The organism is Nocardiopsis suaedae, assembly GCF_027706745.1.
Taxonomy (GTDB): Bacteria; Actinomycetota; Actinomycetes; order Streptosporangiales; family Streptosporangiaceae; genus Nocardiopsis_A; species Nocardiopsis_A suaedae.
The window spans coordinates 57350-112279 of the sequence record NZ_JAQFWP010000016.1 but is presented as its reverse complement, the minus strand read 5'-3'; the positions used below and the strand labels follow the sequence as shown (position 1 = coordinate 112279).

The following is a 54930-nucleotide window of genomic DNA, read 5'->3' as shown; positions in this document are numbered from 1 at the left end:
CTGCGCTTCGCCGCCCCCGAGGCCACCGACGGGCAGCTGTGGGACGCCCTGCGCCAGCGGCAGCTCGCCGCCGTAGTTGACCGTGTTCGTGGCCCTGCGCATGTACGCCTTCCACGAGTCCGAACCCGACTCCCGGCCGCCGCCGGTCTCCTTCTCGCCGCCGAACGCGCCGCCGATCTCGGCGCCCGAGGTGCCGATGTTGACGTTGATGATGCCGCAGTCGGACCCGGCCGCCGACACGAACCGCTCCGCCTCGGCCTGGTCCCGGGTGAACAGCGCCGACGACAGGCCCTGCGGCACCCCGTTGTGCAGGCCGACCGCCTCCTCGAAGGTGCGGTAGGTCATCACGTACAGGATCGGGGCGAAGGTCTCCTCCTCCACCACCGGCGTCTGCGCGGGCATGCGCACCAGCGCCGGCTCGACGTAGTAGGCCCCGGGCGCGGCGTCCTCGCCGACCCGGCCGCCCCCGGTGACCACGGCACCGCCCTCGGCCTGGGCGCGGACCAGCGCGTCCTGCATGGCGGCGTGCCCGCGCTCGGAGATCAGCGGCCCGACCAGGGTGCCGTCGTCGAAGGGGTCGCCGATGCGCTCGCGCAGCTGCCGGTAGGCCCCGGCGAGGCGCTCGGTGACCTCCTCGGCCACGTCCTCGTGCACGATCAGGCGGCGCAGCGAGGTGCAGCGCTGCCCGGCGGTGCCCGCGGCGGCGAACACGCTGCCGCGCACCACCAGGTCCAGATCGGCCGAGGGGGCGACCACCGCGGCGTTGTTGCCGCCCAGCTCCAGCAGGCAGCGGCCCAGGCGGGCGGAGACCCGTGGGCCCACCGCACGGCCCATGGCCACCGACCCGGTGGCCGAGACCAGCGCCACCCGCGGGTCGTCCACCAGGTGCTCGCCGACCTCGCGGCCGCCCAGCACCACCCGGTGCAGCCCCTCGGGGGCGCCGGTGTCGGCGGCGGCCCGACGCAGCAGCGCGTCGCAGGCCAGCGCGGTCAGGGGGGTGGTGTCGGAGGGCTTCCACACCACGGTGTTCCCGCACACCAGCGCGATCGCGGTGTTCCAGGACCACACCGCCACCGGGAAGTTGAACGCGGTGATCACCCCGACCACGCCCAGCGGGTGCCAGGTCTCCATCAGCCGGTGGCCGGGCCGCTCCGAGGGCATGGTGCGGCCGTAGAGCTGCCGGGACAGGCCCACCGCGAAGTCGCAGACGTCGATCATCTCCTGCACCTCCCCCGCGGCCTCCGAGCGGATCTTGCCCGCCTCGATCGAGACGAGGTCGGCCAGGTCCTGCTTGTGCTCGCGCAGCAGCTCGCCCAGGCGGCGCACGAGCTGCCCGCGCGCGGGGGCGGGGGTGTCCCGCCACACCCGGCGGAAGGCCTCGTCCGCGGCGGTGACGGCCTGCTCGGTGGTCTTGGCGGTGCCGAAGTCCAGCCGGAACAGCTCCTCGCCGGTGATGGGGGTGCGGGCCCGGCCGGGGGCGCCCCCGTCCTCGGGGAGGTGCACGACCCCGCACGCCTCCAGGGCGGCGGTGGCGCGCTCGGCGAGGTCGGCGGTGTCGGGGAGGGTGGTGGTGAACGGCATGCGTGATCTCTCTCCATCGAGAGCGTGGGGTCCGGTCGTCGGCGGCGTGTGAACGCCGCCACAGGCCGGGTCTACCCCGGATCGCGCCGGGCCTCACCCGTCCGCCGCGAGCACCGCCGCATCGGGTCCGGTGTCGCTGCGGGCATGTAGACTCACGCCCCGTTCCGACCGACGACCCGCGAACATGGAGCCATGGACGCCACCCCCACCACCGCCGAGGAGGACCGCGCCCGACGGGAGGCGCCGCGGCTGCTGCTGCGCCGCTCCGGGTTCGCCGCGGCGGCTCCGCTGTTCACCGCCGACCTGGAGGGGGCCGCCGGGGCCGATGAGGCCGCGCGGATCGTCACCTCGCATGGGCACCGGCTCTGGTCGGAGGCGGTCCGCAGCGGGCAGGCCGGGGACGACCGGCCCCTGTACTGGGCGCGGCTCGCCCTCGCCGCGATCCTGCGCTCCTGGGAGCCCCCGTTCGGGCTGGCCGCCGAGGAGCGCGCCGCGCTGCTGCGCCGCCTGGAGTACGCCTCCCGCGGCCACGACGACCTGGTGTTCGCCCCCGACGACCGGCAGCTCAGGGTGATCGTCACCGGGTTCGACCCGTTCGGGCTCGACGAGGACGTGCGCCGGTCCAACCCGTCGGGCGCGGCGGCGCTGGCCCTGCACGGCACCTCGTTCGAGGCCGGGGGGCACACGGCGGTCGTGCGCGCGGCGGTGTTCCCGGTGCGCTGGCGCGACTTCACCGAGGGCATGGCCGAGAAGACCCTGATGCCGCACTACGGGGCCACGGCGGCCCCGGCCGACGCGGTGATCACCGTCAGCCGGGGGCAGGAGGGCCGGTTCGACCTGGAGGCCTACAACGGCGCCTGGCGCAGCGGCCGGGCGGACAACGAGGACCGCGGAGAGCCGGGGCCGATCCCGCTGCCGGGCGACACGGGGGCGCCGGACCCGCCGCCGCAGTGGTGCCGGTCCACGCTCCCCCGCCGCGCGATCGTTGAAGGCGCCGCGGGGCGCTTCCCGATCGTGGACAACACCGAGGTGACCGAGATCCCCGCCGGGGGGACCGAGCCGGTGGTGCGCCCGGACGGCCCGACCGAGGGCTCCCAGGCGCGCGCGGGCGGCGGCGGGGCGTACCTGTCCAATGAGATCGCCTACCGCAACACCCTGCTGCGCGATACCGCGGGCCGGGACATCCCGGCCGGGCACGTCCATACGCCGAGGCTGGAACTGGCGACCGAGGACCCGTCCGCGGTGACCGACGCCGACTTCGAGCGCGACCGGGCCGACATCACCGAGCAGCTGAAGGCCATCGTGATGGCCGCGGTCAGGGCCCGTACCGAAGGCGCGGAGTAGGGGCGGTGCCAGGGGCGGGCCGGGCCCCGCCCGAACGCGCCCCTATCCGGACGCGGAGCCCTCGGTGTCCATCAGGCCGGAACGGTAGGCCCACGCCGCGATCTCGACCCTGTTGCGGGCGTGCAGCTTCGCCTGGACGCTCGCCAGGTGGGTCTTGACCGTGCTCAGCGACACGAAGAGCCGCTCGGCGGCCTCGGTGTTGGTCAACCCCTCGGCCACCGCCCGCACGGTGTCCAGCTCGCGCTCGGTCAGCCCCTGGCGGCGCGCCTCCTCCTCGGGGCGGCGGGGTGTGCGGGCGGGCCGGGCGAAGTGCTTGAGCAGCCGCACCGTGATGTTCGGCGCCACCAGCGCGTCGCCGCGGGCGGCCGCGCGCACCGCCTCGATCAGCAGCGCCGGGCCGGCGTCCTTGAGCAGGAACCCCACCGCGCCGCCCTCCAGCGCCGCGTGCACGTACTCGTCCAGGTCGAAGGTGGTCACCACGACCACCTTGAGGGGGTCGGCCACCCCCGGCCCGGCGAGCCTGCGGGTCGCCTCCAGGCCGTCGACGCCGGGCATGCGGATGTCCATCAGCACCACGTCCGGCCGGAGCTCCCCGGCCAGGCGCAGGGCCTCCAGGCCGTCCCCCGCCTCCCCGGCCACCTCGATGCCCTCCTCGGCCTCCAGCATGTACCGGAAGCCGGTCCGCACCATCGCCTGGTCATCGGCGAGCAGTACCCGGATCGTCACCGCGCCCCTCCGTCCCCGGCCGTCCCGGCGGGCAGCTCGGCCACGACCCTCCACCCCGGCGCGTCGTCCGCGGGGCCCGCGGTGAACGACCCGCCCAGCAGCTTGGCCCGCTCGGCCATGCCGATCAGACCGTATCCCCCGCCGGCACCGTGCGCCGAACCGCCGCCCCGGCCGTCGTCGGCGACGCGCAGCCGCGCCCCGGACGCGTCGGCCGCCAGCTCGACCCGCACCAGGGAGGCGTCGCGGGCGTGGCGGCGCGCGTTGGTCACCGCCTCCTGGGACATGCGCAGCACCGCCGAGGCGGTCTCCTCGGGAAGCGCGCCGGGGTCGCCCTCGACGGCGACCTCCACCCGCGGGCGGCCGATGTCGCCGGGCTCCTCCAGGGCGCGCAGGGCCACCGCCAGGTCGTGGGGCTCCAGCGGGGCGGCGTCGCCGTCCTCGCGCAGGGCACCGACCATGCGGCGCATCGCCGCCAGGGCGGCGGCCCCGGCGTCCTCGATCTGCGGCAGGGCGGCGGCGACCACGGCGGGGTCGCGGTCGGCGATGTGGCGCAGCGCCTGCACCTGCACGACGATGCCGCTGACCTGGTGGGCGACGACGTCGTGCAGGTCGCGGGCGAGGGAGAGGCGCTCGTCGCGCCGGGCCTCCTCGACCCGCCAGGCGCGCTCGCGTTCGCGCCAGCGCAACACCAGGCCGGGCAGGAACGTCAGGGTGGCCAGCAGGAGCATCCAGCCGACCGCGCCGAGGCCCCACCCCTCGCTGCGCAGCCCCTGGGAGAGGATGGCCAGGGTGGTGGCGGCCGCCATCACCGCCACGGCCCGACGCGAGGCGTGCCAGGTGACCAGGTTGGCCGCGAGGAACATCGCGAAGACCTCGAGGATGCTCATCGTGTAGCCGAACATCCCGGGATCGGCGGGCGACAGCGCCAGGGACACCGCCAGGACGGCGACGGGGGCGGCCGGCCCGACCAGGGCCAGGCGGCGCGGGGGTGTTCCGGGCCAGGCGGCCGCCATGGCGGCCGCGCCGCCGATCAGGCCGGAGCACAGGGGCAACCAGTCGCGGTAGGACGGCGGCGGCCCCGGCCAGTCGGGGCCGGGGTCACGGCTCAGCAGCTCCTGCAGTGTGGCGGACAGGCCGAGCAGCAGGACCACGGCCACCACGACGGCCAGCAGGTAGCCGTTGCGGGCGAGGCTCTCCATGGCCGCCTCGGCGCGGCCCCGGGACTTCCACGATGGCATGGCGCCAGGTTAGAGGGGCGGACGGAAAGACCGCCTCGGCCGAACGGCCGAGGCGGTCACGTGGTCTGTGGCGACGGAGGCGACTAGTAGGTCGTCGTCGTCCCGGCTCCGCTGGCCGCGACCAAGAAGAAGTAGAGGATGCTGGAGACGATGCCGATCGCGACGAAGATCCAGCCGATGATCTGGCAGATCTTCGAGGCCTTCGGGTTGCTCTCGGCCGTCACGATCGCCACGATGCCGAGGACGCCGGACAGCAGGTTGCAGCAGAGGAACCCGATGACCGTCAGCGCGATCGCCGCACCCTTGTTGGCCGGCGGCTCCGACGGGCCCATGTTCGGCGGGGGCGGCGGGGCGCCGTAGCCGCCTCCCGGGGGCGGAGGCGGAGGCGGCCCGTAGCCCCCGGGGCCCTGCGGTGGCGGTGGACCGTAACTCATACTCGGTTTCTCCTGGGTTCGGGGATTACTGCACCGGCCTGCGCCGACTCGCGCGGCGGCTCGCCGATGATCTCACTTCGGACGTGACCCGGCCGCATGAGGTTCCCGATGGGACCACTTCGTTATCAGGACGTATCCGAAATCGCCGGTGCTGCGGTGTGCGCACGGGCATGACCATTCGGATGGTACGACGCGGCAGGGACCGCGACGCGCCGCGGCCGCCCGATTGCACGCCCGCCCCGCTGCCCGTATGTTCGCGATGCGGTCCGCCGCGGGAGGACGGGGCGCACCCCACCGCTCCCGCCCTGTGCGCCGCCGACCGGCCCCCGAGCCCAGGTGGGAACCCGTGCCCGAGTCCGCCATCACCCGTTTCCGCACCCGGCTGCGCCCGAGCCACCTCCTCGCGGCCGCCGCCGCCCTGTGCCTGCTCGCGGTGCCGGGCGCGGCCGCCGTCGTCGGCGGGGAGCCCGAGGCCCCGCCCCTGGCGCTGGCCGACCCGGAGAGCGTTCCCGGGCTGGACCTGGTCGGGCACACGGCGGGGGACGGCGAGGTGAGCACCGCGTGGACGTACCCCGTGGTGCCCGGGGCCCCGGGGTTCGGCCGGGAGGTGCGCACCACCATGGCCGAGGCGCACACCGCCTTCATGGAGGAGCACGGAGGGGAGGGCCCCGCCGCGCTGGAGCAGCGGCTGGACCTGCTGGCCGCCTCGGGGGACGTGCTCGGGGCGCGGATCGCGCGCGAGGCGGCGACGGGCGACGGCGAACCGCGGGTGGACGGCGAGTCGCTGTGGTTCGACGGCGCCTCCGGCGCGGTGCTGCCGTGGACGGGGCTGCTGCACGGCGAGGACGCGCTGGCGGCGCTCGACGCCGAGGTGGCACGGGTACTGCGGGAGCGCGACGGGGTCGAGCCCGGAGAGCTGCCCGAAGGGTTGGAGTCGGACGGGTCGGCCGAGCCCTTGAGCGGCGGCGCCGACGCCTCCGGGGAGGGCGACGGGGCCGCGGAGGACGGAGGCGCGGGCCAGGCGCCCGAGGTCCGTCCGGGGGACGCCTGGGAGCTGAGCACCGAGCTCGGCGAATCCCCCCTGCGGGACCTGGCCTTCGACACCGAGGGCGGCTTGGTGGTGACGCTGCCCGGCCCTCCCGGGGAGGACGGCGGCGGGTCAGAGGCCGCCGAGGGCCGCCGGGTTGCGGTCTCCGCGGAGGCCGCGACCGGGCTGCTGTCGGCGTTCGGCGAACGGGCGCGCGCGGCGGCCCTGGCCGACACCCCGCTGGAGCTGAAGGACGCCGAGGGTCCGGGCCGCGCCGACCTGGACTGCGACCGCGTCCCGTGCGTGGCGCTGACCTTCGACGACGGTCCGGGCGAGCACACCGAGCGCCTGCTGGACGCGATGGACGACTACGACGCGAAGGGCACGTTCTACCTGCTGGGCATGCTGGCCGCGGAGTTCCCGGACATCGCGGCCCGCATCACCGAAGAGGGGCACGAGGCGGGCGCCCACTCCTGGAAGCACGACGACCTGGCGGGCAAGTCGGCGTCCGGGGTCTCCGACGACTCCGTGCGCACGTCGGAGGCGATCGAGAAGGCGACCGGCCAGTGGCCGCAGACGATGCGCCCGCCCTACGGGTCGTTCAACGCCACGACGAAGCGGAGCGTGGGGGCGCCGCTCGTGCTGTGGGACGTGGACACCATGGACTGGAAGGTGCGCGACGCGGCCGAGGTGGCCGACACCGCGGTCGAGCAGACCCGCCCGGGGAGCATCGTGCTGATGCACGACATCCACCCCACCACGGTGGACGCGGTCCCGGAGATCCTCGAGCGCCTCCACGCGAAGGGGTACCACTTCGTGACGGTGTCCCAGCTCTTCTCCGACCTGGAGATGGACGACGGAACGGTCTACCGGCGCCGGGAGTGAGCGCTTCAAAGGTCCTGCTCTTCGCCGGAACCAGGTCCCGTGGAGCCGATGCCGCGGTCCCTACCGCGCACCGGGGAACCGCCCTTTCCTGGAAGCGCACGGATGGTTCCGGAAAGGACGCCGACCATGGAAGCGCAGAACCTGCACGCCCGCCCCTCCGACACCCACACCCGCCGCACCCCCGGCGCCGCCCCGGCCGCGGGGCGGTGGGTCCTGGCCGTCCTGCGGCTGTCCATCGGCTGGATCTTCCTCTGGGCCTTCCTGGACAAGCTGTTCGGCCTGGGGTTCGCCACGCCCGCCGACGGGGCGTGGACCGCGGGCGGCAGCCCGACGTACGGCTTCATGGCCGAGGCCGCCTCCGGCCCCTTCGCCGGCCTCTACGGCTCCTTCGCCGGGGCCGTCTGGGCGGACTGGCTGTTCATGGCCGGGCTCCTCGGGATCGGGCTGGCGTTCCTGCTCGGCATCGGGATGCGCATCGCGGCGGCCGCCGGTGCCCTGATGCTGGTCCTGATGTGGACCGCGGTCCTGCCGCCGCCCAACAACCCCTTCATGGACGACCACCTCGTCATGGCTCTGGCGATGGTGGCGCTGTCCCTGCTGAACGCGGGCGACACCGCGGGCTTGGGCGGGTGGTGGTCCCGGCTCTCCCTCGTCCGGCGGGTCCCCGCTCTGAGGTGACCTCGCGGTGGCGGCACGCCGTCCCGCACTCCGCCGCTCCCCGCCCCGGCGCTCCTGGGGCGGGGAGCGGCTCCGCCGCCGGTCCGCCGGTGTGGATCCGAAGGGTCAGACCGTCTCTGGAGTGTCGCCGCCCTCGCCCAGTTCGCGGTAGGCCGTGCGGGTGCGCTCGGTGTGGTCGGCCATCAGGGCCGCGGCCTCGTCGGGGCGGCCCGCCTCGACCGCGTCGATGATGCGGGCGTGCTCGTCCCACGAGGCCTGGCCGCGCGACCGGGCGATCGGGGCGTAGAACCAGCGCACCCGGCGGTCCACCTGGGCCGCGAGTTCGGCCAGCACCGTGTTCCCCGAGGAGACGATCAGGGCGCGGTGGAAGTCGGCATTGGCGGTGACCGCGGCCTCGACCGGCCCCTCCTCCGCGGCGCGGGTGCCGCGGAGCCACAGCGCGCGCAGGCGCTCGATGTCGTCGGCGTCCGCGTTGCCCGCGGCCAGGCGGGCCGCCTCGGTCTCCAGGAGGGCGCGCACGGCGAGGAGCTGTTCGGCCTCCCCCTCGTCCGGGGTGTGCACGAACGCACCGTAGCCGGGGCGGAGGTCGACCCAGCCTTCGTTGCTCAGGCGCTGCAGCGCCTCGCGCACGGGCTGGCGGGACACCCCCAGCCGGGCCGCCAGCTCCGTCTCGACCAGGTGCCGCCCCGGCGGCAGGGCGCGGGTGGTGATCAGGTCCAGGAGAGCCTCATAGACCGCTTCGCGAAGCGGGGCCGGGCGTCGCACGGGGTCGGCCGCGCCGCCGGCGGTGGTCGTCGGAGAGGGCATGGACGGTCCTCCGGCTCCTCGGCGGTGATTGTCGACAGTGTACGAAACCCGCGGGGAGGCGCGGGGGCGATCGCGCCGACCGACCGCCGCGGCGGTGGAAAAGTGCGGAAAGAAGGCGAGAACTTCCCGGTCCGGGACCATCCCCGCCTCCTTCTCCCCCTCCGTGGAGGGACACCCTTTCCGCACACGGCTACTGTATACAGTATTCCTTTCCCCGAGAGAAGGGACCCCCCATGCGCATCGCCGTCCTGGGAGCGGGCGCCATCGGCGCCTACGCCGGCGCCGCCCTGCACCGCGCGGGCGCCGACGTCCACCTCATCGCACGCGGCCCCCACCTGGAGGCCATGCGGGAACACGGTGTGCAGGTGCTCAGCGAGCGCGGCGACTTCACCGCCCGCCCCAACGTCACCGGCGACCCGGCCGAGGTCGGCCCGGTCGACTACGTCCTGCTCGGCCTCAAGGCCCAGCACTACGCCTCCTGCGGCCCGATGCTCGACCCCCTGCTGGGTCCCGACACCGCCGTCGTCACCGCGCAGAACGGCATCCCGTTCTGGTACTTCCACGGCTCCGGCTGCCGCTGGGAGGGCCACCGCGTGGAGGCCGCCGACCCCGGCGGCGCGGTCAGCGCCACCATCGCGCCCGAGCGCGCGATCGGCTGCGTCGTCTACGCCGCGACGGCCATCGAGCGGCCCGGGGTCATCCGCCACATGGAGGGCACCCGCTTCTCCATCGGCGAGCCCGACCGCTCCCTGTCCCCCCGGTGCCAGGCGTTCTCCGAGGCGATGACCGCCGGCGGCCTCAAGTGCCCGGTGGAGCACGACCTCAGAGAGGACGTGTGGGTGAAGCTGATGGGCAACGTCACCTTCAACCCCCTCAGCGCGCTGACCCGCTCGACCATGGCGCAAATCTGCGCGTACCCCGACACCCGCACCACCGCCGAGCTGATGATGCGCGAGACCCTCGACGTCGCCGACCGCCTCGGCGTGCGCACGTCCATCTCGATCGAGCGGCGCATGGCGGGCGCGGAGCGCGCCGGAGACCACCGCACCTCGACCCTGCACGACGTGGAGCGCGGGCGCCCGATGGAGCTCGACGTCATCCTCGGCGCGGTCGTCGAGCTGGCCGACCTCACCGGGACGGCGGCCCCGACGCTGCGCACGGTCAACGCCCTGGCCTCCCTGCTCAACGAACGGCTGGACGAGGGGGCGGTGCGGCCCCCGGCCCCGCAGGGCGCGGCGGCGGGCTGACCGGCGCCGCGGGGCGGAGGAAGGGCGGACCGCCGCCACCCGCCCTCCCTCCCCCCTTGCCGCCGCCCCCGAACAGTTGAATACTGTAGACAGTCACCATCGATCCCCGCCGCACGCCAGGACGACCCCTCCCACCCCTGCGAGGCAACGATGCGATCGGACCGGCGGAGTCCCGCCTACCAACGACTCACCCAACCGCTCGTCCGCGAGGGCGGCGAACTGCGCCCCGCCACGTGGGACGAGGCCCTGGGCCGCGCGGCCGAGGGCTTCCGGGACGCCGTGCAGCGGCACGGCCCCGACTCCTTCGCCATGCTCTCCTGCGCCCGCTCCACCAACGAGATGAACTTCATGGCGCAGAAGTTCACCCGCGCGGTGATCGGCACCAACAACGTCGACTCCTGCAACCGCACCTGCCACGCCCCGAGCGTCGCCGGCCTGGCGGCCGCGTTCGGCTCCGGGGGCGGCACCTCCTCCTACCGCGAGGTGGAGGAGACCGACCTCATCGTCATCTGGGGCGGCAACCCCCGCAACGCCCACCCGATCTTCTTCCAGCACGTTCTGAAAGGCGTGCACAACGGCGCGCGCCTGTTCGTCGTCGACCCCCGCCGCACGCCCACCGCCGAGTGGGCCGACCGGTGGCTCGGCCTCAACGTCGGGACCGACATCCCCCTGGCGCACGCCGTGGGCCGGGAGATCATCCGTTCGGGGCTGGTCAACGAGACCTTCGTCAAGCGCGCGACGAGCGGCTTCGAGGAGTACCGGGAACTCGTCGAGCCGTGGACCCCGGCGGCCGCCGAGGCCGAGACGGGCGTCCCCGCCGAAACGATCCGCGAGCTCGCCCACGCCTTCGCCCTGGCCGAGCGCGCACAGCTGTGCTGGACCCTCGGCATCACCGAGCACCACAACGCCACCGACAACGTGCGCGCGCTGATCAACCTCTCCCTGCTGACCGGGCACGTCGGCCGCCCCGGATCGGGCTTGCAGCCGCTCCGGGGACAGAACAACGTGCAGGGCGGCGGCGACATGGGCGCCATCCCCGACCGCCTGACGGGATTCCAGGACATCCTCGACGCGGAGTCGCGTGCGCCGTTCGAGCGCGCGTGGGACACCGCCATCCAGCCGCACAAGGGCAAGAACCTCACCCAGATGTTCGAGGGCATGGACGAGGGCGAGGTCAAGGCGCTCTACGTCATCGGGGAGAACCCCGTCCAGTCCGAGCCCGAGACCGAGACGACGCTGCGCCGCCTGGGGCGCCTGGACCACATGGTCGTGCAGGACATCTTCCTGACGCGGACCGCCGAGCAGGCCGACGTCGTTCTCCCGGCGAGCGCGGCCTGGTGCGAGTCGGACGGGACCTTCACCAACAGCGAGCGGCGCGTGCAGCTCGTGCGCAAGGCCGTCGACCCGCCGGACGGGGCGCGCGACGACATCGAGATCCTGTGCGACCTGGCCGACCGGCTCGGGCACGCGTGGAAGCGGCCCACCGCGGAGGAGGTGTGGAACGAGGTCCGGTCGCTGTCGCCGATCCACCGCGGGATGACCTACACGCGTCTGGAGCAGGAGCAGGGGCTCCAGTGGCCCTGCTTCTCCGAGGACCGGACCGAGCCGTCCTACCTGCACGGGCGGCTGTGGTCGCAGACCCCGGAGGAGCGCGGGGAGCCCGCGCCGTTCGGCCTGGTGGGCCACTCCCCGCCGGTGGACCTGCTGGACGAGGAGTACCCGTTGAGGCTGACGACGGGGCGCCGTTTGGACGACTACAACACGGGCGTCCAGACGAGCGGTTTCTCGTCCCCGCTGCGGCGCGGTGAGCTGTTGGAGATGTCGCCTGAGGACGCCTCCGCCCTGGGCCTGGAGGACGGCGAGGAGGTCCGTGTGTCGTCCCGGCGCGGGTCGGTGGTGGCGCCGCTGGAGGTGTCGACGGGACTGCGGCCGGGGCTGGTGTTCATGACGTTCCACTTCCCGGACCAGGTGGACACTCAGCTCCTCACGATCGACGCGACGGACCCCATCGCGGGGACCGCCGAGTACAAGGCGGCGGCGGTGCGCGTGGAGCGCGCCGAAAGCGGCGATCGGGCGTCGGTCGCGTGACCGTCCCGCCGCACAGGCGCCGGTTCCGGGAAGGCCGCCCTGGGGTCCCCCGGAACCGGCGCCGAAGCGGGCGGGGCGCGCGCCCGGCCGCCGGAGCACCGGCCTTCTCCGCGGCCGTGACCGCCACCGCCCCTGCTCAGGGGTGGTCCGGCGGCCCGGTCGGAAAGGCCGCGCGGCGACGGGCATCGGGGGGTTGTCCCCGCCCGACCGAAGGCATACTGTAGCCCGTATACAAAATCCTGTGACATAGACCACGCACGGCCGCGCGAACAGCCACCGCGCCACCGCCCGCCCGGTACGGGCGCCGACACACTGAAAGGTGAGCGGGGAACGTGGACCTTCAGCACCTGGACACGCCTCCGAGCGACGCCGAGCGCGCCGCCGTGGACGCCCTCCTCGGCCCGCCCGGGTCGGCCTGGGAAGGCGGCGAGCGCACCGGCGCCGACCTGCGCCGGGCCGACGGCGGACAGGCCGCGCGCGGACGGCGCGACCTCCTGCTTCCCGCCCTCCACGCCGTCAACGACCGCATCGGCTGGATCAGCGAGGGCGCGCTCGGCTACATCTGCCGGCGCCTGACCGTCCCCCCGGCCGACGCCTACGGCGTCGCCTCCTTCTACTCCATGTTCGCGCTGCACGAGCGGCCCAAGCGCGTCCTGCACGTGTGCACCGACATCGCCTGCGCCGCCAAAGGCTCGGGCCCGATCTGCCGGACCCTCGAGGAGCGCCTCGGCGCCCCCGGGCACGGGGCGGACCCCTCGCCCAACGGTTCGCCCGACAACGGCCCCCGGCCCGACGGGCACAGCGGCTCCGAGGTCGCATGGGTGGAGAGCCCCTGCCTCGGGATGTGCGAACGCGCCCCGGCGGCGCTGGCGATCGAGGCCGGAGACCCGCCCGGGTACGCGGTCTCCGCCCCCGCCGACCCGGACGTGCTGTGCGCACCCCCGAAGGCCCGGCCCGCCGGGGCGGATGCGGCGCCCGCCCCCTCCTCCAACGGGCACCGCCCGGAGGCGCATCCGACGACCTTCTCCCCCGAGGCGCTCGCCCCGATGCCCGCCGAGCCCTCCGCCGAGGCCGCCGTCCCCCAGGCCGGCGACCCCGGCCTCCTGCTCCTCGGGCGCATCGGCGCCGTCGACCCCACCGACCTGGACTCCTACCGCGCCGCGGGCGGCTACACGGCCCTGCGCCGGGCGATCGCCCTGGGCCCCTCCGGCGTCATCCGCGAGGTCACCGACTCCGGCCTCGTCGGACGCGGCGGGGCGGCCTTCCCGACCGGGCGCAAGTGGGCCGGGACGGCCCAGCGCCCCGAGGCGCCCCGCTACCTCGTCTGCAACGCCGACGAGAGCGAGCCGGGCACCTTCAAGGACCGCGTGCTCATGGAGGGCGACCCGTTCTCGGTCATCGAGGCCATGACCGTCGCGGGGTTCGCGATCGGGGCGGCCCGCGGCTACCTCTACATCCGCGGCGAGTACCCGCTCGCGCTCTCCCGGCTGGAGAACGCCATCACCCGCGCCCGCGCGCGCGGGCTGCTCGGGGAGGACATCCTCGGGTCCGGCTTCTCCTTCGACATCGAGATCCGCCGCGGGGCCGGGGCCTACATCTGCGGCGAGGAGACCGCGATCTTCAACTCGATCGAGGGCCTGCGCGGAGAGCCGCGCAGCAAGCCCCCGTTCCCCGTCGAGCGCGGGCTGTTCGACCGCCCGACCGCCGCCAACAACGTCGAGACGCTCGTGAACGTCCTGCCGATCGTGCAGATGGGCGGGCCCGCCTATGCGCGCATCGGAACCGGGTCCTCCACCGGGCCCAAGCTCTTCTGCGTGTCGGGGACCGTGGCGCGCCCCGGCGTCTACGAGGTGCCGTTCGGCGCCACACTGCGCGACCTGCTCGGCCTCGCCAACGCCGGAGCCGAATCACCCCCTGAGCCGCGAGCCGTCCTCCTCGGAGGGGCGGCCGGAGGGTTCCTGCGCGGTGACGAGCTCGACGTGCCCCTCACCTTCGAGGGGGCGCGGGAGGCGGGGACCACCCTCGGGTCGGGGGTCGTCCTCGTCCTCGACGACACCGTGGACCTGCCCGCGGTCCTCGTCCGCATCGCCGCCTTCTTCCGCGACGAGTCGTGCGGGCAGTGCGTGCCCTGCCGGGTCGGCACCGTCCGCCAGGAGGAGGCGCTGGCGCGGCTGTCCGGAGGCACCGGCGACGGGGCCGACATCGCCCTCCTGCGCGACGTGGGCGCCGCCATGCGCGACGCGTCCATCTGCGGCCTCGGGCAGACGGCCTGGAACGCGGTCGAGTCGGCGATCGACCGGCTCGGGGTGTTCGCGGACGTGCCGCAGAGAAGGACCCTCCCCCTGACCACCGCCGCGCCGTCGACCACGAAGGAGGCGCCGTGACCGCCGCACCTGAGACCCCCGCCCCCTCCCCCGCCGGACCGGTCCCCCTGGCGGCGCCGCGCCGCCTGGTCGGCGTCACCGTGGACGGCGAGGAGATCCGCGTCCCTGAGGGCTCGACGCTCCTCGACGCCTGTGAGACCAAGGGGATCGACGTTCCGACCCTCTGCTACGGCGACACCCTCACGCCGCGCAACGCCTGCCGGGTGTGCGTGGTCGAGGTCGAGGGGGCGCGCACGCTCGCCCCGGCGTGCTCGCGCAAGGCCGAGGAGGGGATGAGCGTCCTGACCGACTCCGAGCGCGTGCGGCACAGCCGCAAGCTCGTCCTGGAGCTGCTCGGTTCGTCGGTCGACCTGTCCACCACGCCGGGTGTCCCGGAATGGAACGAACGCTACGATGCCGCGCCGGACCGGTTCGGGCCGCGCGCCGAACCCGCCCCGCTGGGCGAGCGCGACGCGCGCCACGCCGGGGAGCACGCCCCGGTGGACGGGGCGGCCGCCGCGACCGTCGAGCAGCCAGCCAAGGACGACAACGACCTCTACGTGCGCGACTACGGCAAGTGCATCATGTGCTACAAGTGCGTGGACGCGTGCGGGGAGCAGTGGCAGAACACCTTCGCCATCGGCATCGCGGGGCGCGGGTTCGACGCGCGGGTGTCCACCGAGTTCGACGTCGGGCTGCCGGACTCGGCGTGCGTGTACTGCGGGAACTGCATCGAGGTGTGCCCCACGGGGGCGCTGTCGTTCACCACCGAGTTCGACATGCGCCAGGAGGGCACCTGGGACGAGGAGCGGCAGACCCAGACGACGACCGTGTGCACCTACTGCGGGGTGGGCTGCAACGTCACGCTGCACGTCCAGGACGGCCAGATCGTCAAGACCAGTTCGCCGCACGACAACCCCGTGACGCACGGCAACCTCTGCATCAAGGGGCGGTTCGGGTACCAGCACGTGCAGAACGCGCCCGGAAAGGATCGGGTGCGCGGCGGCGGGGAGACAATGGAGTGAGCCGGTCCCCGGCATGAACGCCGGGACGGGCGCGACGCCAGAAAGGCAGGGGGCTCATGGGACGCGTGACCACCCGCGAGAAGGTGCTGCGGATCCGCGGCGCGGCCTCCGACGACCGCGCCGACACCCTCGTCGTCGAGGAGCCGCTGGAGATCCGGTTCGGCGGGGCGCCGCTCACGGTCACGATGCGCACGCCCGGCGACGACTTCGACCTCGCGGCAGGGTTCCTGGCGGGCGAAGGGGTGCTGGCCGGCGCCGAGGACCTGGCGTCGATCCGGTACTGCGCCGGGGCGACGGAGGACGGGTCCAACACCTACAACGTCCTGGACGTGGCGGCGGCGCCGCACGTGCCGCCGCCGGACACCTCCCTGGAGCGCAACTTCTATACGTCGTCCTCGTGCGGGCTGTGCGGCAAGGCGTCGATCGACGCGGTGCGCATGGCGGTGCGGTGGGACGTCTCCGGGGACACCCTGGAGATGACGCCCGAGCTGCTGGCGGGCCTGCCGGACCGGCTGCGCGAAGCCCAGCGGGTGTTCGACCGCACGGGAGGACTGCACGCGGCGGGGCTGTTCGACGCCGAGGGGCGGCTGCTGTGCCTCAGGGAGGACGTGGGGCGGCACAACGCGGTCGACAAGCTCGTGGGCTGGGCGCTGCGCGAGGGGATGCTCCCGCTGCGCAATACCGTCCTGATGGTGTCGGGACGGGCGTCGTTCGAGCTGGTGCAGAAGGCCCTGATGGCGGGCATCCCCGCGTTGGCCGCCGTCTCGGCGCCGTCGTCCCTGGCGGTCGAACTGGCCCGGGAGCACGGTCTGACCCTGGTCGGCTTCTTGAGGGGGGATTCCATGAACGTCTACGCCGGCCGGAACCGGATCACCCTGGAGACGGCGTCCCAGACGCCTATGGCGGCCCCGAGGTGATCCCCCGGCCGGGCCGGTAGACGCGGAACCGGCCGGCGCTTACACAGCCCCCTGCGCCGGCCGGTTCCGACAACCGCTCCGCTCCCCTAGCGGGCGAGAAGGGCCCGGACGAGGCGACCGAAGACCAGGCGGCCGCCCCACGCCGCGGGCCTGTCGAGGACACGGGGAAGCCCGGCCACGCGCACCTCCTCGCGCCAGAGCACCCGGGAGCGGCCACCGTCCCCGCCCACGATGATCTCCGCCCAGCCGGTGACCAGGGATCCGCGCTTCTCCAGGCGGCACAGACCCGGCCTGCCCTCCGACGGAGGAGTCCACCGCACGACCTCCATCAGGTCGTCGAACCCGACCGGCCCGATCCCCGTGCGCGCCGAGAGGCGCGTCCCGACCCCGGTAGGACCGGGCGGCTCGACGGTGACGCGCGTCAGGGGGATGTGCTCCCCGTGACGGGTCCAGTCCGTCAGCCGGAGCCACACCTCCTCAGGCCCGAGCGCGACCCACCGCATGATCCGAAAGAACGCCACAGCCCGATCCTAGGCGGGAGGAGGGCAGGCGGGGCAGGTCCCCGGCCGTTCCCCTCCTCCGGGGCGTCCCAGCACGCCTCGGCCTCGGACCGGTAGGAAGCGAGTGCTGCGTCGCGAACACGGTCGCCCGACGCCTGCGGCTTCAGGCTCCAGCCTCCGTTCCGGCTGTCGTGACCCACTGGCGTCGGAGGCGCTCCGCCAAATCTGCGCGTTCGAATCCTTCCAGGATGCTCGCGAGACGATCGACCATGGCGGGGCGCTCCCACTCCTCGAGTCCGGCCAGGAACGCGTCCATGGTCGATTCCCGGCCTCCGTCACCGTCACCGTTCACGATCCCGCCCACCTGCTCGGGAGGGGTGAGCATCTCATCGAGCATCTCTCCCATCTCGGAGATCTGACCCAACCGATCGGGGTGCTGCTCGAACCACCAGACACGTGCGAGGACGGAGTCGACCAAGACGTCGCGCTGCAGTTCGCGGACGCGCTCCATGCGCCCTCGGTGCACGGCGGCTTGGATCTCCTTCCTCGGCCCCAGAAGCTCCAGCTCCTTGGCCAGGCTCATGTCCCCCTCGTCTACGGTGAGGGACACGAGCACCTTGTGGTCGCGTACCTCGGCCCGGTCGAAGACCTCCTCGTCGAAGAGGGCGCACCCCAGTTCCGCTTCCGCAGCCCCCTTGTCACCGAGAGAGAAGCCGACCGAACTCTCCGATGCCGCCCCGATGATCCGCCGCTGGAATTCGGCCAGCATGCGGGCACGAGCCGACGCTCCCGCGCCGTTCCATGCGACCTCCAGCGAGAATCGGGCCTCGAACCACAGCCCTTCGTTCTTGCTCGGCAGCCGGGCTTCGAATTCGATCTGTGTATCGGGGGCACGGAACGCGATGCTCCAGGAGGGAACGGAGGGACGGTCCCCTCTGGCCCCGAATCCGAACAACGCCATTGCTCTGCTCCTTTGCTCGGCAGGCCTCCACCAGCCTGTAAGGAATGACAGGATCAGGATTCACGGCCGCTGATGTCCTCATAGAGCCTGTCGACCTCGGCGGCCCTGCGTCCGTGCGCCAACCGCCAGCGCCTGATCACCCGCAGGACCGCTGCCGCGTTGTCGGGGGCACCGTGAACCGCCGACCGCAGCGACTCCTTGACCGGCTCCGGCACACCTGGCCAGGCGGAGAACGCGTTCAGCCACGTCCACAGCGTCCTCGACACCCGGGCGTTGTCCGCCATGAGGGCGTCCCAGCACTTCGCCGCGGTGTCCGCCGAAACGCGGGACTCCGCGAGTTCGGTGAAGATCACCGGTTCCCGCTCCTCCTGTCCCTGCGCGGGGCGCGTGAGGAGGTGCCCGAGCCCTTGAACGGCGAAGTACCCGCGGTGTCCATGCCCCGACGGGTCGGCCACCCACGTCGTCAGTTCATCGAGCACCGATTCCAGATTGCCGGGCTCATCGGCGATGTTCTCGAAGATCCCCACGAGCGATCCGGCCCACTGGTGCGGGACCTTCGCCGCGATGAGCCGCAGCCGCACCATCGCGGAGCGCGGGAGGACCCGGCCGTAGACACCGCACACTTCGGCGACCATCCGGTCGAGCTGCCGTGTCCTGGTACTGACGGCCACCCGGTACAGCTCCGCCCTGACCACCCCGCCGATCTCGGCGGTGACCGCGGCTTCGGCGACGGCGGGGACCGCCGCCCATGTGAGCTCGGCCGTCCGGCCCCAGGACTTCATGAGCTCGGTGACGGGGAACGCGTCCGCATGGCGGAGTCCGAGCCTGAGCCACCGGTCGGCGAGGTGGCCCCTCTCCGCCCAGGGGAGTTCCGCGGCCGCCGACTCCGACCACGAGAGCAGGTCGGCCCTCGCGTGCGGGTGCTCGCGCCAGAGGTGGTCCAGGGCGCCGTCCCTGATCTCCTGGCGGGTGAACCGGATCCTGTCGTCCACGACGGTCGCGGGGAAGTCATGGAGGAGCTCCGACAGGCCGCTCCCGGAGATGGGCGTGCGCCAGGCGGAGGGCACCTTCCAGCGCTGGGCGAGTTCGTGGGCCTGCTTGAGGACGACGGGGCAGCGGGCGCCTTCCAGCAACGCGACGGCTTCCAGGAGGACCCGTTGGAACTCCTTCTCATGGTCGTGCTCGGCGAACCATCTTCGGAGGTCCTTCGCCGGGTCGGAGAAGGAGCCGATGACGGAGTCGATCCATGTGCGGTAGACGTCCTCTCCGCCGTCCCCCGCCTCCGGCCGTCCTCGGGCGGCCTTCCCCGCCAACTGGGTGGCACGCCCGGGCTCCGCCCCTCTCAACGCGGCGCGGACCCCTTCGTCCTCGCACCACCACCGTGCATCCTCCTCGCACGTCCGATGCCGCATCGACCTGAAGAAGACCTCCAGCGGCGGGGGAGGCTCCTCGATCTCCAGCCAGGCGTACGCCTCTCCGAACTCCTCGGTCCACTGCTTGGGGGTGGCGATGATGACGAGGAGCGTCCCCGCCTCACGCACCGTCCCCGCGAACGACCGCAGGGCGGTCCTCTGAGCAGGGTCGATGTCCGGTGCGTGCGTCAGGTCGATCAGGTAGGTGCGCCCCTTTTCGGCCTCGAGGCCGGAGAGGCCCGCGTCCCGTTCGTCCAGGTCCGGCATCTCCTCTTGGATCGGGCACCCGGGCCGCAGGACCGCGAGCGCGTTGATACCCGCCGTCCCCCTGCCGCTGCCCGGTTCACCGACGATGATCCCGATGCTGGACCGGCCGAGTTCCTTTTCGAAGCGCTTGTAGTCCCGGCATTCGACGAAGGTGTCGACGATCGTCTCGACCTTCTGCTCGTCCATCCGCAGTGCGTTGCGGACCCGTTCGGCGGTCTCCTCCGAGCGGACGTAGGTGTGGAAGGCGACGCCGCCTTGGATCATGCCCGCCTGTACCGCCTGGCCCCGATTGGAGCCCACGCTCGACCGCGCATTCGTCCGTCGGCCGGACCGCCCTCCGGCGTCGCCGCCTCCGTCCTCGGCCCCCGCTTCCCCCGCTTCGGGCTTCTTCGCCTGCGCGGATGCCGACGACTCGTCCTGGACATCCGAGGCGTCGGGGGGAGCACCGTCGGCCTTGTCCGCAGGCGCTTCCCTACGCGGGCGCTCCTCCCCCTGCTGATCGGGGTTTCGCCCCTCGGCCACGGCTATGCCCCCTTCTGGTCCCCGAAGTTCAGGCCGCCGGAGATGCTGTCCGCCTGAACGGCCACGCCGCTATTGCTTCCGATGCCCTTCCCGTCCGCCTTCCCGACTCCGCCGTCTCCACCTACCGACCTGGTGGCCGTCCCGCCTCCGACTTCTTCCGCCTTCGCCGGGCCGTCCCCGTCCGAGTTCCTCGGTCCGTCGGACGAAGGCCTCGGTGCGTAGATGTACACCTCGGCCTGGAAGTCCTTGTCCGGGATGCTCGCGTCGGCCGGGCGGAACTCGGCCGGTTTGAGGCCGACGTAGCCGCCCTGGACGGCGTCGTCGAACACGCGGCCGGACAGGCCCGCGACCAGGTAGGTCACGTCCGGGTCGCTCTCCTTGAGCGCCCTTCTCAGTGGCGCGGAGTCCAGGATCCGGTGGGTCTCCGTCATGGCGGACCCGACGCCGTCGCCGTGCTCCTCTCCCCCGCTGTCGGGGAGCGGCCCCACGCCGATGGCGGCGCGCAGCCGCAGACTCAGCGTGCGGTCCTCGTAGGCGAGGACCGGCTGCATGTCGGCGAGCACCTCCTGGAGCTCGCCCAGGAGCGGGTTGACCAGTAGGGCGAGGTGCTCCGGGTCCACACCGACCACGTACCCGTCCCCCGTGTGCTGGGGGAAGGAGGCGTTCTCCCAGAGGCCCGCAAGGCCGCTGTCGCGGAACGCGATCTCGAGCGCGTCGCGGATGGAGTTGTTGAGCAGCTGCTGGTGCCGGGACGAGGTGCGCGAGAACTTCTCCGCGTCGACCGCCAGGACGGCCCGGTAGGGCGGCATGGGCGTGCCGCTCCGGCGCGCACGGCGGGGGACATTCACCATTGCGATCGCTCCTCAGGGGGTCGGGATGCGCGGCCTTCCGGTCGCGCACCCCGACCATCCCCCGGGGCCCGGCAGCGGTCTGTCCAGAATCCGACACACTGCGGCCGCCGCCCCTCGGACCGCCTGTGATCCCGGTCTCCCGCCCGTCTCCCCGTCAGCCGTCCCCCTGGGCGACCTCTCTCAGCCGGTCCAGGTCGCGGATCGACACGTACTGGCGGCCGGTGCGGATGATGCCCATGGACCGGAGCCGTCCGAACTCCGCGGCCACCGAGGCGCGGGACATGCCGATCCAGTCGCCCAGCTCCTTCTGGGACAGCCCCACCCGCAACACGGCGCCGTGGCGGGCAGCCCCGTCTCCTCCGCCCTTCGCACCGTCCGCGCCGGGGACGTGCATCCCCAGCACGCCGGTGAGCCTGAGCAGCGTCGCCGCCAAGCGCCGCCCCGAGGGAAGGGCCACGATCTCCGCGCGCTGGCTCTCCCCTTCGCTCTGCCGCTTGACGACGTGCTCCCACAGCGCCCGGTGCAAGTCCATACGCCCGACGAGCAGCCGGAAGTGGGCACTGGTGAGGGCGCGAGTCAGGCAGTCGCCCCCCGTCGGCGTCACCGTCGCGGTCCTCGGCAGCCCCGACAGAGCGGAGAACTCGCCCAGCGCTTCCCCTGACCCCCTGAGCGCGAGCAGGGACTCGGTGCCGTCCGGTCTGACGACCGACACCTTGACCGTCCCCTCAGCGAGCATGTAGACGACGCCTTCCCGGTCGCCCTGGCGCACGATCGGTTCACCGTCCCGGAAGACCCTCGTGGCGCCCGCCTTGAGGAAGACCGCCCACTGCTCGTCCGTCAGCAACGCGCCGAAGCCTTGTCTGTGCACCTGTGCCCTTTCGGTCCTTGCGAAACGTCCGTCGCCCGGAGTCCTTCCTCGGGCTCCGGAACGTCAGCCGTTGAAGGCCGAGAGTGACCGCATGCGGTCGCAGTGCCGGGACGTGCGGGCGGGCGCCGCCACACCGCCACGCCCACGCCGTCAGGCCCCGTACGCCTCCGTGAGGGCCTCCAGGACCTCCGTGCAGCCGGTGTCCAGCTTCAGCGCCGCCAGGTCGTCCGCGCGGGTGGGGCCGCGGTTCACGATGGCCACCGGCTTGTCCTGCTTGGCCGCGTGCTTGACGAACCTCCGCCCCGACAGCACCGTCAGCGACGAACCGGCGACCAGGACCGACTCCGCCCCGTCCACCAGGGCGTAGGCGTCGAGCACGCGCTCCTTCGGCACGTTCTCTCCGAAGTAGACGATGTCCGGCTTGAGCATGCCCCCGCAGAACTCGCAGTCCGCGACGCGGAACCCTTCCGTGGAGGCCAGCACCGCGTCGGCGTCCGGGGCGACCTCCACGTCGGCCACGCTCTCCGCGAAGCGCGGGTTCAGGGCGGCCAAGCGCTCGGCCAGGCGGGCCCGGCTGATCGTCCGCCCGCACGACAGGCACACCACGCGGTCGAACCGCCCGTGCAGGTCGATCACCCGGTGGCTGCCCGCCGCCTCGTGCAGGGTGTCGACGTTCTGCGTCACGACCCCCGACACCAGCCCCGCCGCCTCCAAGCGCGCGAGAGCGCGGTGCCCGCCGTTCGGGTGGGTCTCCCGCATGTAGTGCCACCCCACGTGGTTGCGGGCCCAGTAGTGCCTGCGGAACGCCGGATCCCCGACGAACTGCTGGTAAGTCATCGGCGTCCGGGGCGGCGAGTCGGGCCCGCGGTAGTCCGGGATTCCGGAGTCGGTGGAGATTCCCGCCCCGGTGACCACGGCCACCGGCCCGTCTCCGAGGGTCTCGCGCAAACGCTCCGCCGCCGCGATCGGGCTCTGGGCCTCCGTCGTCTGAACCACGCAGTCGAGCCTATGCGCCCGGGGCAATCCGCCGACCGGCCCGCCCCGGGCGCCCGGCCCCTCAGCCTGCGAGTCCCTGCCGCCCGTCGCCGTCGGGGAGGTCGATCCCCCGCACGGCGCCAGGGGCGAGAGAGCCGTCCTGCATCCGCAGTCCCCTGTAGACGCGGACCGGCCCCGCAGGGGCGTCGACCGTCCCCTTGACCGACGACGGCCGCCCGGCGACCACGTCGTCCGTGCCGTCGCCGTCGGTGTCCACCAAGCGCAGCAGCGTACGCGGAAACTCCTCATAGGGGTCCCAGGACTCGTCCTCGGGAGGCGGGGACGCCTGCGGGTACTGGTCGGCCTCCTCCGGACGCAGCAGGCACGCCCCCTCACCGGTCAGCCCGTCGGGACCTCCCGGCAGGACGACGACGTCCCCCTCGTCCACGGGCGGCCTCTCCCCGCCCGCCGGGCGGTTCACGGCCGCGGCGACGTCGGCGTACCCGTCGCCGTTGACGTCCCCGGCCTCCAGCACGGTGCCGAGCTCGTCGCCGTCCACCCCCTTCTGGGACAGGCCGGCTTGGTCCATGCCCACCCGGGCGGCCGGTTCCTCGGCCGGACCGTCCGGTCCGCCGGGGTAGACGGTCACCTCCCCCGGGCCCGACGCCCCGTCCTCCACCGTCGTGCCGACCTCGCGGACGATGAGGTCGCCGAAGCCGTCCCCGTCCACATCGGCCACAACGCCCTCGTCCGCGTTGGCACGGGTCCCGGCCGGCTCGAACCCGTCCTCGCTCCCGGTCCACAGGGCGGTCTCATAGGCCATCTCCTCGAAGGCCCGGAAGGCGACGAGGTCGTCGCATCCGTCGCCGTCCATGTCCCCGGCGACGAACGAGTTCTCCAACCCCTCCAGGTCGACCCCGGAGGAGGCCGTCCGGGCGGGTGCGCCGTCGCGGTCGAACGGGCCGTACAGGACCTCGCTCTCGTCACCGAACCACTCGACGCCCACGAACATGTCGGAAGCACCGTCGCCGTCGAAGTCCCCGACCGCGGTCAACCACGGCTGCACTTCACCGCCCTTCTGGACCACCGCTCCTCCGTCGACGCCGCCTTCCCCGCCCCAGACCAGGGCGATGGCCCCCTGGTCCTCGTCCTTTTCGGTCTGTGGGCCCGCGGACACGGCGACGTCGGTCACGCCGTCCGCGTCGAAGTCGCCGGTCAGGGCGGTCTCACCGAATCGCACGTCGTCCTGCAGCGACGCAGGGACGCCGTCCTCCCCGGGCACGACGCTCTGAGCGGCCCCGCCGTCCGGGCCGTCCTCGCTCCCGGGGACGACCAGGAGGCTCCCGTCATGCGCCACGGGGTTCTCCGGGTCCCCCTCCCCGTCGTAGTGCCCGGGGCGGGTCACCACGAGGTCGTCGAACCCGTCCCCGTCGACGCTCCCGCCTCCGCCTCCAGCGCGCGGGGTGTGAGCACCGTCGGCGGCGGGGGTCGGGGTGGGGGCCGCGACTCCGCAGACGTCCTGAGGACGCTCCGGCGCGGCCGTTCCGCACCCTGCGGCAAGGAGGGCGAGGACGGTGAGGGGGATCGCCGCCGCTCGAACGTGGGTGAAGGCCATGTATCTCTCTGCTTTCCGCTGTTGTACCCGGGGCGCCGTTCTAATCGCCGAGGCCCCTGTACACCCGGACCGGACTCGCCGGGAGGTCGTCGGTGTCCTCCACCCGCGGCGCCCCCACGACCACGTCGTCGGCGCCGTCCCCGTCGGTGTCGAGCAGGCGCAGCAGGGCGCGCGGCGTGTCGGCGTACTCGTCCCAGTACTCGTCCTCAGGAGGCGGCGACGCGGTGGGGTACTGGTCGGCGTCCTCGGGGCGCAGCAAGCACGCTCCCTCACCGCTCAGCCCGTCGGGGCCTCCCGGCAGGAGGACGACGTCCCCCTTGTCGACGGGGGTTCCGGCCGTGACGGAGCGGTACACACCGGCGGCCACGTCGGCGTACCCGTCGCCGTTGACGTCCCCGGCGGCCAGGACGCGGCCGAAGTAGTCACCGTCTTCGGCCTCGCGGGGCAGGCCCGCCGAGTCCAGGGTGAATCCGGCCGCTTCCGCTCCCAAGGAGTCGGGGCCGCCGGGGAACACGCTGATCCTGCCCGGTGTCCAGGGCCCCTCCTCGGCCGTGCCCCCGGTCTCGTGGACCACCAGGTCGCCGTAGCCGTCGCCGTCCACGTCGGCCACGACCCCCGCGTCGGCCGCGGCCGCGTTGCCGGCGCTCTCGAAGCCGTCCCCGGTCGATGCCCGTACGACGGTCGCGTAGGTCATCTCCTCGAAGGCGCCCATGGCGAACACGTCGTCACGGCCGTCCCCGTTCACATCGCCGGTGAAGAACTCGTTCTCCCTGGCGCCGAGGCCGATCCCGTCTTCCCCCTCCCCCGCGTCGGCGGAGCGGTCGTAGGAACCGTCCCGCTCGAACGGCCCGTAGAGGACGTGCGGGGCGCCGCCTTCCCCGCCGACGAGCAGGTCGGAGGTACCGTCGCCGTCGAAGTCCCCGACCGCCTCCAGGGACGGCCGGCCGTCGCGCGGCCAATCGGCGACCGTGCCGCCGTCCGTCCCGCCCCAGAGGATCAGGATCGTCTTGGGGGTCCGATCCGCGTCCTCGTTCTCGGGCCCGGCGTTGAGGACGACGTCGGTGCGGCCGTCGCCATCGAAGTCGCCCAGACGGAGGCCGTCCCCGAACCCGGCTCCGGCCACCGGGGAGCCGGGCACCCCGCCCTCCCCCGGGACGACGGCCTGTGCGCGCGTGCCGTCGGGACCGTCCGCACCGCCGGGGACGACGAGGAGGCTCCCCTCACGCTCTGCTTCCTCTCCCGACTCGTAGGGGCCGAGGTGCGGGAGCACCAGGTCCTCGAAAGCGTCCCCGTCGACGTTCTGGACGGTCCGGACCGGGGCCCCCTCCCCCGCGGGCCCACCCGACGCGGACACGGATCCGCCGCACAGCTCCCCGGGATCGTCCGGCCGGTCGATGCCACAGCCGGTGGCCAGGAGGACGAGCGGGAGGACCATAAGGGAGCGGGCCGTCATCGTGAGGGGACGGTGGGGCAGGGCGATCATGCTGGGGAAGACGTCATGACCGGCGGCCCAGTTGTCCGGTGCCCCGAGGAGTCGTCAATCCGTGACATCTCCGTCGACGTAGGTCCACTGCCCCTCATGGCGGGTGAAACGGCTGTTCTCGTGCAGGGCGCCGGTCGAGCCGCCGTGCCGATAGGAGGCCCTGAACTCGACCGTGCCGTCGGTGTGGAATGCCGTTCCACCGGTGGCCGACAGGATCTCCAGCCCCTCCCACTCCATGGCGGGATCGAGGTCGAGCCTGCGGGGACGGGTCGTCGGGTGCCAGCTCTTCTTCAGGTAGGCGGAGTCCCCCAGGACGAACGCGGTGTACCGGGACCGCATCAGCTGCTCGGCGGTGGAGGCCGAGCGCCGTCCCTGGTGCAGCGGGGCGCAGCAGTCGGCATAGGGCGCCCCCTTTCCGCACGGGCAGGGCGTTTCAGGGTCGGCGGAGCCACCGTGGCGCAGTTCAGGCATGCCCCCATTGTTCCGCGCGCCGTGAGGGAGCGCGCCGCACCGCTCGAGCCCGGCCCCGAACGCCTCCCGCCCCGCGCGGGCGCGGGGTCAGTGGTCGTCGCCCTCCACGTACACCTCGGCGGTGCCCGGCCCGTGGTCGGGCAGGGCCGACCCGGCGGCGGCCTCGCGGTGCAGGCGGAGGAACTCCAGGTGGCGCTCGTACTCGTCGAGGATGTTGCCGATGAGCTGCTGCTTGCTGTAGCCCATCACGTCGTATCCCTGGCTGCCCTCGGTGAGGCGCACCTCGAACCGCACGTAGGTGTCCTGGTTGGTCAGCGAGCGCATGGCGAAGGCCGGGGTGGGCATCTCGATCGGCCACACCTGGTAGCCGAACTCCTCCTCGGCGCCCATCGGCGCGCGCAGCTCCAGGTGCGGGATGCCGGTCGCCTCGTCCACCCCTTCGGTGATCGAGGCCTCCGCCCCCTGCTCGCGCAGCTCCTCGGCGACGTCCTGGAAGGCCGGGCGGCACACCTCCTCGACGAAGCGGGCCGCCGCCCGCCTGCCGGGGAAGCTCGTCACCCGGGCCAGGCGCTGGCGCCAGTTGCGGTCGGCGCCCCGGCGGTCGATCTCGGTGCGGGTGGACAGCGAGGAGGTCAGCGTGGTGCGGAAGGCCTCCACCCGGAACTGCTCGACCCGCAGCGCCCGGTAGAGCCCCCATATGACCAGCAGCATCACGAACGAGAACGGCAGGCCCATGATGATGGTCGCGCTGGTCAGCGCGTCCACGCCGCCGACGATCAGCATGGCCAGGGTGAGCAGGCCCGTCACCGCGGCCCAGAAGATGCGCAGCCACGCCGGGGCGTCGGTGACCGGCGTGGGCAGGTGGGAGCTGAGGTTGCCGGTGACCAGCGCGCCGGAGTCGGCGGAGGTCACGTACAGCAGCAGCCCGACGACGGTGGCCAGCCCGGCGCTGAAGGTGAACCCCGGGTACTGCTCCAGCAGGGTGTAGAAGCCCTTCTCGGGGGTGTTCATGGCGACCTCGCCGAACCCGGTGTCGCCGCCCATGACGATGCTCAGGGCGCTGTTGCCGAAGATCGACAGGAAGGTCAGCGTGTACAGCAGCGGGATCACCAGCGTGGCGGCGACGAACTGCCGGATGGTGCGCCCGCGCGAGATGCGGGCCAGGAACATGCCCACGAACGGCGCCCAGGCGATCCACCAGGCCCAGAAGAACAGGGTCCAGGCATTGAGCCAGTCGACCGGCGGGTCGTAGGCGAAGGTGTTGAGCGTGATCCCGGGCAGTCGGCTGACGTAGTCGCCGATGTTCAGGATCAGGGTGTTGAGCAGCCAGACCGGCCTGCCGGCGAACATCACGTACAGCATCAGCACGATGGCGAGCAGGACGTTGAGCTCGGACAGGCGCCGGATGCCCTTGTCCACGCCGGCCACGGCCGAGACGGTGGCCACGAGCACCGCCACGACGATCAGCGCGGTCTGGGCCGCCACGCCCTCGGGCACCCCGAACAGGGCGCTGAGGCCGTAGTTGAGCTGCACCACGCCGATCCCCAGCGACACCGAGATGCCGAAGACCGTGCCGATGATCGCGGCCAGGTCCACGGCGTCGCCCACGCGGCCGTGGATGCGCTTGCCGATCAGGGGGTACAGGGCCGAGCGGATGGCCAGCGGGAGGCGGTAGCGGAAGGCGAAGTAGCCCAGCGCCATGCCCATGAGCGCGTACATCGCCCAGCCGGTCACCCCGTAGTGGAACAGCGACCACACCAGGGCCTGCCGGGCGGCCTCGACCGTCTCGGGGTCGCCCTCGGGCGGCGCGAGGTAGTGGGTGACCGGTCCGGAGACCGAGAAGAAGAGCAGGTCGATGCCGATCCCGGCGGCGAACAGCATGGCGGCCCAGGCGAACACCCCGTAGTCGGGCGTGGAGTGCTGCGGGCCGAGCTTGATCCCGCCGTACCGGGACACCGCCACGAACACCACGAACAGCAGGTAGACGGTGGCGACGAGGAAGTAGTACCAGCCGAATCCCGCGGAGATCCAGCCGACGGCCGCGCCGATGACGGCCTCGGCGTTCTTCGGCGCGATGATCGCCCACACCGAGATCGCCAGGATCAGCACCGACGCCCCGACGAACACCGTCTTCTTCAGGCGGGGCGGACCGTGCCCGTCCTCATCCTCATCCGCCGGGGACGGTGCCCCCGGTCGCGCCTCTCCTCCGATGGATGACAGCGCTCTCACCTCTCCTGCCCACGGTGCCGACACCGGACGACTGCGGAGGACCCCGCAAGGAGGGCCCCGCACCCGCGCCCTCCCCGGTTCCGGAGGACACCCGCACAGAGCCGATCCGGGCACCATCCTTCCCCGATCCGCCCCCGCCTCCCCGGCAACCCCCCCACCTCGGCGCGCCGCAGGCCCAGGGGTGACCGGCGGACCGGCGGCTCCGCTCAGGCGGTTCCCGAGAGGAGTTCCGCCGCGGCGGTGTCCGGCTCGGCCCAGCACCTCCACGCGGGGATCCGCACCGTGCGGATCCCCGACACCTCTTCGAAGAGCGCCGCCCGACCGAGGATGCGTTCCAGCGCCCTCTCCGAACCGGGCTGTGCCGGGGCACCGATCCCTGAACCGTCCACGATCACGGCGACCCCACTCTGGGAACCCGAGACGAGGAGGTCGCACGCGTACCCGTTGACGACGGGCCCCGCCTCCGGAGCGGCCCCCCGGGCCGTCAGCGCCCCGAAGAGCCGGTTGCGCGCCTCGTCGGGGGCCTCCTCCTCCGCAGACGACAGCGCGTGGGCCGCCAGGTCGGCGAGCAGGCCGCCCTGCTCGGACCAGTACCCCCGGCCCCCGACCACGTAGAGGCGCGAGCGCGCTCGGGTGACCGCCACATTCCACAGGTTCTGCTGCCTGGAGGCCCACTGGCCCGCCCCGCGCTCGACCCCGGCCGCGGCCGTCGGGGACACCACCATGACGTCCCGTTCTCCGCCCTGGAAGGTGTGCACGGTACCGACCCGGATGCGCTCCCCCGCCCTTTCGCCGAGGTACCGGGAGAGGTCCCTCTTCTGCGCCGCGAAGGAGGTCCTCGATCTCCTCTTCTTGGACCGGACGGGTCACCGCCCTCCTGAAATCGACACGAATGACCACTCCCGGCCAGGCCCGGCATCCAGCAGGCGGAGCCGGTGCGGGATACCAGGACGGCGGCCACCACGAAGCCGTGCCGTGGCGGTGGTGGACACTGTGCCTCTCTCCTCGGGGACGGGCCCCACGCCCGCCGATCGCGCCGTCTCACCCGGGCCGCCGACTGCTCGCTCCCCTTGCGGCATGGCTCATGGGAGACGGGGCGTGCTCACTAGCATGGCGGGATGAAGCGCAGAAGTGTCGCCCTCTTCGGGGTCGTCGGTGTCGGCGTGCTCGCGGCGGGCGCGGCGGCCGTCGTCGTCGCCGTCCACCGGGCGGAGGCACCCGATACGACCACGAGCGTGACCAACCCCCGGCCCCCTGGAGAGGTCTCCGAGCACTGGACCGACGAGCGGATGGAACAGGCCGAACCGAGATGAGCCTCACCGTGCCTTCCCCGTCCCGGCGGTCGCCGGAACGGGGAAGGCGGTCGGCCGGGCGCGCGGCCTGCGCGGTCCGGCCCTCAGGGGTCAGGAGATGTCGTTGTAGACGTTGATCGCCGCGTCGCCGTGGTTGGGCGAGTAGACGTCCAGGTCGACAGGGTCACCGTCGGCGTCCTTCTCGGAGTTGCTGTTGAGGCCCACGATGTAGCCCCACCCGCGTCCGGTCTGCAGGTCGTCCAGCCACGGGCCGCCGCTGGCCCCCTGGGCCATGTCGCACTGGTGCACCAGTTCCTCAGTGAACCAGCCGGCGTCCTCGGTCGGCCCGGTGCAGTACCACAGGTCCTCGCCGGTGAAGTCGTCGCGCTCGTACCCGTTGGCCGGGAAGCCGAAGTGGTGCACGTTGTCGAACTCCTGGCCGTAGTTGAACCGGTAGCCCTGCGCACCCGTCACGTCCTGCATGTCCCCGCGCTGCGGCTGGGGGTTGAAGCGCACGGCTCCCAGGTCGTACTCATGGTCGCGGTCCTCGGTCCAGCCCTTGACCGTGACGGCGCGCCGCCACTCCCAGCGCCCGTGCGGCTCCCGGCCGTTGTCGGCGTCGGGCACGAACATGAAGGCGCTGTGCCAGCCGTCGCCGCCGGTCCCGCCCGCGTGCAGGCAGTGGCCGGCGGTCCAGACCGTGTTGCGGTTGTCGGTATTGATCACCGACCCGGAGCAGCGCGCCGGGTCGCCGTTCTCGTCGTCGAAGTAGAGCTGGCCCATGGTCAGGGCGGGCATGCTGCCCTGGTTGCCCCACCGCTGGGCGGTGGAGCCCTGCAGGGGGGCGATCCCGTCCGGGGCCGGCCGGGCGCCGTCGGCGGGCGGGGCGCCCTCACCGGTCAGCGCCGGCAGGACGTCCTCAGGCGGAGGGGTCGGCCGCTTCTGGGCAGAGGACCGCTCGGGAGGCGCCATCGGCTCGGCGGCGCGCATCCGCTCCTCGGTCCAGTGAGCACTGATGTCGCCCTGAACGGCGACGTTCTCGGAGGCCACCGCTGCGGCCTCAGGGGCCGCCTCCTGCGCGGCGGCCGTCGGGGCCGCGGAGGCCACAAGCGCGGCCGCCACGGCGACCAGGAACATGCTCCGCAATGGCGCACCCATGGGGATTCCTTCCACCGGCGATCAGCCGGGTTCTGGGGGATGGTCCAGACGCGGAGCCCGACGGGCGGGGGCGTGCACGAGGAATGCCGCCCGCCCCGGAGGGCTCCGCGTCGACTGCAGACTGTCACCGTGACGGTGAGTGATCAATATGGCGCGGACGGTAGAGAAACCTTATGTCGCACGCCCCGATCCGGTGGCCTGGGCGCCCGGCGCGCCCCGACGGCCGCATGCGGACACCAGGGGCCGCTCTCATGTCCGAGGCGTGTTTACAGGCCCACTCGGAGCGCGCATGCTGGGGCGGTCAGGGCATTGCGGGCAGCCGGAGGAGGAACACCGGGGGGAGGAAGGCGGGGCCGAGTATGGCCGCGATCCGTGTCGCCTGGTGGAACGTCGAGAACCTGCTCGATGTCGAAGGCTCTCCGCGGCGGACCGAGAAGTTGGAGCGGGTCCTCGGGGCGTCGCTGGAGGGGTGGACCGCCGCGCTGCTCGACCGCAAGGTCGACCGCCTGGCGTCGGTCGTCGCGGGGATGCACGGGGGCCGCGGCCCCGACCTGCTCGGGGTGTGCGAAGTGGAGAACGAGCACGTGCTGCGCCTGCTCGCCGAGGCCGTTCGCTCCCGTTCCGGCCGCCCCTACCGGGTGGTGCACGCCGACACCTCCGACCGGCGGGGGATCGACGTCGCCTTCCTCTACGACCCGGACCTGCTGGCGGTGCCTCCCGACGCGGTCTTCCAGCACGTCGTGATGCGCCGCACCGGCACCCGGGAGATCCTCCAGGTCAACTTCCGCACCCGCGCGGGGACGACCTGGGCCGTCTTCGGCAACCACTGGCCGTCCCGGAGCGGCGGGCGGTGGGAGTCGGCCGCGTACCGCGCCGTCGCCGGGGAGACGCTGGCCTACTTCCATCAGCGCGCGCTGGAGGTGCACGGCCCGCGCACCCCGGTCCTGGCCATGGGGGACTTCAACGACGAGCCCTTCGACGCGTCCCTGGTCCAGCACGCCCTCAGCACCCGCCAGCGCGCGAAGGTGCTCAACGCGTCGTCGACGCCGCGCCTGTGGAACCTGATGTGGCCGCCGTTGGGCAGTGGTGAGGCACCCGGCGGCTCCTCCTCAGAGCCGACGGGGACGTTCTACTTCGACAACTTCGCCAACATGCTCGACCAGTTCCTGGTGAACCGGAACATGGTCACGCGCGGCTCGGTGCTGCGGGCGGTACCCGAGTCGGTCCGGATCGTCCACGAGCCCGAGGACATGGTGTCGACGGGCGTCTACCCCTCCCCCGTCCGCTTCGGCGGAGCGGGCAAACCCGTGAACCCGGACGGCTACGCGGACCACTTCCCCATCACCATGGAGGTCTCGGTGGGCGAGTGAGGGCCGCCGGCCCGCCCGTCCGGGCCCGCGAGCGCCCGTGATGGAGTACCGTCCCACTGTCCGCTCCAGCCCCTCCCGAACGAGGGTCGATGCTCAAGGCGGTGGCGATGCACATCGGCGAACTCGCGAGCCACATCGGTGTCAGCACCCGTTCCCTGCGCTATTACGAGCAGCAGGGCCTGTTGGCCCCGGCGCGTAACGGCAGTGGGTACCGGGTCTACGACCGGCTCGCGGTCGCCAGGGCCGGGAACATCAAGAGCCTCCTCGAAGTGGGGCTCACCACCGAGGACATCCTCCACTACGCCGCGAACGGCTGTTCGGACCGCCCGTTGAGCGAGACCCCGCGCTGCCCGGCCGAGCTGGACACGGTGCAGGACCGTCTCAAGAGCCTGGACGACCGGATCACACGGTTGCAGCGGCTCCGGAACCGGCTGGCGTCCCATGAGTCGGCGCTCGTCGAGGAGATTGGGGCAGAGACGACCCGCGTGTGAGGCTCCGGGGCCCGCGAGCGCCCGTCGCGGTCCTTGACCTTGACACCCGTGTCAACGCCCTACCGTCCCGGCCATGTCCACTTCACACGGCGGGCCCCCGGGGTCCGGGTGGCTGGCTTGCCTGATGCTGACCACCTTCGTCATCGGCACCGACGACTTCGTCACCGCCGGGGTGCTCCCGGCGATCGCCCGAGAACAAGAGGTCAGCGAGGCCGCGGCCGGGCAATTGGTCACCGTCTTCTCGATCACCTACGCGGTGGCCGCCCCGCCCATCGCGGTGGCCACCGCGCGCTGGCCGCGCAAAGCCCTCATCGTCGGCGGCCTGACGGTGTTCGCCCTGATCAACGTCGTGACCGCGCTGGCGCCCTCCTACGCGGGGCTCATGGCGCTGCGCGTGCTCGCGGCTCTGGTCGCCGCCTCGATCACCCCAGCGGTCTTCGCGACGGCCGGGCGTTTGGCCGCACCCGAGCGGGCGGGCCGGGCCATGGGCGCGGTCGCCGCGGGGCTGACGGTCTCCCTGTTCGTCGGTGTGCCTCTCGGCTCGCTGCTCGGAACCTGGTTCGGGTGGCGGTCGACGTTCGTCGCTGTGGCCGCGCTTGCCCTACTCGTGGCGGCCGCGAGTTCAGCCTTTCTTCCGCGCCTCTCCGGCGCCCCCGAGATCGGGGTGCGCGAGCGGCTGCGGATCCTCACCCGCCCCGCGGTACTGACCTGTGTGCTCGCCACGGTGATGGGGGCCGGTGGCGGCATGCTCACCTACACCTACATCGGCCCGATCACCCGGGACCTGAGCGGCCAGGGCGGGTGGCTCCTCGCCGTCTTCATCGGTGTGGTCGGCGCCGCGGGTGCCGTAGGAACTTTCACAGGCGGGCGCATGACCGACCACTGGGGCGCCGACCGGGCGCTGGTGGGGACCTTCGCCCTGCTCGTGGCCGCCACCGTCGGCCTGGCGGTGATCGGCCTGGCGGGCGGGGGCGGGGCGCCCGTGTGGCTCGTGGCCGCCGCCCTGGCCGTGTACGGGTTCGCCGGTTGGGGGTTCAACCCCCCGATGAACACGCGCGCGCTCCGTTTGGCGGGCGACGCGGGCACTGAGGCGGTGGCGCTGAACACGAGCGGCCTGTACGTGGGGATCGCGGCGGCGGGTGCGCTCGGCGGCGGCGCGGTCGCCCTCTACGGCGGAACCGGGGCGGCGATGGCCGCGTCCCTGGTCGGCCTGGTGACACTGGTGTTCATGGCGGTGTCCGTGCGGCTCTTCCCCTCCGCTCCCGCTCCCCGCGTCACCCCGGCCCGAGGGCGCGTGGGGCCCCGTCCCGGTGATCCGTGCCCGCCCCCCGATCTTCGCCCTCCCGACTAGTCGGTCTATATTGCGCATATGGTGCGCATCACACGACCCGTCCGGAGATGGGTCCTCATCCCCCTGTCCGTGGTCCTCGCGCTCGTACTCGTGGCGGGCGGAGTCGGGTTCTGGAGCGTCCAGCGCGCCTTCCCGCAGGTGGACGGGGAGGTCGCGGTTCCGGGGCTGGAGAACGAAGCCACCGTGTACCGGGACGCCCACGGCATCCCCCAGATCTACGCGGACTCGGCCGAGGACCTGTTCAAGGCGCAGGGCTACGTACACGCCCAGGACCGGTTCTGGCAGATGCACTTCAACCGGATGACGACCGCGGGGCGCCTGGCCGAGATGTTCGGTGAGGAGCAGGTGGAGACCGACGTCTACCTGCGCACCATGGGGTGGCGCCGCGTCGCCGAGCAGGAGTACGGGCTGCTCGAGCCCGATACGCGGGCCTACCTGGACGCCTACGCCGACGGTGTCAACGCTTACCTGGCCGAGCGCGACGGCGGTGAGCTGGGGCTGGAGTTCTCCGTGCTCGCCGCCCTCGCCCCGGACCACGAGGTCGAGGAGTGGACGCCGACCGACAGCCTCGCCTGGCTCAAGGCCATGGCCTGGGACCTGCGCGGGAACATGGAGGACGAGATCGAGCGCGCCTCCCTGCTGGCGTCCGGGCTCGACCGGGAACGGGTCGAGGAGCTGTACCCGGACTATCCCGAGGACGACCACGCGCCGATCGTGGACGGGGACGCGGGCACCGGCGGGACGGATGACGGCGGGACAGGCGGCGAGGGGGAGGACCGCGGCGACGGGGAGGAGACGTCCGGGGCCGACGAGTCCCTCGCCCCCGCCGCTCCCCTGCTCCAGGACGTCGGCGCGGGCCTGGGCTCGGTGCCGTCCCTGCTCGGCCCCTCCGGCCCCGACCTGGGCTCCAACTCCTGGGTGGTCTCCGGCGACCACACCGCCTCGGGCCTGCCCGTGCTGGCCAACGACCCGCACCTGGGCCCGCAGATGCCCTCGGTCTGGTACCAGACCGGGCTGCACTGCACCGACCCCGGCGAGGCGTGCCCCTTCGACGCCACCGGCTTCTCCTTCGCCGGGCTGCCCGGAATCGTCATCGGCCACAACGCCGACATCGCCTGGGGCTTCACCAACCTCGGCCCCGACGTCGCCGACCTGTACCTGGAGCGGATCGAGGACGGGGCCGCCATCGTCGACGGCGAGCCCGAGCCGCTGGAGACCCGCGAGGAGACCGTGCGGGTGGCCGGCGGCGAGCCGGTCGAGTTCACCGTCCGCTCCACCCGCCACGGCCCCGTGCTCTCCGACGCCGGGGCCGCCCTCGACCTGCGCGGCTTCGGCGAGGCCCCGCCGGTCGGCGCCGACGGGGAGCCGGTCGAGCAGGCGGACGGGGAGCCCGAGGGCGGCGGCTACGCGGTCTCGCTGTCCTGGACCGCCCTGACCCCCGGGACGACGGCCGACGCCATCTTCTCCATGTCCTCGGCGTCGGACTTCGAGGAGTTCCGCGACGCCGCGCGCTCCTTCGAGGTCCCGGCGCAGAACCTCATCTACGCCGACACCTCCGGCACCATCGGCTACCAGGCCCCCGGGACCATCCCGGTGCGCGGCGAGGGCGACGGGCGCTGGCCCGCGCCCGGCTGGGACTCCTCCTATGACTGGGAGGGCTTCATCGACTTCGACGACCTGCCCTCGGTGCGCGACCCCGAGTCGGGCGTCATCGTCACCGCGAACCAGGCCGCCACCGGCTCGGACTACCCGCACTTCCTCACCGAGGACTGGGACTACGGCTACAGGGCGGCCCGCATCCACGAGCTCCTCCAGGAGGAGATCGACGCCGGGACGGAGCTGACGCCCGAGGACATGGTGCGCATCCAGATGGACACCGCCAACCTCGGTGCGCGGGCCGTCGTCCCGCACCTGCTGGAGGCCGACGTCGACGGCGCGGCCGCCCAAGGGCAGGCGCTGCTGGCCGACTGGGACATGGACCAGGACGCCGACTCGGCCGGTGCCGCGTTCTACAACTCCGTGTGGAACCATCTGCTCGACCTGGCCTTCGACGAGCTCCCGGAAGAGCACCCGATGGACGGCTCCTCACGCGGTTGGCTGGTGGTGTCCCGGCTCCTCGAGGACCCGGACTCCCCCTGGTGGGAAGGCGAGGAGGTCAGCGGCCGCGACGCCGTGCTCGCCGCCGCCATGGAGCGGGCCGCCGATGAGCTCACCGGGCGGTTCGGCGACGACCCCTCGGAGTGGCGCTGGGGCGCGATGCACACCCTCACCCCCACCCACCCGTCGCTGGGGACGTCGGGCATCGGCCCGATCGAGTGGGCCTTCAACGGCTCGCCCGTCGAAACGTCGGGCGGCTCCAGCACGGTGAATGCCACGGGTTGGGACCGGACGGAGGGCTATGCGGTGACGTGGGTGCCGTCCATGCGCATGGCCGTGGACATGGCCGACCTCGACGCCGCGCGCTGGATCGACCTGACCGGCCCCTCCGGCCATGCCTTCCACCCGGACCGCGGCTCCCAGACCGAGTCCTGGGCCACGGGTGAGACCGTCCCGATGCATTTCACTGAAGAGGCCGTCGAAGGGGCCGCCGAGAACACGCTCGTGCTCACCCCATGACCCCCGGCCCGCTGTTCCTGTCCGTTTTCCTAATCCGACTCCCGTTCCCGGTTGAGGAGTGGGCGTTCGCACCGTTCGCCGAATGTCGGGGGCGGGCGCTAGCGTGTGAGCGCCCGCCCCCGGTCCGCGGGCATAGGGAATAGAGGAAAGGGAAACCCGTTGGCGCCTGCGTATGAGGAATACCCCCAGTTCCGAGCCGTGATCGGAGCCGCTCACACCCTCCTCCACCAGGGCGTGCGCAGCGAGCGTTCGACATTCGACCCGGACCTGCGCATCTGGGTCCCCTCCGTGGTAGCCGAGTTGGACGAAGCCTTCATCGGCAACCTCGACGAAGGACGGGGGTCCTTCGTCGAGAAACTGCAGCGCCAGCTCAAGGGCCTGTCCGACGAGGCGGTCGTACTCGCGGGCGAGCTGCTCTACCTGAACATGCTCCCGCTGTCCTCGTCCCAGCTCAGCCCCGATAGGAAACGGGAGATCATCGACGAGGCCCTCGCCTTGTCGTCCCGGCCGGTGCAGATCCCCGCAGAACTGGACGAGGCCCTTGAGGGCTTCCTGCTCGGCGGTCAGGCCTTCCTCAACTACCGCTGGGCGCAGTTCGCCTTTCTCATCCGTATGGCGAGCCGCCTGACCGGTGACCGGGACGCCGCGGACGCCGGCGCCGAGCTGCTGTCCGCCCCCTGGCAATTCCGCGAGGCCGCACTGGAGACCATGACCGAACTCGACCTGGGAAACCGCGCGCGGGCCCAGTACAACGTGCTGCTCTGGCTCGCTTTTCCCGAGACCTTCGAGGTCATGGCGAGCGCCGACCACAAGAAGCGGATCCGTGACGCCTTCGTCGGCCGGATCGACGCGCCGACGGGCGATGTCGACCGCGACCTCGCCGCCATCCGCGCCGTGCTCGAAGCCGGGCACGACGGCCCCGTCGACTTCTATGCCGAGCCCTTCCGGTCCCGTTGGCAGGGCGGGGAGGCCGCCCAGCGCGGCTGGCTGGTTCGCGGGGCCAATGTCGGCGGCGAGAACCATGTGTTCCTGAACCAGGTCCCCCAATGGCTGCGGGAGGGCTTCGTCTCCACGTCCTTCATGGAGGTGCCCAGGATCATGCCCGGCACCCCGCGCGAGGAGATCCAATCGGTCGTCGCCGAGGCCTACCCCGAGTCATCGCCGCGGAGCACAGGCCAGGCGACCTCGCAACTCCACACGTTCCTCACCCGGATCCGGCCGGGCGACCTCGTGGCGACCGTCGACGGCGACGACGTCCACGTCGGCAGGACCGTAGGCGAGGCCTACTACGACCCGTCGGACGGCCTCCAGGCCGCCCGCCGCCGGAAGGTCGAGTGGAGCCGGAACACCCTCAGCCGCGCCGACCTCCCGCAGACGGTCCGCAGCTCCCTCAACCGGCGCACCACGGTCAGCGACATCACCGACGCCATCGCCTGGCTGGCCGAACAGGCGGGGCTGGGCGAGGACGTCGGCGACGAGGCCCAGGCCATCGACGGGACGGTCGACATCGACTGGCCCGCGGAGAGCGCTCCCCTGGCCGACCGCCTCCTCTTCCCCCGCGGTTGGGTCGCCGAGACGCTCGAACTGCTGAGGGACAAGCGCCAGCTCCTGCTGTACGGCCCGCCCGGGACCGGGAAGACGTATCTCGCCCTCGCGCTCGCCGAGTTCGTCGCCGGAGAGGACCGCACGGAGCTCGTCCAATTCCATCCCTCATTCGCCTATGAGGATTTCGTCGAGGGCCTGCGGCCGCAGGTGCGAGAAGACGGAAGCCTCACCTACGCCCCGGAGGACGGCCCTTTCAAGCGCATCGCCGAGGCGGCGCGCAACGACCCCGCCCACCCGTATTTCCTGGTCATCGACGAGTTCAACCGCGCGAACACGGCCAAGGTGTTCGGGGAACTGTACTTCCTGCTCGAATACCGCGACAGGCGGATCACCCTCCAGTACGCGCGGGAAAGCGCGTCGTTCTCCCTGCCGGAGAACCTGTTCGTGGTCGGCACCATGAACACGGCGGACCGGTCGATCGCCCTGGTGGATTCGGCACTCCGCCGCCGGTTCGCCTTCAGGGCGCTCTCACCCGACAAGGCCCCGCTCGACGGACTGCTGGCGCGCTGGCTCGGCGAGAAGGAAAGGGATTCGACACCGGCGCGGCTTCTGGAGGAACTCAACAGGCGCATCGGCGACTCTGCCCGGCTCATCGGCCCGTCCTTCCTCATGACGACGCGGACCGGCTCCCGTGAAGGGCTGCGCCTGGTGTGGGAGTCCGAGATCATCCCCCTTCTGGAGGAGGGCCGGTACGGATCGGGGATCGAGGCGGAGTTCGGACTGGACGTCCTGCTCCATGCGATCGGGGCCGGGTCGTTCGGCGCGGACTGCGCCGGGTCCGAGGCGGCCGGAGGGGCGGACGGCCGTGAGTGAGGATCCACTCGTCATCTCGCTCAAGGAGAGGGAGAAGCCAAGGCCGGTACACCTCACTCCCGGTGAGGCGTCGGCGTTGGAGGAGTTCTCTGACAGGTTCTTGAGCGGGAACGCCAAGGTCGTGAAGATGAAAAGGTCGTCGCCCACGGAGTGGGAGGTGGAGGCCGCGACGTGCATCGGCGCGGTGCGCATCCCCGTCCCGGGTGGCCGCCCCATCCACCTGCACATCCACCCCAAGCTCTCGATCCACCGGATCCTGATGCTGCTCGGCCACGACTCCGAGGCTTGGGATGTCCATACGATCCCGCTCCCCGAAACGCAGCCCCTCCTGCCCGCAATGGCCGAAGCGTTCGCACGCTCGTACAAGCGCGCGAACGGGGGAGCGCCTCTGCGGGACTACCGGACGACAAAGGAGGAGGCGACGGTACTCAGAGGCCGCATCCTCCCTGAGGAGCAGACGAGGCGGAGGGGGTCGCTCGCCACTCCGATCATCGGCGAACACGACGATTTCACCGTCGTGCTGCCGGAGAACCGCGTGCTGCTGACCGCGGCGCGGCGGCTCGCCTCACTGCCCGGCGTGAGTCGGTCGACGTCGTCCTTCCTGCGCGGCATCGAAGAGGACCTCTCCGAACTCGTCCCCCTGGCACCCGACGAACCGTTCCCCCAGTGGAAGCCTTCGTCCCGCAACCGCGGTTTCGAACCGGTCCTGCACCTGGCCGAAACGATCCTCCGAGGGGACTCGGCGAACCACGAAGGCCGTGGACAGGTACCGGTCGACGGTTTCCTCTTCAACCCGGAGACCTTCTTCGAGAAATTCATCGACGCCCGCATCGATGAGCGCCTTGGGCCGGGAAGGAAGACGAAGGCGCAGGACCGCTCCCACCGCCTCGACCACCTCGGGAGAGTGACCCTGCGCCCGGACACCGTCGTCTACGAGTCCGGCCGTCCCGTCGCCGTCGTCGATGCCAAGTACAAGGATCTCGATTCGAAGGGCAATCCGGCCAAGAACGACCTGTACCAGATGGTCGCCTACTGCGCCGCCCTCGGAGTGACGAGCGGGCACCTGGTCTACGCCTTCGGCGATGTCGCCAAAGGCCACGAGGAGTACTTCGTCGAAGCCTCAGGCATCACCGTGCACATTCACTCGGTCGAGCTTTCCGGGACTCGTGAAGAGATCGCGTCCCGGTTCACGAGCCTCCTCCATGCCCTGCCCGCCACGGCGTCGTGAGCACAGCGGAACGAACGGCGCCGCCCCTCCGGTACCTCACGCCTCCGCATCCGCCGCGCGCCGCAGGAGGGCTCCCCCCACCTGGGGCAGCACCAGCACGCTCAGCATCGCCGCTCCCACCAGGGACGCGGCCAGGGCCCCGTCCAGGGCGCCCGTCTCCTGGCCGATGGCCGTCAGCACCACCACGAGCGGCAGCGCGGTCGCCGACATCAGGGCCAGCGGGGCGCGTTGCCGCTGCGGGACGTCGCCCTTCGACAGCAGGTAGTCGGGGCCGCCCCGGACGGCCAGGAAGGCGGCCAGGAAGACCGGGACCAGCAGCAGCGACACCGGGTCGGCGAGCAGCGCGCGCAGGTCGAACCGCACCCCGGTCATGACGAAGAACAGGGGGATCAGGAACCCGAAGCCGACCGCGTCCATCTTCGACTCGACCTCCTCGGCCTCCTCCGGGTGGTTGGTCGCCAGCATCAGCCGGACGATCACCCCGGCGGCGAACGCCCCCAGCAGCGCGTCCAGCCGCATCGTTGCGGCCACCCACACCAGCAGGACCGTCAGCAGCATGCACAGCCGCACCGCGAGCTGCGCGCTGGAGCCCAGCGTCGCCCGGATGAGCCTGCCCAGGCGCTCCGACGGCGGCCGGGTGGCGCGCCACGCCGCCACCCCCGCCAGCAGGAAGAACCCGGCCAGCAGCAGGGTTCCCTCCAGCGGGCGGTAGCCGCTGAGCAGCAGGGCGATGAGCACGATGGGGCCGAACTCGCCCACCGTCCCCGAGGCCAGGAACCGCGTCCCGAACGCCCCCTGGAGCGCGCCCGCATCGCGCAGGATCGGCAGCACGGTCCCCAGCGCCGTCGTGGTCAGCGCCAGGCCGACGATCAGGGCGGTCTGGGACGCGCCGAACGCGGCGGCGGCCAGCGCCAGCCCCGCGCCGACCGATACGGCCCAGGCCACCAGCGCGCGCCGCAGCGGGCGGCCCGCGATCCGGGCGAAGTCGATCTCGTACCCCGCCATGAACATCAGCAGCGCCAGGCCGAGGTCGGCGAGCATCGCGATCGCTGCGTCCTCGTGGACGACCCCCAACCCGGCCGGCCCGAGAATGATGCCGAAGACGATCTCCAGGACGGTCGCCGGGATCAGCACCCAGCGCGCGAGATGGTCGCTCACCATGGGCGCCAGGAAGGCCGCCGCCAGGATCACGAGCAGCATGCCCAGCGCTTCCGCGCCCGCCTCTTCCACGTGTCCCCCCTCAGCCGAACGCAGGGGAACCCTATGCGTGCAGGTCAGGCGGCCCGGGGCGACACGCCCAAGGCCGGGGGCGCCGCCTCGGGCGCCGTCATGTGGGGCTCGGTCACGCCGGGTCGGGGTAGGCGTCGGCGAGCGGGGTGTCCCAGTCCAGCGCGCGCGACAGCGCCTCCTCATCCTTGCGGGCCGTTTCCGCGTCGACGGGGGCGACCGGCCGCTCACGGCTCATCGCGTGGCTGCGCCGCACGTTCTCCTCGGCGCGGTGCCTGCGGGCCCGCTCATAGGCGGCGAGCGCCGCGTCCACCCCGTTGCCGTCGCGCAGTGCCTTGGCCAGCACCACGGCGTCCTCGGCCGCCATCGACGCGCCCTGCCCCGTGGCCGGGGAAGCGGCGTGCGCGGCGTCGCCGACGAGGAGCGCGTTTCCCCTGCGCCACGGGAGGCCGGGTGGGATGTCGTGGGCGTTGGTCGCCATGACGCGGCTCCCCGTCGCCTCCACGATGCGCGCGGGCACGGGGGCGTCCCCGAGGGCGGGGAGGAGCCGCCGCGCCAATGCACCGGGGCTCGGCGCCGACAGTTCGCCGCTGGCCAGCTCCCGTGCGCTCAGCCGGGCGAACCAGTACACCTCCCCTTCGGGAGAGACGGTGTACCCGAAGAACCAGCCCTTGCCGCGGATCATGTCGATCCGCCCGCGCGCGTGCGGGGGCTCGTGGTCGCGTGTATAGCCGTAGTAGATGTTCTGCCCCGCGTAACGGCAGCCCGCCGCGCCTCCGTGTCCCGGGGCGACGTGGCCCCGCACCGAGGAGCCGAGGCCGTCGGCGCCGATGAGCACGTCGCCGGTCGCCTCGCCGCCGCCGGAGAACACGGCGGCCACGCCCCCGCTCCCGTCGTTCCGCGCGGAGGTGAACCGCTCCCTCTGGCGCACGCGCACCCCGCGGTGCAGCGCCTCGTCGTGCAGGGCCCGCCGCAGGTCGGCCCGGCGCAGGCAGCGGAACCGGCTGAGCGGGTCGCCGGGGGTGTCCAGCCGCCGATCGGCGAGCACCTCCCCTTCCGGCCCCGACAGCCGCAGGTCGGTGAGTTCGAACCCGGCCTTGGCGACGCGTTCGGCCGCGCCCAGCCGGTCGAGGGCGCGCATGCCGTTGCCCGCGATGGTGAGGAACGCGCCGATGTCCTCGCCGCTGCGCGGGTGCGCCTCGTGGACGGAGCCGTGGACGCCGACCCGGTCCAGCGCCAGCGCCGCCGCGAGCCCGGCTATGCCTCCTCCGACGATGACCGCGCGCACCGCCGCACCACCTTCCCGAACGTGCTCCGGATCCCGAGGACCACTGTCCCCGCCCCCGCTTCCTTCCCCGTGTCCGGACGGCATCCCCCGCGGGCGCGGGGTTCCGGAAGGGACCCACCCGCCGGACCCGCCGGACCTGCTCCGCCGTAGACTGCCGCGGGTCAAAGGCGCCGGGCAACCGGCGCGAACGCCTCGTTTCGGGGAAGGATGTGGATCGGCCATGGCGCTCCTGGAACGCGTCGCCTCGTTCGTGGGCCGCTGGTTCGCCCTGCTGGTGCTGGCCGGAGCTGTGGCCGGGATGCTCCTTCCGGAGGAGTCCGCCGCCCTCGCCCCGCACATCGCGCTGCTGCTGGGCATCATCATGTTCGGGATGGGCCTGACCATGCAGCCCGTCGACTTCGCCATCGTGGCCAAGCACCCCAAGGCGGTGCTGCTGGGGGTGGCCGCCCAGTACGCGGTGATGCCGCTGCTGGGCTACGGGATCGCGGTGCTGTTCGGCTTCGAGCCCCTGCTGGTGGTGGGGATGGTACTGGTCGGCGCCTCGCCCGGGGGCACCGCGTCGAACGTCATCGTCTACCTCGCCCGCGGCGACGTGGCCCTCTCGGTGGCCATGACCTCGCTGTCCACCCTCCTGGCCCCCCTCCTCACGCCCCTGCTGGCGCTGGGGCTGGCCGGGTCGACGCTGCCGGTGTCGGCGGGCGACCTGTTCGTCTCGATCCTGGAGGTCGTGCTCGTCCCGGTGCTGCTGGGCCTGGCGGTCCGGGCCCTGGCGCGGCGCCTGGTGCTCAAGGTGCTCCCGCTGCTGCCGCTGGTGTCGGTGGGCGGCATCGTCGTGGTGGTCGCCGCGGTGGTGGGCGCCAACGCCGACGCCGTCGCCTCCACGGGCGTGCTGCTGGGCGCCGCCGTGGTGCTGCACAACATGTGCGGCCTGGCGCTGGGCTACGGGGTCGGGCGCGTGACCGGGCTCCCCGAGTCCGCGCGCCGGGCGGTGGCCATCGAGGTCGGCATGCAGAACTCGGGGCTGGCCTCGGCGCTGGCGACCGCGCACTTCGCCCCGCTGGCCGCGCTTCCGGGCGCCCTGTTCTCGGTGTGGCACAACATGTCGGGCGCCCTGGTGGCCACCCTGTGGGCGCGCCGCCCCACCGGGGAGGGCGCCGCCGAGGGGGCGGGGGCCGCTCCGCCCGCGCAATAGGCGCATCGGCAGGGGAGATCAGGGCCCACCGAGGGTACGAAGACGGTTACCGAGGAACGCGGGGCACACCCTAGGGCAGGTTCCGCACCTCGGAGCACTACGAGCCGTATCCGATCGTGAGACTTGCGTAGCTCCTCCCCCAGCGGTCCCTCCCACCCCCCAGGAGACGCCATGCACCTGGATTCCTGCCGAGAGCTCAAGCACGACCTGCGCGGCCGGATCATCACCCCCGCCGACGCCGCCTCCCCCTTCCTGGCCCTGGGGATCGAGGCCACCTCCCAGGACCAGTTCAGGCTGGCGGTACGGGTGCGTGAGGCCGCGCCCCTGGGCGACCTGCTCGCACGGATCTCCGGCGAGGCCCGCGGCGAGGTCGACGTCGTGGAGGTCGGGGAGATCCGGGCCCTGTCCCCGTTCACTCCGGAGGAGATGCAGAAGCCGCACCGGCCGCTGGTCCCGGGCTGCTCGGTGGGGCACCCGGACGTCACCGCGGGCACGCTCGGCGCCTTCGTCGAGGTCGACGGTGTCGTGCACGCGCTGTCCAACAACCATGTCCTGGGCAACACCGGCGAGGCGCGCGTCGGCGACAGGGCGCTGCAGCCGGGCGCCGCCGACCGCGGCCGCGACCCCGACGACCGCTTCGGCGAGCTCGTCGCGATGAGCGACCTGAAGCGGGACCGGCCGAACCGGGTGGACGCGGCGATCGCGCGGATCGACGACGGGGTGGAGCACGACCCGGCGCGCTATCCGGGCGGCCCGGTCACCGGGGCCGCCGCCGAGCCCGGCGGCGCGACCGCGGTGGAGAAGTGCGGGCGCACGACCGGCCACACCCGCGGCCGGATCACCGCTTTCGAGGTGGACGGGCTGAGGATCTCCTTCCCCGGTGGGGAGCTGGTCTTCGACGACCAGCTGGAGGTCTCCGGCGACGCCGGCCGGTTCAGCGCCGGTGGCGACTCCGGGTCGCTGATCTGGGCCCGCGAGGGGCGCGAGGCCGTCGGCCTGCTGTTCGCCGGGAGCAGCTTCGGCGGCCCCGACGGCACCGGGCTGACCTACGCCAACCCGATCGGCCTGGTGCTGGAGGCGTTCGGCGCCCGGCTGGTGGCGCCGTGACGACCCTGCGCCAGGCGCGGCTGGCCAAGGACCTGGTCCGCCGGTGGCTGGGCGGCGACCCGCGGGTGCGGGGCGTGGGGATCAGCGTGGACGCGGGGGGCGGCTTCGCGGTGGAGGTCCTGCTGGAGCGGCCGCTCGACGAGGCGCCGCCGGAGCGCCAGCCGGTCGAGGAGCCCGAGGACGGCCCGGACGAGGTCCGGCTGCGCTGGCGCGTGGTCGGGCCGATCGAGCCCCGGGCGCAGGACCCGGGCCAGGGCTGAGCCCTCTCCCCCGGCCCGGTTCCGTGCCACGGCGCCGGGCCGGGCGGCGGTGCTCACGGCGGCGGTGTGCCCGGAGGCGGTCAGGACAGCGCGCTCATCACGTGCTTGACGCGGGTGTAGTCCTCCAGGCTGTAGGCCGACAGGTCCTTGCCGTACCCCGAGCCCTTGAAGCCGCCGTGCGGCATCTCCGAGGTGAGGCCGCCGTGGGTGTTCACCCACACCGCGCCGAAGTCCAGTTCGGCGCCCATGCGCAGCGCGCGGCCGTGGTCGCGGGTCCACACCGACGACGCGAGGCCCTGCTCGACCCCGTTGGCCAGCTCGACGGCCTCGTCCTCGGTGGAGAAGGCCTGGACCGTGAGGACCGGCCCGAACACCTCTTCGCGCACGATCTCGTCGTCCTGGCGGAGCCCGGAGACGACGGTGGGCGCGATGAAGTAGCCGCGCTCGCCCGCGCGCTCCCCGCCGGTCTCCACCTTGGCGTGCGCGGGAAGGCTCTTCAAGAGCCCGAGCACCCGGCCGAACTGGTCGGCGTTGTTCAGCGGGCCGAAGTCGGAGTCCTCGTCCACGGGGCGCCCGGTTCTCTGCTCTGCAGCGCGTGCGGCGAGTTCGGCGGTGAACGCCTCACGGATCGACTCGTGCACGATGACCCGGCTGGCGGCAGTGCAGTCCTGCCCGGCGTTGAGGAACCCGCCCGCGATGATGCCTTCGACGGTGGCCGGGATGTCGGCGTCCTCGAACACGACGGCGGGCGCGTTGCCGCCGAGCTCCAGGTGCGGGCGCTTCAGGTCTTCAGAGGCGGACTTGGCGACCTGCACGCCCGCGCGCGTGGAGCCGGTGAGGGACACGAGCCGCGGGACGGGGTGCTCGACCACCAGCCGCCCGGTGTCGCGGTCGCCCGGCAGGACGTTCAATGCCCCCTCGGGCAGGTGCGGCGCGGCGATCTCGGCGAGCATCACCGTGGTGGTGGGAGTGCTCTCGGCCGGCTTGAGGACGGCGGTGTTGCCCGCCGCGAGGGCCGGGGCGATCTTCCACACCGCCATCATCAGCGGGTAGTTCCACGGCGTGATCTGCGCGCACACGCCGACGGGCTCGCGCCGGATCCAGGAGGTGCAGCCCTCCATGTACTCGGCGGCCGAGCGCCCCTCCAGGTGCCGGGCCGCCCCCGCGAAGAAGCGCAGGTTGTCCACGCACATCGGGATCTCCTCCTCCAGCATGGAGGAGCGCGGCTTGCCGGTCTCGCGGCATTCGGCGTCGGCGAACTCCTCAGCGCGCTCGCGCAGCGCGTCGGCGATGGCCAGCAGGGCGTCCTGGCGCCGGGTGGGCGTGGCCTTGCGCCAGACGCGGAACGCGCTCTGCGCGGCCGACATGGCGGCCTCCACCTCGGTGGAGCCGCACACGGCCGCGGCTCCCGCGCGCGCTTCGGTCACCGGGTCGGTCAGGTCCATGGTGCGGTCGCCCGCGGGCGGGACGAAGCCGCCCGCGATGAAGGCCGGCAGGGTGTCGAACTCGCGGGTGCGCATCGGGTCACTCGCCTCTCGTCTCGGTTCCTCGTCGGACAGGTGCGCCCGCAGGCGCGGTGGGTAGCGGTGGGTATTCGGCGGCCGGTCCGCCCCTTCAGCGGACCGCGGGCTCCGGCGCCGACCGCTCCTCCCGGGCCTCGGGGGCGCACGGCACCCACCGCGGCCCCTGCGGGCCGAAGACCTCGCGCGGTTCGGGGGCGACGACCATCGCCACCGGGTAGGCCACGGCCGCGGTCAGCAGGGCGACGGGGAGGCTGAGGTCGAGGCCCCCGGCCAGCGTGCCGAGCGGCCCGACCAGCAGCGGGGTGTTGGCGAAGAGCAGGCCCGCGGCGGCGGCCAGGCCCCAGGCGGCGCCCGCGCGCCAGTTGGTCCCGCGGGTGAACCAGTAGGCGCCGCCCCGGCGCCCCTCGTTGAACACCTGCAGGTCCTCGACCAGGTAGTGGCCCCTGCGGAACAGGTAGCCGAGCATGAGGACCACCATCCACGGCGAGGTCAGCAGCACGATGAGGATCGCCAGCGCGTTGATGGTGTCGACCGCCTCGAACACGAACGCCCCGGTGAACACCAGCAGCAGCGCGAGCGCCCCCACCACGACCGTGCCCTGCACCCGGTTCAGGCGCGGCACCAGCGAGGAGAAGTCCAGGCCGGTGCCGTAGAGCGCGGTGGTGCCGGTGGACAGCCCGCCGATGAGGGCCACCAGCAGCAGCGGCACCGCGTACCACCCCGGCGAGGCGGCCACCAGGCCCACGACGTAGTCGCCCGGGTCGGCCACCAGGGTGGCGGTGGCCACGCCGAACCCGAACGGAAGCAGCGTGGCCAGCTGCGCCAGGAAGGGGGCGGCCAGCAGCCGCGGGACGGGGGTGGAGGCGGGGATGTAGCGCGCCCAGTCGCCGAGGAAGCCGCCGAAGGAGACGGGGTTGGCCATGATCGTCAGCACCGCCAGCCCCCACGTCGGCCAGAAGCCGCCGAGCAGGTACTGGCCCGTCCCGGAGTAGGAGGGGTCGAACGTGCCGCCGTAGGCCACCGCGCCGAGCACCATCAGGGCGCTCCCGGCGACCACCGCCACCTTGTTGACCAGCAGCATGAACTGGTAGCCGTACACGCACACCGCGAACACCGCCAGCGCGATGGCGCCGTAGGCGGCCGCGCGCACCCCGTCGCCGCCGCCCAGGCCCAGCCGGGCGGCGGCCCCGGCGATCGCGTCGCCGCTCACCCACACCGAGATGGAGAAGAAGGCGACGGCGGTCAGCAGCGACAGCAGCGAGCCCAGGCCGCGCCCCACCACGCCGAAGTGCGCCCCGGAGGAGACGGCGTTGTTGGTGCGCGTGCGCGGGGCGAACAGCGCCATGGGCGCCAGGATGAGCGCGCCCAGCACCACCCCGGCCGCCGTGGCCGCGGCGGCCGCCCAGAAGCCCAGGCCGTAGGCGATGGGCAGGGTGCCCAGGATGATGGTGGCGAAGGTGTTGGCGCCGCCGAAGGCGAGGCGGAACAGGTCGAGCGGGCCGGAGGTCTGCGCTTCGGGCGGCAGCGGCGCCACGCCGTAGGCCTCCACCTCGGTGACACGCTGGCGCCGCCGGGGCGCCTCGGTTCGCTGCTCGGTCATGGGTCGTCTCCTGGAGGTGGAGGGAACGGGGGATGCCACCGGGGGCCGGGGCCGGTCAGTCCAGGTGGGTGGGGGCGAACATGCGCAGTACGGCGGGCAGCACCACGACGCTGGGGCCGGGCGCGGCCAAGGCGGCGGCCAGGTCGCCGCGGAGCCGGTCGATGTCGGTCAGCACCGCGGACACCCCGAAGGACCCGGCGAGCGCGGTGAAGTCGGGGCGCGCCAGCTCGGTGTGCGAGGCACGGCCGAAGGCGCCGTTCATGTACTCGCGCAGGATGCCGTAGCCGCCGTCGTCGACGATCAGCCACGTGACGTCGAGGTCGTGCTGGCGCGCGGTGGCCAGCTCGGCGATGCCGTACATGGCGCCGCCGTCGCCGGAGACCGCGAGCACCGGCCCGTCGTGGGCGGCGGCCGCGCCGAGCGCGGCGGGCAGGCCGTAGCCGAGGCCGCCGGTCCCCTGCGCGCTGTGCATGGCGCCGCCGCGCGGGTCCCAGGCCGACCAGGCCCAGTACCCGAGGATCGTCATGTCCCAGTAGCTCGGGGCTCCGTCGGGCAAAGCCTCGCGCACCGCTTCGAGGACACGGGCCTCGGTCTCCAGGCCCTGCCCCGCGAGGCGGTCGGCGACCTTGCGCTTGACGTCCGCGGTTTCGTGTTCGGCCCGTTCGGAGCGCGCGCGGGGCGTGACGCGTGCCGCCAGGGCGTCAAGGGCGGGGGCGGCGTCGGCGTGAATGCCGAGGGCGGGGCCGTTGGCCTCCAGCTTTCCCATGTCGGCCTCGATCTGGACGACCCGGCCCTTGGGGCGCATCGTGTGGTAGTTGCTGGACAGCTCGCCCAGGCCGGAGCCGACGACGAGCAGCACGTCGGCCTGTTCCAGGTATTCGGTGGTGTGCCGGTCCTCCAGCCAGGACTGTAGGGAGAGGGGGTGTTCCCAGGGGAAGGCGTCCTTGCCGCCGAAGGTGCAGGCGACCGGCGCCTGCAGGTGTTCGGCCAGGCGCAGCAGCGCGCCCTGGGCCCGGGCGCGGGAGACGCCGCCCCCTGCGAGGACGACGGGCCGCTCCGCGCCGTCGAGCAGGCGTGCGGCCTCGTCGACGAGCTCAGCGCGCGGGCGCAACGGCTCCGGGGAGCCGTCGACGTCGGACACGGGCGGCAGCTCCACCGGGGCGAGCAGTACGTCCTGCGGGATCTCCACCCACACCGGCCCTGCGGGCGCGGCGGCGGCGCTCCGCCAGGCTTCGGCGATCGCCGAGGGGATCTGCGAGGCGTGGCGCACCGTGTGCACGGACTTGACGACGCCACGGGCCGATGCCGACTGGTCGGCAAGCTCGTGCAGGAAGCCGCGCCGCGCGCCGCCCAGTCCCTCAGAGGGGATCTGGCTGCTGATGCACAGCACCGGGGCGGAGGCGGCCGCCGACTCCTGGAGGGAGGCCAGGGTCAGCAGGGCGCCGGGGCCGGTCGACACCAGCAGCGGGGTCACGTCACCGGTCAAGCGCGCGTGGCCGTCGGCGGCGAACGCGGCGTTGTTCTCCACTCGGCTGGAGACGAACCGCACCTCGGGCCGGGACTGCAGGGCGTCGAACAGCCCCAGCGCGTGTTGCCCGGGGATGCCGAAGGCGGTGCGCGCCCCCAGGGCGGTCAGCGTCTCGGCGGCGACGTCGCCGCCGTTGCGGGGTCGTGTCACGGAAGACGGCCTTTCGGTGCGGTACGGCGCTGTTCGGATCGGCGCGGCGCCCCCCCCGGGGGCGGGCCGCCGTCGTCGACGATCAGCCTCGTGACGTCGAGGGGCGGCGCCGCGCGCTGGGGTGTCGGGTCCCGTTCAGGGCTCAGTGCTTGTTCAGGGCGAGGACGCTGACGAGGTCGTAGGCGACGTGGCAGGCTGCGGTGGCGGTGATCTGGGCGTGGTCGTAGGCCGGGGCGACCTCGACCACGTCGGCGCCGACCAGGTTGCACGAGCCCAGGCCGCGCAGGATCTCCAGCAGTTCGCGGCTGGTGATGCCGCCCGCCTCGGGCGTGCCGGTGCCGGGGGCGTGCGCCGGGTCGAGCACGTCGATGTCGACCGACACGTACAGCGGCCGGTCCCCCACCCGCTGGCGCAGCGCGTCGGCGATCTCGTCGACGCCCTTGCGCATCACGTCGGCCGCGGTGACGATGCCGAACCCGAAGCGGCGGTCGTCCTCCAGGTCCTTCTTGCCGTAGAGGGGGCCGCGGGTGCCGACGTGGCAGATGGCCTCGGTGTCGAGGATGCCCTCCTCCACGGCGCGGCGGAACGGGGTGCCGTGGGTGTAGGGCTCGCCGAAGTAGGTGTCCCAGGTGTCCAGGTGGGCGTCGAAGTGGACCATGGCGATCGGGCCGTGCTGGGCGTGCAGGGCGCGCAGCAGCGGCAGCGCGATGGTGTGGTCGCCGCCCAGGGTGACCATGCGGGTCCCGTCCTGGATGAACCCGGTGGCGGCCTCCTGGAGGGTCTCCACGGCGTCGCCGATGGAGTAGGGGTTGACGGCGATGTCGCCGCCGTCGGCCACCTGGACCTCGGCGAAGGGAGACACGTCCAGGCCGGGGTTGTAGGGCCGCAGCAGCCGGCTCGCCTCGCGGATGGAGGCGGGGCCGAAGCGCGCGCCGGGGCGGTAGGACACGCCCGTGTCGAAGGGGACCCCCACCACCGCGATTCCGGCGTGGTCGACCTGGTCCAGCCGCGGCAGGCGGGCGAAGGTCGCCGGCCCGGCGAACCGGGGGACGCGGCTGGAGTCGGTGGGGCCGATCGGTGCGGACATCGTCGCAGGCCTCTCTCGTCTGTCGTTCGCTTCCGCTGCGGTCGGCAGCGCTGGTGTCGGGCGGGCGGGCTCGGTCAGCCCGCGCCCTCGTCGGAGGCCACCGGGGTCGTCCGGTCGGCGCTCGGGGATTCGGGTCCGGCCCCGGGCCGGGGGCCGTCGGCGCCCGCGTCGGCCTCGCCCCGCACGCGGCGCTGCCAGGCGTCGAGGACGGCGGGCTCGGTCGGCCGGGTGGCGAGGCTGACCGCGATGTAGGCGGCCAGCGAGGCGCCGAGGCCGTAGTAGATGGCCTCGTTGGCGAGCATCCCCTTGGCGGCCATGGTGGCGATGACGGTCGCGGCGCCCACGAGCATGGAGGCCAGCGCCCCCGGGCGGGTGCCGCGGCGCCACACCAGTCCGCCGAGGATGGCCACGAGCAGGCCGCCCACGAGGATGTTGTAGGCGACGGTCAGCCCGGCGACCACGTCGTCCACCAGCAGGGACACGGCGATGGTCCCGGCGCCCAGCACGAGGGTGGTGATGCGGTTGGAGGCGACCTCGTCGCGCTCCCCCTCGGCCGCGCCGCCGGAGGGGGCGCCGCGCCGCCACAGCCGCCGGGCCTCCGGCAGCAGGTCGGTGGAGGTCACCGCCGAGCAGGCGATCAGGGCGCCGCTGGCCGTCGACATGACCGCGGACAGGGCGGCGGCCAGCACCAGTCCGGCCAGCCCGGTCGGCAGGGTGTCGGCGACGATGAGGGAGAAGGCGTCGTCGGGGTTGTCCAGCCCGGGGAAGAGCACGGCGGCGGAGGTGCCGATGAGCGCCCCGGCCACGGCGTAGACCAGGCAGTAGACCCCGGCGCCCAGGCCGCCGCCGGTGACGGTCGCGTCGTTGCGGCCGGTGAAGACGCGCTGCCAGATGTCCTGGCCGATGAGGATCCCCAGCGCGTAGATGAGGAAGTAGGTGGCGATCGTGCCGCCGCCGATGCTGAACGGGGCGAAGTGGTCGGGGCCCAGGGCCTCGCGCATCCCCGAGAACCCTCCGGCGTGCCAGACCGCCACCGGGGTGAGGATGAGCAGCAGGCCGAAGGTCTTGATGAGGAACTGGGCCATGTCGGTCAGCGTCACCGACCACATGCCGCCCAGGGTGGAGTAGGTGACCACGATCGCGCCGCCGAGGATGATGGCGACGGCGCGGGGCATGTCGAAAAGCCCGCTGAAGACGGTGGAGAAGGCCAGCGTGGAGGGCACCGTCAGCATGAAGGTGTAGCCCCACATGACCAGGCCGGACACGGCGCGGGAGTTGCCGCCGTAGCGCAGGTCGAGCATCTGGGCCACGGTGTAGACGCGCAGGCGGGAGATGCGGCGCGCGAAGAAGGCGTGCAGCAGGATGATGCCGGCGCCGATCGCGCCGACCATCCAGGCGCCGGACAGGCCGTAGGTGTAGCCGAGCCCGACGCCTCCGATGGTGGAGGCGCCGCCGAGGACGACGGCGGCCATGGTGCCCGAGTACATGAACGGGCCGAGTCGGCGGCCTGCGACCAGGTAGTCGCTCCGGTCGCGGGTGCGGCGCATGCCCCACCAACCGAGGGCGACCATGCCCGACAGGTAGAGCGCGATCACCGCGAGGTCGATCGTCATGCGTGCTCCTTGAACGGGGGAGTGTCCTGGCCTACGGGGGTCCGAGACCCGGATCACCGGATTCCTGCACGTTAAAGGCGCATAAGCTGGCCTGTAACTGGATGTTCTGCACAGCTCGGCCCCGCTGCCTGGCCGTTCCGTCCCGCCCACCCCTCCGCGCAGACCCCCGGGCGCCGGGGCGGGGACGCGCGGGTCCGGCGGGTGCGGGCGGGCGGGAAGGGGGCCCATGCACGGCGACGGGAGCGTCCCGCTCAAGCGTCTGCTGGACCGGCGCGACCTGGGTCTGCGCGCGGTCGTGCTGCCCGGGGATGAGCCGCCGTCGGTGCGCTGGGCGGCGGTGAGCGAGCTGCGCGACCCGGCCCCCTACCTGATCGGCGGGGAGCTGGTGCTCACCGCCGGGGTGAACATGTCCACCGCCCCGGACGACCTTGAGGCCTATGTGTCGGGGCTGGTGCGGGCCGGGGCAGGGGCCCTGGGGTTCGGGGTGACGCCGGTCTTCGACGAGGTCCCGGCAGAGCTGGTGGAGCGGTGCGCCGCGCACGGGCTGGCGCTGGTGGAGGTCGCCCGGTCGACGCCGTTCGTGGCGGTGGGGCGCGCGGTGGGCGCCTTGGTGGAGGAGGGACGCGTCGAGGAGGTGCGGCGGGTCAGCGAGGCCCACCGCGCGCTGGTGCGGTCGGTGACGGCGGCCGCCCCGGACGAGCGGGTGCTGGCCACTCTGGCCGGGGCGCTGGGCTGCTGGGCCGTGCTTCTGGACGGGCAGGACGTGGGCCCACGCCTCACCGCCGCGTCGCCGCCGCGCGACCTGGGGGCGGAGGTGGCCGAGCTGGCCGAGCGGCTGCGCCGCCCGCGGGGGCCGCGCAGCGCCAAGGCGGCGCTCGGCGGGGACCAGGTCTTCCTGCACGCGGTGGGCGAGCCGCCGCGCGAGCAGGGGGTGGTGGTGCTGGGGCGGCCTACACGGCTGGACATGGCCGAGCGGGCGGTGCTGGGCACGGCGGTGGCGCTGCTCGGCCTGCTCTCACGCGGGGCGTCCGCGGCGGTGCCGGGGCCGCTGCTGTGCCGCCTGCTGCTCGACGGGCAGGGCGCGCCGGACCTGGCGCCCTTGGTGGCTCCGCTGGCCGGCCGGGGCCTCTCTCCCGAATCCGGATCGGCCGACACGGCACCGGACACCTTCCGCGTCCTCCACGCGGTGCGGGCGGGCCGGGGCCCCGCCCCCGCGGCGGCCGACGCGGCGGCCGCACTCGGTACGGAACTGGCGGACCCGGGCACCCCCGGCGGGGATGTTCCGCTGCGCGCCGTCGTGGCCGACCGGGCGGACGGTGCCTCGTCGGACGGTTCGGCCGGTTCGGACGGCGAGGGGCCCACCGAAGCACTGGACGCCCTCTACCGCCGGGGCTGGCTCGGGGCGATGAGCAGAGCGGTCACGGTGGCGGAGCTGCCCCGGGCCGACGGGGAGGCCGCCGCCCTGCTGATCCGAGCGCGCGCGGCCGCCCGTCCCTTGGTGGCACGGGAAAGGGAGGACCCGCTCGAAGCGGCGATCGACCCCGCGGCGGCGGGAAAGGCGGCCAGGGCGCTGCTGGGGCCGTTGGCCGAAGAGGGCGAGTCGTCGGCGATGCTGCGGGAGACCCTGCGCGCGTGGTTGGCGAGGAACGGCAACTGGGACCGGACCGCCGCCGACCTGGGAGCGCACAGGAACAGCGTGCGGTACCGGATCGGGAGGATAGAGAGGGATCTGGGCATCGACCTGTCCGACCCGGAACAGAGGATGCGGATGTGGTTCGCGGTGACACGCATACCGGACACCGGTCGGGGATAACGCCGCCGCCCGGCCGTTCCGTCCGGAGCGGGGTGGTTCCCTTGGCCTGCTCGCGGAGTGCCGGGCCCCTCGCGGTGCGGGAGGGTGGCGGCTCGGCCACCCCC

General features: G+C 73.1%; 42 protein-coding genes and 1 pseudogene. 19 read left to right on the top strand and 24 right to left on the bottom strand.

Going from position 1 to position 54930, the window contains the following annotated elements:
• Window positions 1-1581: L-piperidine-6-carboxylate dehydrogenase (amaB, locus tag O4U47_RS11255; RefSeq protein ID WP_270677739.1), on the bottom strand; the 1581-nt coding region annotated here is incomplete at its 3' end.
• A 192-nt stretch (window positions 1582-1773) separates the two neighbouring features.
• On the opposite strand from amaB, the gene O4U47_RS11250 reads away from it, so the two are divergent.
• Window positions 1774-2925, top strand: a complete 1152-nt coding sequence (locus tag O4U47_RS11250; protein ID WP_270677738.1) for a C15 family peptidase — start codon at window positions 1774-1776, stop codon at window positions 2923-2925.
• A 42-nt stretch (window positions 2926-2967) separates the two neighbouring features.
• Here the strand turns inward: O4U47_RS11250 and O4U47_RS11245 are convergent, their stop codons facing one another.
• The 3 genes from O4U47_RS11245 to O4U47_RS11235 all read right to left on the bottom strand — a co-directional run bounded on the left by O4U47_RS11245 (window position 2968) and on the right by O4U47_RS11235 (window position 5323).
• On the bottom strand, window positions 2968-3651 hold the full coding sequence (locus tag O4U47_RS11245; RefSeq protein ID WP_270677737.1) for a response regulator: 684 nt from the start codon (window positions 3649-3651) through the stop codon (window positions 2968-2970).
• On the bottom strand, window positions 3648-4889 hold the full coding sequence (locus O4U47_RS11240; RefSeq protein ID WP_270677736.1) for a sensor histidine kinase: 1242 nt from the start codon (window positions 4887-4889) through the stop codon (window positions 3648-3650). The genes O4U47_RS11245 and O4U47_RS11240 overlap by 4 nt, the downstream gene beginning before the upstream one ends.
• Window positions 4890-4972: 83 nt before the next feature.
• Window positions 4973-5323, bottom strand: coding sequence for a hypothetical protein (locus O4U47_RS11235; RefSeq protein WP_270677735.1), 351 nt, complete (start codon window positions 5321-5323; stop codon window positions 4973-4975).
• A 346-nt stretch (window positions 5324-5669) separates the two neighbouring features.
• Here O4U47_RS11235 and O4U47_RS11230 point away from each other — a divergent pair, with 346 nt between their 5' ends.
• Together O4U47_RS11230 and O4U47_RS11225 are read left to right on the top strand one after the other, a co-directional pair.
• Complete coding sequence (locus O4U47_RS11230; protein ID WP_270677734.1) at window positions 5670-7235, top strand: polysaccharide deacetylase family protein; 1566 nt, start codon at window positions 5670-5672, stop codon at window positions 7233-7235.
• A 126-nt stretch (window positions 7236-7361) separates the two neighbouring features.
• Window positions 7362-7913, top strand: a complete 552-nt coding sequence (locus O4U47_RS11225; protein WP_270677733.1) for a DoxX family membrane protein — start codon at window positions 7362-7364, stop codon at window positions 7911-7913.
• A gap of 105 nt (window positions 7914-8018) precedes the next feature.
• Here the strand turns inward: O4U47_RS11225 and O4U47_RS11220 are convergent, their stop codons facing one another.
• Entirely contained in the window at window positions 8019-8720 is a 702-nt protein-coding gene (locus tag O4U47_RS11220; RefSeq protein ID WP_270677732.1) for a GntR family transcriptional regulator, read from the bottom strand.
• 233 nt (window positions 8721-8953) lie between these two features.
• Between O4U47_RS11220 and O4U47_RS11215 the strand changes: the two genes are divergently transcribed.
• The 5 genes from O4U47_RS11215 (at window position 8954) to fdhD (ending at window position 16360) form a co-directional block, all read left to right on the top strand.
• Window positions 8954-9967 (top strand): 2-dehydropantoate 2-reductase, encoded by a 1014-nt coding sequence (locus O4U47_RS11215; protein WP_270677731.1) that lies wholly within the window; start codon window positions 8954-8956, stop codon window positions 9965-9967.
• 150 nt (window positions 9968-10117) lie between these two features.
• Window positions 10118-12055, top strand: a complete 1938-nt coding sequence (locus O4U47_RS11210) for a molybdopterin oxidoreductase family protein (protein ID WP_270677730.1) — start codon at window positions 10118-10120, stop codon at window positions 12053-12055.
• Between the two features lie 332 nt (window positions 12056-12387).
• On the top strand, window positions 12388-14439 hold the full coding sequence (locus tag O4U47_RS11205; protein ID WP_270677729.1) for an NADH-ubiquinone oxidoreductase-F iron-sulfur binding region domain-containing protein: 2052 nt from the start codon (window positions 12388-12390) through the stop codon (window positions 14437-14439).
• Window positions 14436-15443: a 2Fe-2S iron-sulfur cluster-binding protein gene (locus O4U47_RS11200; RefSeq protein ID WP_270677728.1), complete on the top strand. Its 1008-nt coding sequence runs from the start codon at window positions 14436-14438 to the stop codon at window positions 15441-15443. Before O4U47_RS11205 ends, O4U47_RS11200 begins: the two co-directional genes overlap by 4 nt.
• Before the next feature lie 56 nt (window positions 15444-15499).
• Window positions 15500-16360: a formate dehydrogenase accessory sulfurtransferase FdhD gene (gene fdhD / locus O4U47_RS11195; RefSeq protein ID WP_270677727.1), complete on the top strand. Its 861-nt coding sequence runs from the start codon at window positions 15500-15502 to the stop codon at window positions 16358-16360.
• A gap of 86 nt (window positions 16361-16446) precedes the next feature.
• On the opposite strand, the gene O4U47_RS11190 is transcribed toward fdhD, so the two are convergent.
• The 11 genes and pseudogenes from O4U47_RS11190 to O4U47_RS11140 all read right to left on the bottom strand — a co-directional run.
• Window positions 16447-16881 (bottom strand): SRPBCC family protein, encoded by a 435-nt coding sequence (locus tag O4U47_RS11190; protein ID WP_270677726.1) that lies wholly within the window; start codon window positions 16879-16881, stop codon window positions 16447-16449.
• A 142-nt stretch (window positions 16882-17023) separates the two neighbouring features.
• Window positions 17024-17821, bottom strand: a complete 798-nt coding sequence (locus tag O4U47_RS11185) for a hypothetical protein (protein WP_270677725.1) — start codon at window positions 17819-17821, stop codon at window positions 17024-17026.
• Between the two features lie 53 nt (window positions 17822-17874).
• Window positions 17875-19764: a hypothetical protein gene (locus O4U47_RS11180; RefSeq protein WP_270677724.1), complete on the bottom strand. Its 1890-nt coding sequence runs from the start codon at window positions 19762-19764 to the stop codon at window positions 17875-17877.
• A gap of 260 nt (window positions 19765-20024) precedes the next feature.
• Complete coding sequence (locus O4U47_RS11175) at window positions 20025-20873, bottom strand: hypothetical protein (RefSeq protein WP_270677723.1); 849 nt, start codon at window positions 20871-20873, stop codon at window positions 20025-20027.
• Between the two features lie 154 nt (window positions 20874-21027).
• On the bottom strand, window positions 21028-21741 hold the full coding sequence (locus O4U47_RS11170) for a Crp/Fnr family transcriptional regulator (RefSeq protein ID WP_270677722.1): 714 nt from the start codon (window positions 21739-21741) through the stop codon (window positions 21028-21030).
• Window positions 21742-21891: 150 nt separating this feature from the next.
• Window positions 21892-22737 (bottom strand): NAD-dependent protein deacetylase, encoded by an 846-nt coding sequence (locus tag O4U47_RS11165; protein ID WP_270677721.1) that lies wholly within the window; start codon window positions 22735-22737, stop codon window positions 21892-21894.
• Window positions 22738-22798: 61 nt separating this feature from the next.
• Window positions 22799-24331: a VCBS repeat-containing protein gene (locus O4U47_RS11160; protein WP_270677720.1), complete on the bottom strand. Its 1533-nt coding sequence runs from the start codon at window positions 24329-24331 to the stop codon at window positions 22799-22801.
• A 40-nt stretch (window positions 24332-24371) separates the two neighbouring features.
• Window positions 24372-25784, bottom strand: coding sequence for a VCBS repeat-containing protein (locus tag O4U47_RS11155; RefSeq protein ID WP_270677719.1), 1413 nt, complete (start codon window positions 25782-25784; stop codon window positions 24372-24374).
• An 84-nt stretch (window positions 25785-25868) separates the two neighbouring features.
• A complete protein-coding gene (locus O4U47_RS11150) occupies window positions 25869-26285 on the bottom strand; it encodes a YchJ family protein (protein WP_270677718.1) in 417 nt (138 codons plus the stop codon).
• Window positions 26286-26372: 87 nt separating this feature from the next.
• Window positions 26373-28505, bottom strand: coding sequence for a choline BCCT transporter BetT (betT, locus tag O4U47_RS11145; RefSeq protein ID WP_270677742.1), 2133 nt, complete (start codon window positions 28503-28505; stop codon window positions 26373-26375).
• A 215-nt stretch (window positions 28506-28720) separates the two neighbouring features.
• Window positions 28721-29338 (bottom strand): annotated as a pseudogene (locus O4U47_RS11140) (AAA domain-containing protein); the annotation flags it as partial.
• Between the two features lie 294 nt (window positions 29339-29632).
• Here O4U47_RS11140 and O4U47_RS11135 point away from each other — a divergent pair.
• Complete coding sequence (locus tag O4U47_RS11135; protein ID WP_270677717.1) at window positions 29633-29827, top strand: hypothetical protein; 195 nt, start codon at window positions 29633-29635, stop codon at window positions 29825-29827.
• Between the two features lie 90 nt (window positions 29828-29917).
• Here O4U47_RS11135 and O4U47_RS11130 read toward each other — a convergent pair whose 3' ends face one another.
• Window positions 29918-30964, bottom strand: a complete 1047-nt coding sequence (locus tag O4U47_RS11130) for a trypsin-like serine peptidase (protein ID WP_270677716.1) — start codon at window positions 30962-30964, stop codon at window positions 29918-29920.
• A 359-nt stretch (window positions 30965-31323) separates the two neighbouring features.
• Between O4U47_RS11130 and O4U47_RS11125 the strand changes: the two genes are divergently transcribed.
• The 6 genes from O4U47_RS11125 (at window position 31324) to O4U47_RS11100 (ending at window position 40438) form a co-directional block, all read left to right on the top strand.
• Window positions 31324-32334 (top strand): endonuclease/exonuclease/phosphatase family protein, encoded by a 1011-nt coding sequence (locus O4U47_RS11125; protein ID WP_270677715.1) that lies wholly within the window; start codon window positions 31324-31326, stop codon window positions 32332-32334.
• An 89-nt stretch (window positions 32335-32423) separates the two neighbouring features.
• On the top strand, window positions 32424-32825 hold the full coding sequence (locus O4U47_RS11120) for a MerR family transcriptional regulator (protein WP_270677714.1): 402 nt from the start codon (window positions 32424-32426) through the stop codon (window positions 32823-32825).
• 73 nt (window positions 32826-32898) lie between these two features.
• The gene (locus O4U47_RS11115) at window positions 32899-34176 is read left to right on the top strand and encodes an MFS transporter (RefSeq protein ID WP_270677713.1); all 1278 of its coding nucleotides are present in this window, start codon (window positions 32899-32901) and stop codon (window positions 34174-34176) included.
• An 18-nt stretch (window positions 34177-34194) separates the two neighbouring features.
• Window positions 34195-36792, top strand: a complete 2598-nt coding sequence (locus O4U47_RS11110) for a penicillin acylase family protein (RefSeq protein ID WP_270677712.1) — start codon at window positions 34195-34197, stop codon at window positions 36790-36792.
• Window positions 36793-36990: 198 nt separating this feature from the next.
• On the top strand, window positions 36991-39210 hold the full coding sequence (locus O4U47_RS11105; RefSeq protein ID WP_270677711.1) for an AAA family ATPase: 2220 nt from the start codon (window positions 36991-36993) through the stop codon (window positions 39208-39210).
• A complete protein-coding gene (locus O4U47_RS11100) occupies window positions 39203-40438 on the top strand; it encodes an McrC family protein (protein WP_270677710.1) in 1236 nt (411 codons plus the stop codon). The genes O4U47_RS11105 and O4U47_RS11100 overlap by 8 nt, the downstream gene beginning before the upstream one ends.
• Window positions 40439-40474: 36 nt before the next feature.
• Here O4U47_RS11100 and O4U47_RS11095 read toward each other — a convergent pair whose 3' ends face one another.
• Both O4U47_RS11095 and O4U47_RS11090 read right to left on the bottom strand, forming a co-directional pair.
• The gene (locus O4U47_RS11095) at window positions 40475-41668 is read right to left on the bottom strand and encodes a cation:proton antiporter (RefSeq protein ID WP_270677709.1); all 1194 of its coding nucleotides are present in this window, start codon (window positions 41666-41668) and stop codon (window positions 40475-40477) included.
• Between the two features lie 112 nt (window positions 41669-41780).
• Window positions 41781-42953, bottom strand: a complete 1173-nt coding sequence (locus O4U47_RS11090; RefSeq protein WP_270677708.1) for an FAD-dependent monooxygenase — start codon at window positions 42951-42953, stop codon at window positions 41781-41783.
• A 220-nt stretch (window positions 42954-43173) separates the two neighbouring features.
• Between O4U47_RS11090 and O4U47_RS11085 the strand changes: the two genes are divergently transcribed.
• From O4U47_RS11085 to O4U47_RS11075, 3 genes are all read left to right on the top strand, one after another.
• Window positions 43174-44145 (top strand): bile acid:sodium symporter family protein, encoded by a 972-nt coding sequence (locus O4U47_RS11085; protein ID WP_270677707.1) that lies wholly within the window; start codon window positions 43174-43176, stop codon window positions 44143-44145.
• A gap of 171 nt (window positions 44146-44316) precedes the next feature.
• A complete protein-coding gene (locus O4U47_RS11080; RefSeq protein ID WP_270677706.1) occupies window positions 44317-45252 on the top strand; it encodes a chymotrypsin family serine protease in 936 nt (311 codons plus the stop codon).
• A complete protein-coding gene (locus O4U47_RS11075) occupies window positions 45249-45512 on the top strand; it encodes a hypothetical protein (RefSeq protein ID WP_270677705.1) in 264 nt (87 codons plus the stop codon). Before O4U47_RS11080 ends, O4U47_RS11075 begins: the two co-directional genes overlap by 4 nt.
• Before the next feature lie 80 nt (window positions 45513-45592).
• Here the strand turns inward: O4U47_RS11075 and O4U47_RS11070 are convergent, their stop codons facing one another.
• From O4U47_RS11070 to O4U47_RS11050, 5 genes are all read right to left on the bottom strand, one after another.
• Window positions 45593-47032, bottom strand: a complete 1440-nt coding sequence (locus tag O4U47_RS11070) for a gamma-aminobutyraldehyde dehydrogenase (protein WP_270677704.1) — start codon at window positions 47030-47032, stop codon at window positions 45593-45595.
• Between the two features lie 94 nt (window positions 47033-47126).
• On the bottom strand, window positions 47127-48635 hold the full coding sequence (locus O4U47_RS11065) for a purine-cytosine permease family protein (protein WP_270677703.1): 1509 nt from the start codon (window positions 48633-48635) through the stop codon (window positions 47127-47129).
• Between the two features lie 55 nt (window positions 48636-48690).
• The gene (locus O4U47_RS11060) at window positions 48691-50313 is read right to left on the bottom strand and encodes a thiamine pyrophosphate-binding protein (protein ID WP_270677702.1); all 1623 of its coding nucleotides are present in this window, start codon (window positions 50311-50313) and stop codon (window positions 48691-48693) included.
• Between the two features lie 142 nt (window positions 50314-50455).
• Window positions 50456-51400, bottom strand: coding sequence for an agmatinase (gene speB, locus O4U47_RS11055; protein ID WP_270677701.1), 945 nt, complete (start codon window positions 51398-51400; stop codon window positions 50456-50458).
• 74 nt (window positions 51401-51474) lie between these two features.
• On the bottom strand, window positions 51475-53013 hold the full coding sequence (locus O4U47_RS11050) for a sodium:solute symporter (protein WP_270677700.1): 1539 nt from the start codon (window positions 53011-53013) through the stop codon (window positions 51475-51477).
• A 226-nt stretch (window positions 53014-53239) separates the two neighbouring features.
• Here O4U47_RS11050 and O4U47_RS11045 point away from each other — a divergent pair, with 226 nt between their 5' ends.
• Window positions 53240-54826, top strand: coding sequence for a PucR family transcriptional regulator (locus tag O4U47_RS11045; protein WP_270677699.1), 1587 nt, complete (start codon window positions 53240-53242; stop codon window positions 54824-54826).
• Window positions 54827-54930: the final 104 nt, after the last annotated feature.

What these genes read in the sequence shown, in the direction of transcription:
- O4U47_RS11225 (WP_270677733.1), top strand. Translation starts at nt 7,362, where the DNA reads ATGGAAGCGCAGAACCTGCACGCCCGCCCCTCCGACACCCACACCCGC.
- O4U47_RS11250 (WP_270677738.1), top strand. Translation starts at nt 1,774, where the DNA reads ATGGACGCCACCCCCACCACCGCCGAGGAGGACCGCGCCCGACGGGAG.
- O4U47_RS11240 (WP_270677736.1), bottom strand. Translation starts at nt 4,889, where the DNA reads ATGCCATCGTGGAAGTCCCGGGGCCGCGCCGAGGCGGCCATGGAGAGC.
- O4U47_RS11180 (WP_270677724.1), bottom strand. Translation starts at nt 19,764, where the DNA reads ATGATCCAAGGCGGCGTCGCCTTCCACACCTACGTCCGCTCGGAGGAG.
- O4U47_RS11235 (WP_270677735.1), bottom strand. Translation starts at nt 5,323, where the DNA reads ATGAGTTACGGTCCACCGCCACCGCAGGGCCCCGGGGGCTACGGGCCG.
- O4U47_RS11210 (WP_270677730.1), top strand. Translation starts at nt 10,118, where the DNA reads ATGCGATCGGACCGGCGGAGTCCCGCCTACCAACGACTCACCCAACCG.
- O4U47_RS11160 (WP_270677720.1), bottom strand. Translation starts at nt 24,331, where the DNA reads ATGGCCTTCACCCACGTTCGAGCGGCGGCGATCCCCCTCACCGTCCTC.
- O4U47_RS11185 (WP_270677725.1), bottom strand. Translation starts at nt 17,821, where the DNA reads ATGGCGTTGTTCGGATTCGGGGCCAGAGGGGACCGTCCCTCCGTTCCC.
- O4U47_RS11215 (WP_270677731.1), top strand. Translation starts at nt 8,954, where the DNA reads ATGCGCATCGCCGTCCTGGGAGCGGGCGCCATCGGCGCCTACGCCGGC.
- O4U47_RS11065 (WP_270677703.1), bottom strand. Translation starts at nt 48,635, where the DNA reads ATGACCGAGCAGCGAACCGAGGCGCCCCGGCGGCGCCAGCGTGTCACC.
- O4U47_RS11045 (WP_270677699.1), top strand. Translation starts at nt 53,240, where the DNA reads ATGCACGGCGACGGGAGCGTCCCGCTCAAGCGTCTGCTGGACCGGCGC.
- O4U47_RS11120 (WP_270677714.1), top strand. Translation starts at nt 32,424, where the DNA reads ATGCTCAAGGCGGTGGCGATGCACATCGGCGAACTCGCGAGCCACATC.
- O4U47_RS11080 (WP_270677706.1), top strand. Translation starts at nt 44,317, where the DNA reads ATGCACCTGGATTCCTGCCGAGAGCTCAAGCACGACCTGCGCGGCCGG.
- O4U47_RS11070 (WP_270677704.1), bottom strand. Translation starts at nt 47,032, where the DNA reads ATGCGCACCCGCGAGTTCGACACCCTGCCGGCCTTCATCGCGGGCGGC.
- O4U47_RS11110 (WP_270677712.1), top strand. Translation starts at nt 34,195, where the DNA reads ATGGTGCGCATCACACGACCCGTCCGGAGATGGGTCCTCATCCCCCTG.
- O4U47_RS11155 (WP_270677719.1), bottom strand. Translation starts at nt 25,784, where the DNA reads ATGACGGCCCGCTCCCTTATGGTCCTCCCGCTCGTCCTCCTGGCCACC.
- fdhD (WP_270677727.1), top strand. Translation starts at nt 15,500, where the DNA reads ATGGGACGCGTGACCACCCGCGAGAAGGTGCTGCGGATCCGCGGCGCG.
- O4U47_RS11125 (WP_270677715.1), top strand. Translation starts at nt 31,324, where the DNA reads ATGGCCGCGATCCGTGTCGCCTGGTGGAACGTCGAGAACCTGCTCGAT.
- O4U47_RS11050 (WP_270677700.1), bottom strand. Translation starts at nt 53,013, where the DNA reads ATGACGATCGACCTCGCGGTGATCGCGCTCTACCTGTCGGGCATGGTC.
- O4U47_RS11130 (WP_270677716.1), bottom strand. Translation starts at nt 30,964, where the DNA reads ATGGGTGCGCCATTGCGGAGCATGTTCCTGGTCGCCGTGGCGGCCGCG.
- O4U47_RS11135 (WP_270677717.1), top strand. Translation starts at nt 29,633, where the DNA reads ATGAAGCGCAGAAGTGTCGCCCTCTTCGGGGTCGTCGGTGTCGGCGTG.
- O4U47_RS11085 (WP_270677707.1), top strand. Translation starts at nt 43,174, where the DNA reads ATGGCGCTCCTGGAACGCGTCGCCTCGTTCGTGGGCCGCTGGTTCGCC.
- O4U47_RS11175 (WP_270677723.1), bottom strand. Translation starts at nt 20,873, where the DNA reads ATGGTGAATGTCCCCCGCCGTGCGCGCCGGAGCGGCACGCCCATGCCG.
- O4U47_RS11220 (WP_270677732.1), bottom strand. Translation starts at nt 8,720, where the DNA reads ATGCCCTCTCCGACGACCACCGCCGGCGGCGCGGCCGACCCCGTGCGA.
- O4U47_RS11115 (WP_270677713.1), top strand. Translation starts at nt 32,899, where the DNA reads ATGTCCACTTCACACGGCGGGCCCCCGGGGTCCGGGTGGCTGGCTTGC.
- O4U47_RS11150 (WP_270677718.1), bottom strand. Translation starts at nt 26,285, where the DNA reads ATGCCTGAACTGCGCCACGGTGGCTCCGCCGACCCTGAAACGCCCTGC.
- speB (WP_270677701.1), bottom strand. Translation starts at nt 51,400, where the DNA reads ATGTCCGCACCGATCGGCCCCACCGACTCCAGCCGCGTCCCCCGGTTC.